General features: G+C 34.9%; 48 protein-coding genes and 1 riboswitch (2 of these 49 cut by a window edge). Of the genes, 19 read left to right on the top strand and 29 right to left on the bottom strand.

What is annotated here, in order from left to right:
- On the bottom strand, positions 1–1,028 hold the beginning of the coding sequence (locus LXH21_RS17310) for a T9SS type B sorting domain-containing protein (protein ID WP_239868825.1). The gene continues 2,047 nt to the left of window position 1, outside the view; 1,028 of the gene's 3,075 nt are visible here — the first part of the coding sequence; it begins with the start codon at positions 1,026–1,028; its stop codon lies beyond the left edge, outside the window.
- A 600-nt stretch (positions 1,029–1,628) separates the two neighbouring features.
- On the opposite strand from LXH21_RS17310, the gene LXH21_RS17110 reads away from it, so the two are divergent.
- Positions 1,629–2,216 (top strand): phage tail protein, encoded by a 588-nt coding sequence (locus tag LXH21_RS17110; RefSeq protein ID WP_239868823.1) that lies wholly within the window; start codon positions 1,629–1,631, stop codon positions 2,214–2,216.
- A gap of 5 nt (positions 2,217–2,221) precedes the next feature.
- Positions 2,222–2,920 (top strand): T9SS type A sorting domain-containing protein, encoded by a 699-nt coding sequence (locus LXH21_RS17105; RefSeq protein WP_239868821.1) that lies wholly within the window; start codon positions 2,222–2,224, stop codon positions 2,918–2,920.
- Positions 2,921–3,147: 227 nt separating this feature from the next.
- Here the strand turns inward: LXH21_RS17105 and metF are convergent, their stop codons facing one another.
- The 4 genes from metF to LXH21_RS17085 form a co-directional block, all read right to left on the bottom strand.
- The gene (metF, locus tag LXH21_RS17100; protein ID WP_239868819.1) at positions 3,148–4,101 is read right to left on the bottom strand and encodes a methylenetetrahydrofolate reductase [NAD(P)H]; all 954 of its coding nucleotides are present in this window, start codon (positions 4,099–4,101) and stop codon (positions 3,148–3,150) included.
- 79 nt (positions 4,102–4,180) lie between these two features.
- Complete coding sequence (gene metH / locus LXH21_RS17095; protein WP_239868817.1) at positions 4,181–6,862, bottom strand: methionine synthase; 2,682 nt, start codon at positions 6,860–6,862, stop codon at positions 4,181–4,183.
- 518 nt (positions 6,863–7,380) lie between these two features.
- On the bottom strand, positions 7,381–8,037 hold the full coding sequence (locus tag LXH21_RS17090) for a hypothetical protein (RefSeq protein ID WP_239868815.1): 657 nt from the start codon (positions 8,035–8,037) through the stop codon (positions 7,381–7,383).
- 10 nt (positions 8,038–8,047) lie between these two features.
- Positions 8,048–9,049, bottom strand: a complete 1,002-nt coding sequence (locus LXH21_RS17085) for a homocysteine S-methyltransferase family protein (RefSeq protein WP_239868814.1) — start codon at positions 9,047–9,049, stop codon at positions 8,048–8,050.
- A gap of 207 nt (positions 9,050–9,256) precedes the next feature.
- Between LXH21_RS17085 and LXH21_RS17080 the strand changes: the two genes are divergently transcribed.
- On the top strand, positions 9,257–9,406 hold the full coding sequence (locus LXH21_RS17080) for a hypothetical protein (RefSeq protein ID WP_239868812.1): 150 nt from the start codon (positions 9,257–9,259) through the stop codon (positions 9,404–9,406).
- Positions 9,407–9,431: 25 nt separating this feature from the next.
- Here the strand turns inward: LXH21_RS17080 and LXH21_RS17075 are convergent, their stop codons facing one another.
- From LXH21_RS17075 to LXH21_RS17050, 6 genes are all read right to left on the bottom strand, one after another.
- The gene (locus tag LXH21_RS17075) at positions 9,432–10,484 is read right to left on the bottom strand and encodes an NAD(P)/FAD-dependent oxidoreductase (RefSeq protein ID WP_239868809.1); all 1,053 of its coding nucleotides are present in this window, start codon (positions 10,482–10,484) and stop codon (positions 9,432–9,434) included.
- A gap of 253 nt (positions 10,485–10,737) precedes the next feature.
- Entirely contained in the window at positions 10,738–11,352 is a 615-nt protein-coding gene (locus tag LXH21_RS17070) for a precorrin-2 dehydrogenase/sirohydrochlorin ferrochelatase family protein (RefSeq protein ID WP_239868806.1), read from the bottom strand.
- 21 nt (positions 11,353–11,373) lie between these two features.
- Complete coding sequence (locus LXH21_RS17065; RefSeq protein WP_239868803.1) at positions 11,374–13,464, bottom strand: nitrite reductase; 2,091 nt, start codon at positions 13,462–13,464, stop codon at positions 11,374–11,376.
- A gap of 124 nt (positions 13,465–13,588) precedes the next feature.
- Complete coding sequence (locus LXH21_RS17060) at positions 13,589–14,833, bottom strand: sulfate adenylyltransferase subunit 1 (protein WP_239868800.1); 1,245 nt, start codon at positions 14,831–14,833, stop codon at positions 13,589–13,591.
- A gap of 104 nt (positions 14,834–14,937) precedes the next feature.
- Complete coding sequence (cysD, locus tag LXH21_RS17055; protein ID WP_239868797.1) at positions 14,938–15,837, bottom strand: sulfate adenylyltransferase subunit CysD; 900 nt, start codon at positions 15,835–15,837, stop codon at positions 14,938–14,940.
- Positions 15,838–15,942: 105 nt separating this feature from the next.
- Positions 15,943–16,644 carry a phosphoadenylyl-sulfate reductase gene (locus tag LXH21_RS17050; protein ID WP_239868794.1) on the bottom strand — a complete coding sequence of 234 codons (702 nt, stop codon included), beginning with the start codon at positions 16,642–16,644 and terminating at the stop codon, positions 15,943–15,945.
- Positions 16,645–17,129: 485 nt separating this feature from the next.
- Between LXH21_RS17050 and LXH21_RS17045 the strand changes: the two genes are divergently transcribed.
- Positions 17,130–17,912, top strand: coding sequence for a sulfite exporter TauE/SafE family protein (locus LXH21_RS17045; protein WP_239868792.1), 783 nt, complete (start codon positions 17,130–17,132; stop codon positions 17,910–17,912).
- Between the two features lie 92 nt (positions 17,913–18,004).
- Here the strand turns inward: LXH21_RS17045 and LXH21_RS17040 are convergent, their stop codons facing one another.
- The 6 genes from LXH21_RS17040 to LXH21_RS17015 all read right to left on the bottom strand — a co-directional run bounded on the left by LXH21_RS17040 (position 18,005) and on the right by LXH21_RS17015 (position 26,519).
- Positions 18,005–18,415 (bottom strand): RrF2 family transcriptional regulator, encoded by a 411-nt coding sequence (locus tag LXH21_RS17040; RefSeq protein WP_239868789.1) that lies wholly within the window; start codon positions 18,413–18,415, stop codon positions 18,005–18,007.
- A 163-nt stretch (positions 18,416–18,578) separates the two neighbouring features.
- Positions 18,579–19,751 carry a trans-sulfuration enzyme family protein gene (locus LXH21_RS17035; protein ID WP_239868786.1) on the bottom strand — a complete coding sequence of 391 codons (1,173 nt, stop codon included), beginning with the start codon at positions 19,749–19,751 and terminating at the stop codon, positions 18,579–18,581.
- A gap of 147 nt (positions 19,752–19,898) precedes the next feature.
- On the bottom strand, positions 19,899–20,333 hold the full coding sequence (locus LXH21_RS17030; RefSeq protein ID WP_239868784.1) for an OsmC family protein: 435 nt from the start codon (positions 20,331–20,333) through the stop codon (positions 19,899–19,901).
- Positions 20,334–20,452: 119 nt separating this feature from the next.
- On the bottom strand, positions 20,453–23,839 hold the full coding sequence (thrA, locus tag LXH21_RS17025; RefSeq protein ID WP_239868880.1) for a bifunctional aspartate kinase/homoserine dehydrogenase I: 3,387 nt from the start codon (positions 23,837–23,839) through the stop codon (positions 20,453–20,455).
- 78 nt (positions 23,840–23,917) lie between these two features.
- Positions 23,918–24,025, bottom strand: a riboswitch (SAM riboswitch).
- A gap of 174 nt (positions 24,026–24,199) precedes the next feature.
- Entirely contained in the window at positions 24,200–24,400 is a 201-nt protein-coding gene (locus LXH21_RS17020; protein WP_239868782.1) for a hypothetical protein, read from the bottom strand.
- 844 nt (positions 24,401–25,244) lie between these two features.
- Positions 25,245–26,519, bottom strand: coding sequence for an O-acetylhomoserine aminocarboxypropyltransferase/cysteine synthase family protein (locus LXH21_RS17015; RefSeq protein ID WP_239868780.1), 1,275 nt, complete (start codon positions 26,517–26,519; stop codon positions 25,245–25,247).
- Between the two features lie 466 nt (positions 26,520–26,985).
- Here LXH21_RS17015 and LXH21_RS17010 point away from each other — a divergent pair, with 466 nt between their 5' ends.
- Complete coding sequence (locus LXH21_RS17010; protein WP_239868778.1) at positions 26,986–28,071, top strand: endonuclease/exonuclease/phosphatase family protein; 1,086 nt, start codon at positions 26,986–26,988, stop codon at positions 28,069–28,071.
- Positions 28,072–28,087: 16 nt separating this feature from the next.
- Here the strand turns inward: LXH21_RS17010 and LXH21_RS17005 are convergent, their stop codons facing one another.
- Complete coding sequence (locus LXH21_RS17005) at positions 28,088–29,185, bottom strand: alkene reductase (RefSeq protein WP_239868776.1); 1,098 nt, start codon at positions 29,183–29,185, stop codon at positions 28,088–28,090.
- Between the two features lie 73 nt (positions 29,186–29,258).
- Positions 29,259–29,885 (bottom strand): Crp/Fnr family transcriptional regulator, encoded by a 627-nt coding sequence (locus LXH21_RS17000; RefSeq protein WP_239868774.1) that lies wholly within the window; start codon positions 29,883–29,885, stop codon positions 29,259–29,261.
- Positions 29,886–30,308: 423 nt separating this feature from the next.
- Here LXH21_RS17000 and LXH21_RS16995 point away from each other — a divergent pair, with 423 nt between their 5' ends.
- From LXH21_RS16995 to LXH21_RS16980, 4 genes are all read left to right on the top strand, one after another.
- The gene (locus tag LXH21_RS16995; RefSeq protein WP_239868772.1) at positions 30,309–31,472 is read left to right on the top strand and encodes a pyridoxal phosphate-dependent aminotransferase; all 1,164 of its coding nucleotides are present in this window, start codon (positions 30,309–30,311) and stop codon (positions 31,470–31,472) included.
- Positions 31,469–33,424: a DsbA family protein gene (locus tag LXH21_RS16990; protein ID WP_239868770.1), complete on the top strand. Its 1,956-nt coding sequence runs from the start codon at positions 31,469–31,471 to the stop codon at positions 33,422–33,424. Before LXH21_RS16995 ends, LXH21_RS16990 begins: the two co-directional genes overlap by 4 nt.
- Before the next feature lie 492 nt (positions 33,425–33,916).
- On the top strand, positions 33,917–35,167 hold the full coding sequence (gene metK, locus LXH21_RS16985; protein ID WP_239868767.1) for a methionine adenosyltransferase: 1,251 nt from the start codon (positions 33,917–33,919) through the stop codon (positions 35,165–35,167).
- A gap of 94 nt (positions 35,168–35,261) precedes the next feature.
- The gene (locus tag LXH21_RS16980) at positions 35,262–37,013 is read left to right on the top strand and encodes a DUF4153 domain-containing protein (protein WP_239868765.1); all 1,752 of its coding nucleotides are present in this window, start codon (positions 35,262–35,264) and stop codon (positions 37,011–37,013) included.
- An 82-nt stretch (positions 37,014–37,095) separates the two neighbouring features.
- Here the strand turns inward: LXH21_RS16980 and LXH21_RS16975 are convergent, their stop codons facing one another.
- From LXH21_RS16975 to LXH21_RS16960, 4 genes are all read right to left on the bottom strand, one after another.
- Positions 37,096–37,590 carry an outer membrane beta-barrel protein gene (locus LXH21_RS16975; protein WP_239868763.1) on the bottom strand — a complete coding sequence of 165 codons (495 nt, stop codon included), beginning with the start codon at positions 37,588–37,590 and terminating at the stop codon, positions 37,096–37,098.
- A gap of 319 nt (positions 37,591–37,909) precedes the next feature.
- Positions 37,910–38,416 (bottom strand): outer membrane beta-barrel protein, encoded by a 507-nt coding sequence (locus LXH21_RS16970; RefSeq protein ID WP_239868761.1) that lies wholly within the window; start codon positions 38,414–38,416, stop codon positions 37,910–37,912.
- A gap of 123 nt (positions 38,417–38,539) precedes the next feature.
- Positions 38,540–41,227, bottom strand: a complete 2,688-nt coding sequence (locus LXH21_RS16965; RefSeq protein WP_239868759.1) for a TonB-dependent receptor — start codon at positions 41,225–41,227, stop codon at positions 38,540–38,542.
- 34 nt (positions 41,228–41,261) lie between these two features.
- On the bottom strand, positions 41,262–42,152 hold the full coding sequence (locus LXH21_RS16960) for a GLPGLI family protein (RefSeq protein ID WP_239868757.1): 891 nt from the start codon (positions 42,150–42,152) through the stop codon (positions 41,262–41,264).
- A gap of 229 nt (positions 42,153–42,381) precedes the next feature.
- Here LXH21_RS16960 and LXH21_RS16955 point away from each other — a divergent pair, with 229 nt between their 5' ends.
- The gene (locus tag LXH21_RS16955) at positions 42,382–43,170 is read left to right on the top strand and encodes a hypothetical protein (RefSeq protein ID WP_239868755.1); all 789 of its coding nucleotides are present in this window, start codon (positions 42,382–42,384) and stop codon (positions 43,168–43,170) included.
- Positions 43,170–43,784, top strand: coding sequence for a deoxynucleoside kinase (locus tag LXH21_RS16950; RefSeq protein ID WP_239868753.1), 615 nt, complete (start codon positions 43,170–43,172; stop codon positions 43,782–43,784). Before LXH21_RS16955 ends, LXH21_RS16950 begins: the two co-directional genes overlap by 1 nt.
- A 229-nt stretch (positions 43,785–44,013) precedes the next feature.
- On the opposite strand, the gene LXH21_RS16945 is transcribed toward LXH21_RS16950, so the two are convergent.
- Together LXH21_RS16945 and LXH21_RS16940 are read right to left on the bottom strand one after the other, a co-directional pair.
- Entirely contained in the window at positions 44,014–45,111 is a 1,098-nt protein-coding gene (locus tag LXH21_RS16945; protein ID WP_239868751.1) for an HmuY family protein, read from the bottom strand.
- Between the two features lie 15 nt (positions 45,112–45,126).
- Entirely contained in the window at positions 45,127–47,238 is a 2,112-nt protein-coding gene (locus LXH21_RS16940) for a TonB-dependent receptor plug domain-containing protein (protein WP_239868748.1), read from the bottom strand.
- Positions 47,239–47,344: 106 nt separating this feature from the next.
- Between LXH21_RS16940 and LXH21_RS16935 the strand changes: the two genes are divergently transcribed.
- Entirely contained in the window at positions 47,345–48,253 is a 909-nt protein-coding gene (locus tag LXH21_RS16935) for a DUF6607 family protein (RefSeq protein ID WP_239868746.1), read from the top strand.
- Between the two features lie 76 nt (positions 48,254–48,329).
- Here LXH21_RS16935 and LXH21_RS16930 read toward each other — a convergent pair whose 3' ends face one another.
- From LXH21_RS16930 to LXH21_RS16920, 3 genes are all read right to left on the bottom strand, one after another.
- Positions 48,330–48,863, bottom strand: a complete 534-nt coding sequence (locus tag LXH21_RS16930) for an inorganic diphosphatase (protein ID WP_239868744.1) — start codon at positions 48,861–48,863, stop codon at positions 48,330–48,332.
- Between the two features lie 147 nt (positions 48,864–49,010).
- Positions 49,011–51,497, bottom strand: a complete 2,487-nt coding sequence (locus LXH21_RS16925; RefSeq protein ID WP_239868741.1) for a DUF5686 family protein — start codon at positions 51,495–51,497, stop codon at positions 49,011–49,013.
- A gap of 71 nt (positions 51,498–51,568) precedes the next feature.
- Positions 51,569–52,546: a pyruvate dehydrogenase complex E1 component subunit beta gene (locus LXH21_RS16920; RefSeq protein ID WP_239868738.1), complete on the bottom strand. Its 978-nt coding sequence runs from the start codon at positions 52,544–52,546 to the stop codon at positions 51,569–51,571.
- A 339-nt stretch (positions 52,547–52,885) separates the two neighbouring features.
- Here LXH21_RS16920 and LXH21_RS16915 point away from each other — a divergent pair, with 339 nt between their 5' ends.
- The 5 genes from LXH21_RS16915 (at position 52,886) to LXH21_RS16895 (ending at position 56,647) form a co-directional block, all read left to right on the top strand.
- Entirely contained in the window at positions 52,886–53,632 is a 747-nt protein-coding gene (locus tag LXH21_RS16915; protein WP_239868735.1) for an electron transfer flavoprotein subunit beta/FixA family protein, read from the top strand.
- Positions 53,633–53,700: 68 nt separating this feature from the next.
- Positions 53,701–54,663, top strand: coding sequence for an electron transfer flavoprotein subunit alpha/FixB family protein (locus LXH21_RS16910; RefSeq protein WP_239868732.1), 963 nt, complete (start codon positions 53,701–53,703; stop codon positions 54,661–54,663).
- Between the two features lie 211 nt (positions 54,664–54,874).
- Positions 54,875–55,507: a bifunctional nuclease family protein gene (locus LXH21_RS16905; protein WP_239868729.1), complete on the top strand. Its 633-nt coding sequence runs from the start codon at positions 54,875–54,877 to the stop codon at positions 55,505–55,507.
- A 48-nt stretch (positions 55,508–55,555) separates the two neighbouring features.
- Positions 55,556–56,380, top strand: a complete 825-nt coding sequence (locus LXH21_RS16900) for a thymidylate synthase (protein WP_239868727.1) — start codon at positions 55,556–55,558, stop codon at positions 56,378–56,380.
- Positions 56,381–56,395: 15 nt separating this feature from the next.
- Positions 56,396–56,647 carry a hypothetical protein gene (locus LXH21_RS16895; protein WP_239868724.1) on the top strand — a complete coding sequence of 84 codons (252 nt, stop codon included), beginning with the start codon at positions 56,396–56,398 and terminating at the stop codon, positions 56,645–56,647.
- A 51-nt stretch (positions 56,648–56,698) separates the two neighbouring features.
- Here LXH21_RS16895 and LXH21_RS16890 read toward each other — a convergent pair whose 3' ends face one another.
- Positions 56,699–56,995 carry an isoamylase early set domain-containing protein gene (locus LXH21_RS16890; protein WP_239868723.1) on the bottom strand — a complete coding sequence of 99 codons (297 nt, stop codon included), beginning with the start codon at positions 56,993–56,995 and terminating at the stop codon, positions 56,699–56,701.
- Positions 56,996–57,231: 236 nt separating this feature from the next.
- Between LXH21_RS16890 and LXH21_RS16885 the strand changes: the two genes are divergently transcribed.
- Together LXH21_RS16885 and LXH21_RS16880 are read left to right on the top strand one after the other, a co-directional pair.
- Entirely contained in the window at positions 57,232–57,564 is a 333-nt protein-coding gene (locus tag LXH21_RS16885; RefSeq protein ID WP_239868719.1) for a 2TM domain-containing protein, read from the top strand.
- Between the two features lie 12 nt (positions 57,565–57,576).
- On the top strand, positions 57,577–57,671 hold the start of the coding sequence (locus LXH21_RS16880) for a dihydrofolate reductase (protein ID WP_239868717.1). 388 nt of this gene lie beyond the right edge of the window; 95 of the gene's 483 nt are visible here — the first part of the coding sequence; the start codon lies at positions 57,577–57,579; the stop codon falls past the right edge of the window.

Raw genomic sequence — 57,671 nt, 5'->3', positions numbered from 1 at the left:
ATACTCGTAATTAAAATCGATCCTGAAGGGGCGTCGCAGGTGGGCTGTGTAACCTGAACCACTGGAGCCAAGGGACTGGACTTTACTGTAATGGTAATTTCGTTAGAATAAACACGACAATTTGACGACATGATATTCGAGGCTTCGGCCATTGCCAAGCGGTATTTATATATTCCAGAACCTGCCGTGGAAAAAGAATAGCTTTGATTTGTTGCAGCAGCAATATCCAACCAAGAAACCCCATTATCTACACTATTCTGCCACTGATAACCTGCAGTTGTATAAGAAGACGATGAAGCGACACCTGACAAAGTAATTAACTTCGATTCGTTTTCACAGATTTCTAAACTTGTAGCAGATTTATCTTTAATAGTTGAAGTAATTGTCGCCCCACAAGCTCTAAATATAATATCATCTAAAGCCAAATCATTACCGGGTATTGCGCCAAGAGCATTATTAAGAACTGTAATAACCACCTCAGACTCCGATCCCATTGTAAAATAAAAGCCAAACTGCTTCCAAGTTGCAGAAGAGGTTACTGGTAGTTCTCCTGTATTATAGGTACCTAACACCGTTCCACCCGTAGTACTAACTCTGAAAGTTACGTTCGGATTTACAGAAGTAAAAGTCATAAGATTCATTAACCAAGCTGAAAATTCATAAGTAGTGCCTGGGCAAAGATCACTTACGGTTTTTGTATAAAAGATTCCTTCTGTTGCGAGTAATGATGCATTTACAATCATCATATAGCCATTTGTATTTCCAGTATGATCTGCAGTCGTGTGCCACGCATTATCTCGTAAACCTGTTGTGGCATTATAGATAGTATACTGTCCCTCATCCAACCTGCCCGATGTGACATTGGTATAAGCCGTAATTGCTGAACCTAATGCCGCCCCACGCCCTACACCTGAACCAAAATCGATATTAACAACAGGGTCCCCAAGACTACCCGTACACAACTGAGCCTCACAGGGAACGAAGAAAAACAGATTTACTAGAAAAAATAGAGAGAATTGAAACTTCACAATAATAGCCTTAAATTATACCTACTAAAACTAGTTTATAAAAAATTATTTTTCGAAAAATTCAAGCCAATGGGTCATAATAATCTGTGAACGGATTTTTTAATACAGGTTCAAAATTTGATTATACTGTATATATCTACTAATTAAACTGCAAATGAAGGCGAATAAATGATTTCGACAATGAAAAGTACTGCATTATATACTAAAAATTAGAAAGAAGTCTTGTAGTCGACTACGGACGTTGTGAAAAAAAAGAAAATATTTGGTGTTTAATATAAAAAAAGAAAAACTCTCCTCTATGTAGACAAATTAAAAGTTAATATGAACTCAAAATTAGAATCGAAATTTTAGGAAATGAAAGTAATAATCATTATTTCCTCCCTTTAATATTGAATTTTGAGCTTTAAGTCAATAAAAATCCCACAATGAATACAGCAATTTATTTTTTCTAATTTATTTAAAATGTAGTAATTATGCAGCACTGTAATCATGTAATTAGAACATAATTCGGCTCACTATAACTTGGACCTAGCTAGCATCATTTTGGATTTTTAAAAAAAAAGATCGAAATTAGGGATTCCAAATTTAAAAAATTATAACATGAAAAAAATTACTTTTTTGTTTTTAATCGCCTTTATTAGTCTTTCGTCTGTAAAAACATATTCTCAAGAAGCTTTCCTTGGCGAAATTAGAATGTTTGCCGGTACTTTTGCGCCTCGAAATTGGGCATTATGTGACGGACAATTATTACCTATCTCACAAAACACAGCATTATTTTCCTTATTAGGTACTAACTACGGGGGCGATGGATTAACCACTTTTGCACTCCCTGATTTAAGGGGGAGAGTACCAATGCACCCCGGAAATGGGCCTGGCTTAACCAACAGAATACAAGGTAAGCAAGGTGGCACTGAGACCAATGTGCTTACCACCGCACAAATGCCTGCACATACCCATACTGTAAATGCAATAAAAGACGACGGAAACACAAACGTCCCAACAAACGCATTACCTGCAAATACAAAATTGTTAGACAAAGAGTATTCCTCAAGTACAACTAATACTGTTATTATGAATAGTGATATGATTAATAGTACAGGTGGAGGCCAATCCGTTAATAATATGCAACCATACGGAACGGTGCAATTTATCATTTCCTTAACGGGAATATTTCCATCAAGAAACTAAATATTATGAGAGAACTAAAAAAAATAATATTTAGTATAGTAATGTTGTCATTTGCAATGATGCAAAGTCAAACCATTACATTTAACGGTTGCCACAACTTATTTGATGATCAAAACTTCATATTTAATTATGCGGGGACAGATGAAACCGGTAGAAATTTCTACAAGACTACCCCAGTAGATGGACTCCAAGATTGTGGAGGACTAGGAACGTGTGAATTTATGCTTAAATACAATGTAGTTACAGCGAGTTGGGAATTTATCGCCGATTCAGGAAATGGTGATTTTACGGATACATTTTTAATTTATTCGAACTCATCGGCTTCACTACCTAAGCCTCCCGACGTAAATCTTGGTAATTGGGTAGAAAACGCTTCATTGACTGGAGCGAAATGTGGCGGTAATTTAACTTCAGTAAATGCTATATTAAGCGGTGATGTGCAAAGCACCACGCTAGGGACCAATTCAATAGTAACAAATAATAAATTTGTTGTATACCCTAATCCTGTAAATGATGTGTTGCATTTTGCTAGCACTACTAGCTTAATCGAAAATGTCGCAGTCATGAACGTGCAAGGTCAAAGAGTTATAAATACAACTTCAAGTAACTCTGAAGTAAATGTGTCTAAATTAGAAAAAGGTGTTTATTTTCTAAATTTAAAGTCTAAAGAAGGTATTTCAGTTTACAAATTTGTAAAAGAATAAATTGTTTTTTCTTTCGATGACACTTTAATAACAATTCATATTTTGTAATTACCAGACAAATACTTAAAACAAAAAAGCATCGTTTCTCGAGAAACGATGCTTTTTTTATGAGGTAATAAACCAAACATTCTTGTGAATTTAGATGCCCTAGCCCAGATAGAAGCGGCATCCTTTTTCTGGTTTTTTTTTAACCAGAAAAAGATATAGCGGATAGCTGGAATAAGCTCCTAAAAAACTTGACTAGCGATATTATAGATATTATCTGATTTTCCCATAGAATAATAGTGAACGCACGGCGCTCCATATTCGATTAACTCTTTGGATTGTTGCACGGCAAACTCAACTCCTATCTGACGAACGGCTACATTGTCTTTGGCGTTTTCGATATCGTTAATCAAACTCTCTGGCATGTCTAACCAAAAAACTTGTGGCAATAACTGCAAATGACGTTTGACAGCTACAGGTTTTATCCCTGGAATAATTGGCACAGTAATTCCGATTGCTCTGGCAGCTTCTACGAATCTGAAATAACGTTGGTTGTCAAAAAACATTTGGGTCACGATGTAATCTGCTCCTGCATCTACTTTTTCTTTCAAACGTTTCAAATCGGCTTCCAAGCTAGGTGCTTCGATATGTTTTTCTGGGTAACCCGCGACCCCCACACAAAAGTCAGGTGCATTTTCCATTGGTAAACTATCATGCAAAAACTGTCCTGCATTCATGGCTTTGATTTGTTTTACCAAATCAATTGCGTAACTATTTCCTCCTTTGCAAGGTTCAAAGTATTTCTCCCCCTTCATTGGGTCACCACGCAGGGCTACCAAGTTGTCGATATTCAAATAATGACAATCTACCAATAAATACTCTGTTTCTTCTTTGGTAAAACCACCACACAATACGTGCGGAATGGCATCTACTCCATATTTATGTTGAATAGAAGCACAAATTCCAACCGTACCTGGACGCATACGAGTAATACGACGGTCAAAAAGTCCGTCTTTTTCGATATAAACAAACTCTTCTCTCGAAGTTGTTACGTCAATAAACGGTGGTTTAAACTCCATCAAAGGGTCTATGTTGCTATACAAATCCTTAATGTTACTCCCTTTTTGAGGGGGAACAATTTCGAAGGAGAACAACGGTTTTCCTTTGGCATTTTCTAAATGTTGTGTTACTTTCATTCTGACTTATATGTTATAAATTATGAGTTATGCGTTGAAATCTGAAATCTAATTTCGTTAATCAACAATCATAAATCATTTAGTCTGCTATATTAGGACTCAACCATTTTGTGGCTTTGTCTGTTGAGATGCTTCTACGTTTGGCGTAATCGATGACTTGGTCTTCTTTTATTTTACCCAGTCCAAAATACCTTGCCTTTGGATTTCCAAAATAATAACCCGACACCGATGAAGCCGGCCACATGGCCATACTTTCCGTTAACGTTACTCCGATTTCTTTTTCCACATTCAGTAATTTCCAAATTGTTGGTTTCTCCAAGTGATCCGGACAAGCTGGGTATCCAGGTGCAGGACGAATTCCGGCATAGGTTTCTTTAATCAATTCGGCATTTGTCAAGGTTTCATCAGCTGCATATCCCCAAATTTCTTTACGTACTTTTTCGTGTAGGTATTCTGCAAAAGCTTCTGCAAAACGGTCTGCTAAGGCTTTCACCATAATCGAGTTGTAATCGTCAAAATCTTTTTCAAATTCTGCCGCCCATTCGTCTACTCCAAAACCTGTGGTTACACAAAATGCTCCCATATAATCTACCACACCATTGTCTTTTGGTGCAATAAAATCGGCTAGAGCGATATTTGGTGCTCCTTTGGTTTTTTGAGATTGCTGACGCAATGTCAAGAACGTTTGCAATGGTTTTCCGTTTTCGTCTGTCAATTCAATATCATCATCATTGACTTGGTTGGCAGGAAAAACTCCGTAAATTCCTTTGGCTTGCAATTTCTTTTCGGCCAAAATCACTTTTAACATTTCTTGCGCATCTGCAAAAACTGCAGTTGCTTGCTCTCCAACTACTTCATCCGTTAAGATTGCAGGGTACTTACCAAACAATTCCCACGTTTGAAAAAACGGAGTCCAGTCAATATAGGGTACCAAAACATCCAAATCTACTTCGATTATCTGCTCTCCTATTACTTTTGGTTTCACGGGTGTAAACTCATTCCAGTCCAATTGCATTTTATTTTTACGAGCATCCTCAATTGACAAAAAGTTTTTGTCTCTTGAACGGTTTAGGAACGACTCTCTAAAAGCGTCGTAATCCTCACGGATCCCCGCCGTATACGCTTCACTATTTTGGTCTAATAAATTTCCCGCCACCGTAACCGCTCTCGAAGCATCGTTAACATGGACTACAGTTGACTTGTATTGTGGTGCAATTTTCACGGCTGTATGTGCGCGAGAAGTTGTTGCTCCACCAATCATAATCGGAATTTTACTTCCTTTTTTATCCAATTCTTTGGCCAAAAACACCATTTCGTCTAGCGAAGGCGTGATCAAACCACTTAACCCAATAATATCTACATTGTGCTCTATGGCTGCTGCGATAATTTTCTCTGGCGCTACCATCACTCCCAAATCAATGATTTCGTAGTTGTTACACGCCAATACTACCGAAACAATATTTTTTCCAATATCGTGTACATCTCCCTTAACGGTTGCCATCAATATTTTTCCGTTCCCTTCTTTATCTCCTGCCTGTTTGGATTCTTCAATATAAGGCAATAAATACGCCACGGCTCTTTTCATTACACGTGCCGATTTTACCACTTGTGGCAAAAACATTTTTCCGCTTCCAAACAAATCACCAACTACATTCATTCCCGCCATCAAGTTGATCTCGATTACTTCAATTGGTTTTGTAGCTGCTAATCTTGCTTCTTCAACATCTTCGACTATAAATTCGTCAACACCTTTTACCAAGGCATGCGTAATACGCTCTTGAAAAGTTCCCGAACGCCATTCCTGTATTGCTTTTTCATTCGACTTCACGTCTCCTTTTACATTTTCTGCAAGATCTAGTAATCGTTCTGTAGCATCATCACGACGGTTCAAAATCACATCTTCAACGTGCTCCAATAAATCTTTCGGAATGTCATCATAAATTGTCAACATCTCTGGGTTTACAATACCCATAGTCATTCCGGCTTTGATCGCATGGTACAAGAAAACCGAGTGCATCGCTTCTCTCACTGTATCGTTTCCTCTAAAAGAAAAAGACACGTTACTAACCCCTCCACTTATGTGTGCATGTGGTAAATTTTCTCTCACCCAAGCTGTTCCTTTAAAGAAATCCAACGCATTCAAACGGTGCTCTTCCATCCCTGTAGCTACTGGGAAGATATTTAGATCGAAAATGATATCCTGCGGTGCGAAGTCTACTTTATTTACCAAAATATCATATGAACGCTGGCAAATTTCAACTCGGCGTTCAAAATTATCGGCTTGTCCTACTTCGTCAAAAGCCATAACAATCGCTGCGGCTCCGTAACGTTTGATCAGTTTGGCATGGTGTATAAATTGCTCCTCGCCTTCTTTTAACGAAATCGAGTTTACCACACATTTTCCTTGCGCTACTTTAAGACCTTCTTCAATGATATGCCATTTCGAACTGTCAATCATAATTGGCACACGAGCAATATCGGGTTCGGCAGCAATTAAGTTCAGGAATTTCACCATCGCATATTCACCGTCTAGCATTCCCTCATCCATATTGATATCGATGATTTGTGCCCCACCTTCTACTTGCTCCTTAGCAATACTAAGCGCTTCATCGTATTTCTCCTCTTTAATCAATCGAAGAAATTTTCTTGAACCCGTTACATTTGTACGTTCTCCAATGTTTACAAAAACACTTTCAGGCGTTATAATCAAAGGCTCTAATCCTGATAAAACTAAATTTCTTCTTGGTTCTGCTACTGCCATTTTCTTTATTTTTTTTCATCAACGATTTAATTCCGAAACCTCGGGACCGTTGCTACAATATGAATCGCTCCTACGGAACTTTTATCTTATCCTGTTAGGTTTTCAAAACCTTGTAGGTGTAATTTTCAACTTCTATTTCTGGGCGTGTCCCTCCTAAAAAAGGTCGGGTCGGGCTATCCGTTCCCGCTTTTTTTCTTGAATTGCCTCGGGTTTAAACCCGAGGCAATTCAAGAAAAAAGAGCTCCACTGCTATCCCTCACGCGGTTTAGTGGTTTTATCATGATCATTTAGTCATTCAAAAATACCCTTTTTATGTTTTGCCATTGCCAAGTACGAAGCAATCTCGTCCTACCTTGCTTGTATTATTATTAATTCTACTCTTTTAATAGCAAAATTAATCACTTATTCCCATGCCTTTGTTTGTGGGCACGCGCGGGACGCTCGCGCTAGCAGGGGGCACGGATTGCAAATTCGCGCTATCTTGATAAAATCCAGTTTTCTTATTATCGTATATTCTCCTAATTTAAAATCAAATTTTGTCTGTCAAATGGCCTATCTACTTCCTCAATTTTCACAACATACTCTTCCGGTAAATTATAATTATAAACTAAAGGAACATCTGAATTTTTATTAAAAAAATAATATATACTATCAATATATTCATCGTCTGTTTTAATAATTGGAATTAACACTTCAATGATATAATGTAATCCTGAATTAACCAATATTTGCTTAAATGATTTACGATGCTTCTTTCCTAAATAAACAGCTAACGGCAAAAGGGATTCTGATCCAAATAATAAATAATGATAATGTTCAAATAAGTCGCTTTTTAAAATAAAAAAATTTATTTCATTCTTTGTAATAAACTTATTATCACAAACATCATCAGTAGCAAACCATTCCTTTATATCTTTTTCAATCTCTCTAGATTTTTCTACAGATTCATTTACAATAAATCTATGAATAGCTTTTCTCTCTAATAATTCTTTTGAAGCTATTTTAAGTCCCTCTTTTCGAATAGATTTCACCTCTTCACCACTTAAATTAGTGGCATGAAATGCAACTATATATTTGTATTTCTGCCGAAATGCAATTCTAAAATCTTCTACATTTTTAAAACCACAAACAAAACCCTCACACTCTTGATTTTCAATTTCGAATTTTACATCCATAACTATTTTTTTACATCACCGCAGTAGAAACTCTCGGCTTAAATTCGCTTGCTGCTTCCGCAATCAAACGAATATGGTCTGGAGTTGTACCGCAACATCCTCCGATGATGTTTACCAAATTGTCCTCTAAATAGCCCCTGATTTGTGCTTGCATTTCTGCCGGCGTTTCGTCATATTCTCCAAAAGCATTGGGTAATCCTGCGTTAGGATGTGCAGAAATGTTGAACGAAGTATTTTGAGACAAGGTCTGCAAATACGGTTTCAATAAATCGGCTCCTAAAGCACAATTGAATCCTACACTCAACAACGGAATATGGGAAACTGAAATCAAGAACGCCTCTACTGTTTGACCAGATAATGTTCTTCCGGATGCATCGGTAATCGTTCCTGATACCATGATTGGAATATCAATACCACGTGCATCTTTAACTTCTTCGATAGCAAAAAGTGCCGCTTTGGCGTTTAGCGTATCAAAAATAGTTTCTACCAATAATAAATCACTTCCTCCGTCAATTAACGCTTCTACTTGTTGTTTGTAGGCAATGCGCAAATCATCAAAAGTTACGGCTCTGTATCCTGGGTCATTTACATCTGGCGACATACTTGCTGTTCTGTTTGTTGGTCCTATCGAACCAGCTACAAATCGAGGTTTTGCTGGGTTTTTGGCTGTGAATTCATCGGCTACTTTGCGGGCAATTTTTGCCGACTCGTAGTTCAACTCATACACTAGATCTTCCATGTGGTAATCTGCCATTCCGATGGTGGTTCCAGAGAACGTATTGGTTTCTACTATATCTGCTCCTGCTTCATAGTACGCTGCATGTACCTCTGCGATAGCAACAGGTTGTGTCAATGACAATAAATCGTTGTTTCCTTTTAATGAATGTGGAAAATCCTTGAAGCGCTCCCCTCTGAAATCTTCTTCTGAAAAGTTGTAGCGTTGCAACATGGTTCCCATCGCCCCATCGAGTACAAGGATTCTTTCTTTGATTGCTTGTTGTATTGTTGACATAACTTTATATAATTTACCGCAAAGACGCTAGAGCGCTATGCTTTTTTTGTTTTAAAATATTTTTAAGACGTGATAAATCCCGTCTCTACGGGCATTCCTAAAAATGCACGATCTATCTCTTTAGCCCCGATAGAGCCGGCATCCTTTTTGTTTTTTTTTCTAAAAACAAAAAGATATAGGCGAAAGCGGGAACTCAATTTCCTGAAAATGCCAGATTTTGCGCTCCTTAATTTCTTAATTTTGCAACTGCAAAGTAAAGCAATAGCCTTACCACTTGCAAGTAGTAAGGCTATTGTTTTTTTGTTTGTGGCTCTTGGCTTTTGGCTTTTGGCTCTTGGCTTTTCTGCTAAAAGCTAAAAGCCATTGGCTAATTGCAAAAAACTTAATTTATCGCTTTTACCACTGCTTTTGGTGCTTCTTTACGAGTACCATCAAATCCGTCAACTCCTGATACGGTTGTGTATTTTAATACATAACGTTTTCCTGGATTGATAATTTGGTAGGCCGCTTGACACATCAAAGTTGCCTCGTGGAAACCACAAAGAATCAACTTCAATTTTCCTGGATAGGTATTGATATCTCCGATAGCAAATATCCCTGGAATGTTGGTTTGGTAATCTAAAGCATTGTTTACTTTGATTGCATTTTTCTCAATTTCTAGTCCCCAATCTCCAATTGGACCTAATTTTGGCGTCAATCCGAAAAGTGGAATGAAGAAATCTGTATCGATGGTGCGGTGTGCTCCGTTTTCTTCGATTACGATTGATTCGATATGTTCTGCTCCGTTTAATCCAATTACCTCAGCAGGTGTAATCATACGGATTTTTCCAGCATCTTTTAATTCTTGAACTTTTTCTACAGAATCTAAAGCACCACGGAACTCGTTACGACGGTGAATCAAAGTTACCTCTGAAGCTACATCGCTCAAGAAAATACTCCAGTCTAATGCAGAATCTCCTCCACCTGCGATTACTACTCGCTTGTTTCTGAATTCTTCTGGATCTTTGATAAAGTATTTTATTCCTTTGTTTTCGTAGAAATTGATTCCGTCGATTAAAGGTTTTCTTGGTTCAAAACTTCCTAATCCACCAGCAATCGCGATTACTTTGGCATGGAATTTTGTTCCTTCGTTTGATGTTACTATAAACGTACCGTCTTCTTGCTTATCAATTGTTTCAGCACGTTCCCCTAGGGTAAAACCTGGTTCGAACTGCTTGATTTGTTCCATCAAATTGTCTACTAAATCTCCAGCCAATACTTCTGGAAAACCTGGGATATCGTAGATTGGTTTCTTTGGATATAATTCTGATAATTGTCCACCTGGCTGCGGTAAAGCATCTAGAATGTGACATTTTAATTTTAATAAACCTGCTTCAAAAACGGCAAATAAACCAGTTGGACCGGCTCCTATGATAAGGATATCTGTTTCAATCATTTTTACTTCCTTTGGGCTCTTGGCTATTAGCTGTTCGCTTTTGGCTTAGAGTCTGTTATATATTACTTTATTTTAATCTTATTTTCTTTGACAAATGAACCATTGTTAATTGGATTCGGCAATGCTATTTATCAACATCAAGTTTGAATGTAATGCTTATGCATTATTCTTTCTTCTTCAATGTCTCGGTAATCTCGTTCATTTTTTATCCATCGGGTTAAAACCCGACGCTATTGACTTGCAAGGGACTGAGTTAATCCTTTTTCTTTAAGGTCTCCGTAATTTCGTTCATCTTTTGCACTTTCTCTTCAAAATCGCCTTTTAATGTTTTGCGGTATTCGTTAAGATTTTCTACCATTTGATTGATGTCTTCTGGTATTACTTCTTCAAAAAACTCTCTCAAACGCTTTGCTGTTGTTGGCGATTTTCCGTTTGTTGATATTGCGATTTTGACATTTCCTTTGGTAACAATACCACCTAAGTAGTAATCACACAAATCGGGTGTATCGGCAATATTGCAAATCAAATATCGTTCACGGCACAGGTCATATACGCGCTTGTTGACTTTTAAATCATCGGTACAAGCAATAACCATGTTTCGTTTTTTCAACATTTTTTTCTTAAACCTTTTTTGAGTCAATTTTACAGAAGGGTGCTTTGCCGCTAATGTTACTAATGCCTCTAAAAATTCGGGTGCAACGACTTCCACTACTGCCCTTGGACTTGATTTAAGTAAAAAAGACAACTTTTCTAAACCTACATTCCCCCCACCTACAATAAGCACGCTTAGGTTTTGTAGTTTCAAAAATATCGGATACAACTCATTTTGGCTATTGGCTGTTGGCTGTTGGCTATCGTATGTGTCCATATTTATCTTTTTTTATCTAAATTATGCTTTCGCTAAATCAGCTGCTCTGTAGGCTTCTAATTTTTCGAAAAACGAAATCGCATCTTGAATGTATTGTTTAGCAAACGCTTCGGTTGGCTCATTTTTGTTGATTTGGTACACTAGCTCTCTAAAAGTAGTATTCAATTCAATTTTATTTGTTGCAACAAAAACAGTGTCAAAAGATTCAATGATTCCTGCATGTGTGTTTGTTTTTTGCTTATCTGCTAGTAACAATGCTTTGGCTCCATTTGCGTAACCTGCATACGCTAAGTAAATAGCATCTGACCATTTTTGCTCTGCAAAAAGTTCTTGTGCAGCAGTGATTTTATCTTTAGCTTCCAACAACAATGTCGCTACTAAGTCAATTACAACACCTGCACATTCTCCTACTCCAACTGCTTTTACATAGTTGTCTGCGTTACCCCAATCCACGAAATCTTCATCGGTTAGGTTGGTCACATCTGCCAATGGTTTCAAAAATTCGTAAAAATATTTTTCTCCTTTTGAATCGTAATAGTCTAAGAATCTAGCTCCGTTTGCATTTGCTTCGAAATCATCTAAGATAAAACGCAATGCATCTGGTCCTCTACGACTTGGGATTTTGATTACTTTGTCAGAAAAACGACCTGATCCATTTCCTAAAATTCCACCACCTAACAATACTTGTAATGCTGGCGCAACCAATTTCCCTGAATTTATTGACATTCCTTGAAAACCAATCTCCGACATATTATGTTGTCCACAAGCATTCATACAACCACTAATTTTAATCGTGATTTCTTTATTGCTTGCAAACTGTGGGTATTCTGCTTTCAAAACTCGCTCCAATTCATCAGCTATACCTGTACTACTCGCTATACCTAAGTTACAAGTGTCTGTACCTGGACAAGCGGTAATATCACCAATAGTGTCATATCCTAAAGCAACCATGTCTAACTTGGCTAACTCTTGGTAGAAGAAAGGTAAATTTTCTTCTTTGATATTACGAATCACAATGTTTTGACGTAATGAAAAACGTAATTCATTTGCACCGTAGTTTTTAATCAAATCGGCTAATAATCTTGCTTTGTCTGTATAAAAATCTCCTAAAAGTACTTTTACCCCAATTGCAGCATAGCCTGCTTGTTTTTGAGCAATTACATTGGATGCTTTCCAAGCTTCATAAGCTGCTGCATCATCAATTGTAACAGATGGCACCTTCAGCAAAGGTTCAGTAATAGCACCTTCAAATGCAGTTGTGTCTACTTCATAACTTTGAAAAGGCAATGCTTTTTTCTCTTCGTCTACTAGACGCAAAAATTCATCACGACCAATATCTTTTATTAGAAATTTCAAACGAGCTTTAAGACGTTTGGCTCTTTCACCGTAACGGTCAAAAACTCTAATTACTCCTTCGGCAGTCGGAATAATTTGGTTCACTGGAACAAATTCAGAAAGTAATTCCGCATGAGCCGGTTGAGAACCTAATCCTCCACCCAACATTATTTTGAATCCTTTTTGACCGTCTACAATTTTAGGAATGAATCCTAAATCGTGTAAATAACTCAAAGCGGTATCTTTATCTGAAGAGGAGAATGAAATTTTGAATTTACGTCCCATTTCTTGACAAATAGGGTTACGCAAGAGGTATTGAAACAAAGCGTGCGCGTAAGGACTCACATCAAATGGCTCCTCTGCATCTACTCCTGATAATTCACTGGCAGTGATGTTACGCACTGTGTTTCCACATGCTTCTCGCAACGTAATATCATCTTTGGCCAAATCTGCCCAAAGTTCTGGCGTTCTATCCAAGCTTACGTAGTGAATTTGAATATCCTGACGTGTTGTAATGTGCAAACGTCCTGTAGAATATTTATCTGAAACCTCAGTAATTCTTCTCAATTGTTCACTGCTCACTTTACCATATGGTAATTTGATACGGATCATTTGAACTCCATCCTGACGTTGTCCATAAATTCCACGAGCCAATCGAAGAGAACGAAAACGCTCATCATCAATTAATCCACCTTGAAAGGCATGAATCTTTTTTTCTAAATCGATAATCTCTTTTTGGACAATCGGGTTTTCTATTTCTGTTCTAAAACTTTCCATATGTATGAGCTTTGAGCCTTGGGCTTAGAGCTTGAGGCTTTTGTGTTTTTATTAGTCATAACTATCTCGTTATAACACTGTAAGTTTGCATTTTATACTCTAGGCATAGGCCTAAGTCGTTTACTTATCGAATAAATCCAACTCCTGCAGTTGTGTTCGTTGAAGCATCAATTAAAATAAAAGCTCCATTTGATTTATTATCGTTATAAGCATCAAAATATAATGGTTTACTCAACTTGATAGTTACTTCACCAATTTCGTTTATTGCCAATTGAGACGCTTCTCTTGTTCCAGTATAATCCGTTGCGATTACATTGTTCACACTATCAATTTTGGCTAAAACTCTGTTTGAGTTGTGCTGGATCAAGTATTTTGTTCCAGCTACCAATTTTTTGCTGTCCATCCAACAAACTGTTGTAGTGATGTCTTTTTCTACTTTCGGTAATTCATTAGATTTTACAATCATATCACCTCTAGTTACATTGATATCATTTTCTAATTCGATAGTAACCGATGAACCTGCTTGAGCTTCATCAAATTGTTGGTCGAAAAAGTGAATTTTTGTAACTTTAGATTCTGTCAAAGAAGGAAGCACTGTTACTGCATCTCCAACTTTAATATTGTTTCCGTATAACTTTCCTGCATACCCTCTGAAATCGTGGTACTGTTCCGTTTTAGGACGAATCACTGTTTGAACAGGGAAACGAGCTTTTCCGTTATCATATACATCTTTCGATTCTAATCCTTCAAGGTGCTCCAGAATTGTTTGTCCTTCATACCAAGGCATTTTACCTAATGACTCCACCACATTATCTCCTGTTAAAGCACTCAACGGAATATAACTTACGTTTTGCTCTTTGTAAGCACTTTTTTCATTCAACGCTTGAAAGTCTGCTTTGATTTTATTGTACACTTCTTCTGAATAGTCAACTAAGTCCATTTTGTTTACAGCAACAATTACATCTTTTACTCTCAATAAATTATTGATAAAAAAGTGACGGTACGTTTGCTCAATTACTCCTTTACGAGCATCAATCAAAATGATCGAAACTTGAGAAGTAGATGCTCCTGTAACCATGTTACGCGTATACTCTACGTGACCTGGAGTATCGGCAATAATGTAACTTTTCTTAGCAGTAGAAAAATAAATGTGTGCTACATCAATCGTGATTCCTTGCTCTCTTTCAGCTACCAATCCGTCAGTTGCTAATGAAAAATCTAGATAATCATATCCTTTTGCTTTACTACTTTTTTCAATTGCTTCCAATTTATCAGTAGTTAAGGATTGTGTATCATACAATAATCTCCCGATTAAAGTACTCTTTCCGTCATCTACACTTCCTGCTGTTGCTATTTTTAAAACTTCCATTTTTATATTTTGTTTCAGATTTAAAGTTTCAGGTTCTCTCTAGAAACTTATAAATCTGTATGTATTTTTGAATCTTCTAACTCTTACTTTTAATTTCTAACCGACTAAAAGTATCCTTGTTGTTTTCTTTTTTCCATGGCTGCTTCCGAACGTTTATCGTCAATTCTAGCCCCTCTTTCTGAGATAGTTGAAGCTCTAATTTCGCCAACAACTTCTGAGATTGTTGCTGCATACGAATCAACAGCTGCTGTACAACTCATATCTCCAACAGTTCTAAAACGAACAATTCTTTCTTCAACAACCTCATCTGAATCTTGGAAAACATAAGGAGAGTGTGACCAAATCATACCGTCTCTTAAAAACACTTTACGTTTGTGTGAGAAGTAGATTGATGGAATTTCGATTTGTTCTTGTTCGATATAACTCCATACATCCAATTCGGTCCAGTTTGAAATTGGGAACACACGTACGTTTTGACCGTTCTCAATTTTACCGTTTAATAAATCAAAAAGCTCAGGACGTTGGTTTTTCTCATCCCATTGACCAAAGTCATCACGAACAGAGAAAATACGTTCTTTCGCTCTTGCTTTTTCTTCGTCACGACGAGCACCACCAATACAAGCATCAAATTTAAATTCTTCGATAGCATCCAAAAGAGTGGTAGTTTGCAAACTGTTTCTACTAGAGTATTTTCCAGTTTCTTCAACTACTTTACCTTCGTCAATAGCATCTTGTACGTTACGCACAATTAACTCAAGACCCAATTCTTTCACCAATCTATCTCTAAATTCGATAGTTTCTGGAAAGTTATGCCCTGTATCTACGTGTAGTAATGGGAAAGGAATTTTTGCAGGAAAAAAAGCTTTTTGAGCTAATCTTACTAAAGTAATCGAATCTTTTCCACCAGAGAAAAGCAATACAGGTTTGTCAAATTGAGAAATAACTTCTCTGAATATGTAAATCGCTTCGCTTTCTAAGGCATTTGTTTTTAAAACTGAACTCATTATTTTTTGTTTCAAAGTTTAAGGTTTAAAGTGTAAAGTTTTTGGAACTTTCACTAAAATCTGTCCACTATTAATATATTTTTTATTCTCTCTGTTCTATTTATTTTATTTCGAATGTAAACCACATTCTTTATGGCTTTGTTCCCAGTACCATCTTCCGGCTCTGATATCCTCACCTTCTGCAATTGCTCTCGTACAAGGCGCACAACCTATACTCACGAAACCTTTTTTATGCAAACTATTTTGAGGAACATTATTTAAATCGATATACTGCTGAACTTCCTCTAATGACCATTTCAATAATGGATTGAATTTTATGATTTTGAAATTATCATCATATTCAAATAAATGCAAATCACTTCTGTTGTCTGATTGCTCAGCACGCAATCCTGTAATCCAAACGTCATTCCCTGCTAAAGCTTTTCTCAAAGGCACTACTTTTCGAATAAAACAGCACTCTTTTCTATTCTCTACCGACTCAAAAAAGCTGTTTGGTCCTTTTTTTTCTAGCAATTCTTCCACTGCTTTCGCTTCGGGGAAATACACTTTAATAGGTGTACTGTACTTCTTCTGAGTTCTATGAAAAACATCATAGGTCTCCTGAAACAATCGTCCCGTGTCTAAAGTAAAAATAGTAACAGCCGCTCCACTTTTTTCAATCAAGTCAGTGATTACTTGATCTTCTTGACCGAAAGAAGTAGAAAACACTACTTTATCTTTATATTCAGTAGACAAAAATACAAAGGTTTCCTCAATACTGAAGTCTTTTGTCTTATCTAATAATGATTGAATTATCACTGCACTCATTTGATTTGTTTTTAATTTCAAAACCTATTACCCTATCGGATTAGTAGATTACTCTGCAAAAGTACTACTTATTTTGAAAATACAAAACAAAACAACATCTTTTTGCAGAAGTTTAGCATCGTGAAATTATCAATACATAACCAAAGTGAGTTACTTACACTTCTATAAGACAGCATTTTAGAATAAAATCATGTAATTAGTAGCTCTAATTTGGTGAAAGATCTAAGACAGTGCATTTGCAACGAAGTTTTCTAATTAATAAATAATAGTAATGAATCTAGAGCTACGTATCAACATAAAAAAATAGCAATATATGGATTCTTGATGCTTTTGAGTTATTTGTATTTTCGACTACCGCTAAAAAAGTAAAAAATAAACAACTAACAATCAGTTCTTTAAACGGATAACAAAAATAAATATCATAAACTCTACTAAACCGATAGGATTAATAACAAATAATTTTAACTTTGCAAAAAATTATTATCATGGATTTTCAAGTAGGATTTATTATAGCTGGTTTGGTAGTCGGCTTTGTAGTCGGATTAACAGGAGTTGGTGGTGGCTCACTGATGACTCCGATTTTATTATGGTTTGGAATTCCGCCAACTACAGCAGTAGGTACCGATTTATTATATGCCGCCTTTACAAAAATGGGAGGTGTATTTGTACACCACAGGAAAAGTAATATTAACTGGAAAATTACAGGTTACCTGTCTCTAGGTAGTGTTCCAGCAGCACTTATAACCTTATGGATTCTTGATAGCATCAAGACTGATATCTCAAATATAAACTCGATAATAAAATATAGTTTGGGATGGGCCTTGCTTTTCACATCTGTTGCCGTGGTGTTTAAAAATAAGATTATGAAATACTCTCAAAAACATTCTGGAGATAAATTTCATACTGAAAGTACAACCCAGAATATGTTGACTATTGCCATTGGAGTTTTACTAGGTGCTACTGTAACATTGACATCAATTGGAGCAGGTGCATTGGGTACTGTAACTTTATTTTTCTTGTATCCTTTACTACCTACACCAAAATTAGTAGGAACCGAAATTGCACATGCAGTACCATTAACTCTTGTTGCTGGTTTGGGTCACGCTTCAATGGGAAATTTGGACATTGGTTTGCTTGGTCAATTACTAATAGGTTCTCTTCCTGGAATTTTCTTAGGAAGTATGTTGAGCGGTAAGGTACCTGACTTAATTCTTAGAAATGCAATTGCCATAATGTTATTCTTTGTAGGCTATAAATTAATTTTCTAGAAGCCTGCAAAAATGCTTTGCATCACTTTATAAAAATAAAAATACCCTTTCTATTCAAATAGAAAGGGTATTTTATTTTTATCATCTTTTCTCTAAAAAGCAATATCTGCAAGCGAATTATTTTCTAGAATTTTAAGCGTATTATCTCTCACTTCAGTCATTAGCTTACGTACCGCACAAGTAGCTTCATCGGTACAATCTTCACATTTTTCATAAAAGTTGTGACTAGCGCATGGCAATAAAGCGATAGGTCCTTCGAGAATACGATATACTTTCGCCATATTTATTTCTGATGGTTCTTTGATCAAATAATAGCCTCCACCTTTTCCTTTTTTTGCACCTAGGAAACCTGAGTGACGCAATAATAACAAAATACTTTCCAAAAACTTAGTTGAAATATTTTCAGACTTTGCAATATCAGCAATAGCTACCGGAGTTTGGTTTTCTTGGCGAGCCAAAAAAGTCAACGCTTTGATTCCGTATTTTGTTTTTTTTGAAAGCATTATTTGAGGATTTAAGAATTGATATTTAGGATTTTATAAAAATGGGCAACCCTAATCACAATAAAAACAAAAATATGTCTTTTGAACTAATAAACATAAAGAAAACGATTTTTGATTTACAGAAATCTGCAATCAAAAATCGTTAATCTACAATCTTAAATATTTATAACAATGCTTGCTCCAAATCCGCAATCACATCTGCTACGGTTTCTAAACCTACAGAAACACGTACCAAACCGTCTGTAATACTAACTTTTAAACGTTCGTCTACTGATAATTTGCTATGTGTTGTAGAGGCTGGATGTGTAACTATCGTTCTTGTATCTCCTAAATTTGGTGAAAGCGAACACAATTTTATTTTATTCAAAAATGTTCTTCCTGCTTCTAGTCCTCCTTTAATTTCGAATGCCACAATGTTACCACCTGCTTTCATTTGCTTTTGCGCAATGTCATATTGAGGATGCGATTTCAAGAACGGATATTTCACCTTATTCACATTTGGTTGTGTTTCTAAAAATTCCGCAACTTTCAAAGCATTCTCACAATGTCTGTCCAAACGAATCGCCAATGTTTCTAAACTTTTGGACAAAACCCACGCATTAAATGGCGATAATGATGGCCCCGTAAGACGTGAAAATAAATAGATTTTCTGAATCAATTCTGCGCTTCCTACCGTTACTCCACCTAAAACTCTCCCTTGACCGTCCATCAATTTAGTAGCCGAATGCACGACTAAATGTGCCCCCCATTTGATAGGTTGCTGCAAATAAGGTGTTGCAAAACAGTTGTCGATAATCAAGATCAAATTGTGCTTTTTTGCAATCTCTCCTAGCAATTCCAAATCAATAATATCTACCGCTGGATTGGTTGGTGACTCTGCAAAAAGAATTTTAGTATTTGGCGTAATACAACTTTCAATAGTCTCTGGCTTATCGATATCAAAATAGGTAGTTTCAATTCCCCATTTCGGAAAGTAATTAACAAATAAGGAGTGTGTCGCTCCAAAAACACTACCTGCTGATACAATGTGATCGCCAGACTTTAACAAGGCAGCCAAAGTAGAATACACAGCGGCCATACCAGATGCAAAGGCAAAACCAGTTTCTGCTCCTTCCATTTTGCATACTTTCTCTACAAACTCATTATTGTTTGGGTTGCTGTAACGACTGTATATATTTCTATCCTTCTCATCTGCAAAGGAGGCGCGCATGTCTTCGGCATCTTCAAATACAAAACTTGACGTTAAGTATAACGGCACTGAATGCTCTAAATATTGTGTTCTTTCTAATTGGGTACGTATGGCTTCGGTTTCAAAACCAAATTCTTGTTCGTTCATTTTTTTCTTTTTAACACGAATTGCACACACGAGCGACAGCGAACTGACGAAGTAAATTTGCACGAATTCAGATTATTGTAAATTTCACAAATTGAAAAATTCAAAAGAATTAATTAATCTGTTGTTGTTCTTTTTTAATAAAAAAACTTAGATCTTAGCTAATTCTACTCCATTCAACACAACTTTATAATGTATCGTTGCTGTAGGCTCTAATGTCTTAGAAACGGAACAATATTTATCGAAAGAAAGTTGAGCAGCTTTGGCAGCTTTGTCTTCTTTAATATTTCCTTCTAAAGTGAAAACCAAATAAATATCTTTGAATGGTTTAGCATCACCTACTTGTTGGCGCTCTCCCTCAACCTCAGCTTTAAAAGAGGTTATTTCTTGACGTTGTTTTTTAAGGATCGAAATCATATCGATAGCGCTACATCCTGCAACACCCATTAATACTAACTCCATTGGGCTTGGTCCCATATCATTTCCTCCAAAATCCGGACGCGCATCTACATTTACTATATGTCCACGATCGTTTTTTAATTCGAAGTGGAAATTCTCATTTACTCTGTTTAATGTAATTTTCATTATCTAATGATTTTTTTATTAACCGCTAAGACGCTATGGCGCCAAGTTTATAATTATTTTATGTTTCAATCTTTGCAATATTATTATTTGCTCTAACAAGTTAAATGCTGACCTGAAAACTATCCCTTATCCGAAACTCTCAAAACATCTCCAAAAACCCCTCTTGCAGTTACTGCAGAACCGGCGCCGGCTCCTTGGATTACGATCGGACGATCACCATATGATTCTGTGTATATTTCAAAGAAAGAATCAGATCCTTTCAACCCACCCAAAGCAGTGTCCATTGGAACTGATACTAATTTAACCTCTAGGTTTCCTTTATCGTTTTGCAAGTCTCCAGACAATTCACCTATGTAACGCAGTACGTGATTTGGTTTTTGTTCTGATTTAATTTTGTCGTAAATGGGATCAAATTCTTGCAACTTCGTTAAGAAATCTGCCGCTGATCCTTCACGAAGGTGGTCCGGAATAAGATTCTGAATTTGTACTTCGCTGAACTCATTTTGCAAGTCCAATTCTCTAGCCAAAATCAATAACTTTCTACCTACGTCGTTTCCGCATAAGTCTTCTCTTGGGTCTGGTTCTGTAAAACCACTATCTATAGCTTGACGTAGTATTTCGCTAAATGGAATATCTAAGGCTGAAAAATGATTGAACAAATAACTTAATGTTCCAGAAAAGACTCCTTTGATCTTTGTGATGTTTTCACCAGAAAGATGTAATAATTTGATAGTATCAATCAATGGCAAACCTGCTCCTACGTTGGTTTCGTACAGATAACTTTTTTGATTGGTCTCTAATGTATCTCTCAATTCTTTGTAAAAATCATAACTTAAGGTGTTCGCCACTTTGTTAGACGAAATCAAGTCAAAACCGTTTTGTGCCAGTTTGATATAGTTCTCTACAAAAGCCGCACTTGCTGTATTGTCTACCGCAATTAAGTTGGCCAAGTGATTTTCTTTAGCGTAAGCAATAATATCTTCAATAGTATAAGCAACACCACTATTCTGGAGCTCATTTTTCCAATCTAGAGAAACTCCATGATTATTTAACAAAGCACTCTTAGAATTAGCGATAGCAAAAATGTTTAATTTCACCCCTTTTCTTTTCTCGATGGCATCGGCAGATTCTAGGATTTGATTAATCAAAGTCCCTCCAACTAGTCCATGCCCAAAAATAACAAGGTTGATTTTCTTGGCTACTCCAAAGATTTCACCATGAATAACATTTAGTGCTTTTTTAAGTTCTGTTTTTTGAACTACCAAACTCACATTTTTACCCGTAACCGTGTTATTAAATAAAATAGGAACAATATTATTACGAATCAAAGCCGTGTACGGTTTGTGAAAAGTACTTAAATCTTGACCAATAATCGAAATTACAGATACATTGTCCGTAACCGAAATTTTATTTACATCTTTAGAATAAAAATCATTTTCGAATTCTTTTTCCAATTCAATCATGGCTTTAGTAGCTTGGTCAGCATCTACCACCAAACCAATACCTCTTTCTGAAGATCCTTGCGAAATAATACTCACACTGATGTTGTTGTCTCCCATTACTCTAAAGATACGGGCATCAACTCCCGTTTTCCCGAGTAATCCACGACCTTCAAGATTCACCAATGCAACATTTTCTAATACTGAAAGGGTTTTAATTCCTTCTTTGTTCGAATTACTAGTAATTAATGTTCCTTGATTTTCATTGTTAAATGTATTTAGAATACGCAATGGAATATTTTTCTCTAATAACGGAATGATTGTTTTGGCATGCAAAATATTCGCTCCAAAATTAGCCATCTCATTAGCTTCATTATACGATAAATGCTCAATTTTTTTAGCATCCAAAACCATTTCTGGGTTGGCTGTGTAAATTCCGTCAACGTGTGTATAATTTTGTAATTCTTCCGCATTGATGTAGTTAGCAATCAAAGAAGCAGTATAGTTGCTTCCGTTTCTACCTAATGTGGTTGTTTCGTTCTTAACATTTGAAGCTATAAAACCTGTGATTACTAAAACAACATCTTTATTATCTTTGAAAATCTGAATCACATTTTTCTTCGAAACAGCGTCCAAGGGTTGTGCGTCACCAAAATTAGAATCGGTAACAATCAACTCTCTAGTATCAGCTAACTTAGCCGCAATGCCACGTTTGTTTAGCAGAAAAACTAACAATTTTGCAGATACTAATTCTCCTTGTGCTAAAATTTGGTCTTGGATCTTGGCGCTGAAATCGCCTATCAAACTTACACCTTCAAATAATTTATCAAGCTTCTCGAATTCTTGTGAAAAATCGACCGCTTCAAAGCCATCTTTTTGATACGTTTTGAAACTTTCTAGTAAAGGCTTGTAATTCCCATTTTTGGCAGCGATGGTTAAAATATCATCAAGTTCATCAGTCGCATTTCCTCTAGCAGAAACAACAATCGCAATTTTTTCATTTTGCTTAATTTTACCAACTACAATATCCAATACTTTGTTTATACCTTCACCGTTGGCTAAAGATTTACCGCCAAATTTTACTATTTTCATCTGTTTTTTATTTTTAAAAACAACTTCTAACAAATTGTCTAATTGCTCGTACTCCATTAAGAAAGCATCGTGCCCATGTTGGGAATCAATCTCACTGTAGAATACATTATTTTTGAATTTCTTAATCTCGTTGTAAGTATCTTTATTCTCTTTTGCTGTAAAAAACAAGTCTGAATTAATACCTACGATATATATATTGGCATCTACCTTTGAAATCACCGACTCTAGTGACTCACGGTTGCGTGTGATGTCAATCGTTTTAAGCAGTTGGTTCATCATTTTGTATGCAGATAGCTGAAAACGCTTTCCTAATTTTTCACCATGATAATTCAACCAACTTTCAACTTGAAAGGTCTCTAGCTGCTCGGTAGTATGCCTATTAAATTTTTCTTTGAAGGATTCGGGCGTACGGTAGCATAGCATAGCATGTATGCGGGCATCCTCAATCGGTTTTTTAGAATTGTTAAGGATTTGCTCTTGCAAAAAGCAATTAGCAATTAACCAGTCAGTCGATTTCCAGTCGGTTGCAATCGGAATAAAGTTTTGCGCTAATTTTGGTTCTAATGCCAAAATTTCCCAAGCAATTCCGCCGCCAACAGAGCCACCAATGAGAGCAAATAAATTATCGATTTTTAGAAAGCGAAGACCTTCAATAAAAATTTTAGCAATATCTCTAGCTATAAAATCATGATAATTCTCTATGATCACCGAGTTGAACCCATTGCCAGGAACATCAAATGATACAATTGTATACTTCCTAACTTCAATAGTTTTATCTATCCCTACCAAGTCATTCCACCACCCTGTTTCGCCAATCACTTGTGAATTTCCTGTTAAGGCATGATTGATCAAAATAATTGGAGCAGTATGTAATGGCGCACCAAAAATTTGATACGAGAGGTCCAGAGTTGGATATTTTGCACCGTTTTCGGTAACAAAATTAGATATAGTAAGATTCAATGGTTTATTTTCCAACTTCAAATCGAGTTATTAATGATTTTATGGAAATATTATAAGGGAAAGAAAGAGTTGCATAAACTAGCAGAGTTTGCGTTGTTATCATTCCACAGAGTTTGTGGTAGAATGCAGCACCTTCTTCGATGAATCGAAGGGTTGCTAAGGCTTCATCGGGTCTAATCCCTCGTCCTTTCTTTATAACATTTCAATACGTTTATGAACATTTAATATGCAAAGAAACTATTATTTTTTTAAACAAACAAATTTTGCTCTACGAGATTTCAAACCTAAGAGCCGTATAAACAGAAACGCAAGTACCAACTGAACAAAATCACTCAGAGAACACTTGCGTTACATTCTAATTTTTCAAAAGACTTATTATATAAATAGTGTTTCATTTTCCTTAGAGTACATTAATAATAATGTGTCTACCACATTTTTTTGGTTTTTGAATTTGGCTCCTGCTGTGATTCCAAATCTAGTATTCGTTAACTCTTCAGTTGTTCCAGCTTCTACACGGCTACCTCTCCTGCCCCTTAATAAATTGATTGCTCCTGTGATGATTCTTCTTGTTCTCATAATGATTGTTTTTACTTGTGTTACTTTATTTAATGATTGTTTCTATTGTTGTTTGTTATTCTTTCCATTTTTTATACAAAAAAACCCTTTTGGGTTTGATGCCAAAAGGGTTTACTATAATTATAAACGTTTCTTTTGGGTATCAACAGGCAGGTTTCTGTGTACAAAACACAGCAACCGATTCCATCTTAAATTTTTTAATTGTAATTATAACCATGGTATTTTAATTGAATTATAATAATTGCTTTTTAAACAAAAAAGCCTCCTGATTTCTCAGGAGGCTTTTGCTATATTTTAATCTTACTTGACTATATAATTATGCAATCGCACTCCTGCGGTTTGTCTTAAATTGGACCATCGATTTCTTACAAGTAATGAATTTCATTTTTGTTTTATTTTTGTTCCACAAAGATATAAAATAATCTCAGTTGTCAACTATTTTTTTAAAGAAATTTAACCTCAATCACACTAATTAACAGTTAATTGTATAAAAACTATCAAATTTTATTATCATCATTAAAAAACAAATCATATAAGAGCTTTTTCTTCAAATTCCTTTTAAAATTTCTCTATTCCACTCCGATTGATTTGACAGCTCAAAGATACATTCAAAATCAAATTTATATGTTAAGCCAGTTTTAATTTAAGGTGAATATTAGATCTTTAATTTGCCTTTTGGACGAGTCAGATTCATTGAAGTTATAACGCACTTAAAGAGAAAAAAGGTATTGAACACTTTTGTATAAAAAACGTTTCAACACCTTTTTGATAGATTCCATTTTTGGTAAATAGTTAATTCTCAAATTTATCCAATTGCAAACTTATTTTTTATTCAACCTCTATGTTATAAAGTTTCGAAAACTGCTTTTAAATCAGCTTTTAAGTCTTCTACATTTTCAAGTCCAACAGAAAGTCTGATTAAATCTTTTGAGACACCCGATGTTAATTGATTCTCTTCTGATAATTGTTGGTGCGTTGTACTTGATGGGTGAATGATCAGTGATTTTGTATCTCCGATATTTGCTAGCAAGGAGAATAATTTAGTTTCATCTGCTACTTTTTTAGCAGCTTCAAATCCTCCTTTTAAACCGAAGGTTAATAAACCATTTTGCCCATTTGGCAGGTATTCTTGAGCCAAGTCATAATATTTACTTGATTTTAAGCCAGGATAATTTACCCAAGCAACTTGTTCTTGTTCTTCCAACCATTGCGCTATTGCAAGACCATTTTCACTATGTCGTTGTACACGCACAGATAATGTTTCTAAACCTTGAATTATCTGAAATGCATTCAACGGACTTAAAGCTGCTCCGAAATCACGTAATCCTTCTATTCGAACTTTAGCAATAAAAGCCGCTGCACCCAGAGCATCGTGATAAACTAAACCATGATAACCTGCATTTGGCTCTGTAAATTCTGGAAAACGACCACTACTCCAGTCAAAAGTACCAGCATCAATAACAGCACCACCTAATGAGGTTCCGTTTCCGCAAATGTATTTTGTTAGCGAATGGATTACAATATTTGCTCCATGTGCAATAGGATTTAATAACGCAGGCGAAGGCACTGTATTATCAACCATAAAAGGTACTTTCAATTTTTTGGCTACAACTGCAATAGCTTTTAAGTCTAAAACATCCAATTTTGGATTTCCAAGACTTTCGACAAAAATCACTTTGGTATTCTCATTCGCTGCATTTTCAAAATTTGCTGCATCAGAAGGATCTACAAAAGTGGTTGTAATTCCTAATCTAGGTAAAGTAGAACTTAATAAATTAAAGGTTCCACCATATAAACTACTAGATGCTACAATATGATCACCTGTTTTTAGAATTGTCAACAAAGACGTTGCAATCGCCGCTGTACCAGATGCAGTTACTACAGCTGCAATTCCGCCTTCTAATGCCGCTAAGCGCTGCTCCAGAATATCATTGGTTGGATTATTTAAACGTGTGTAAATAAAACCTGCCTCTGCCAAACCGAACAAATTTGCTGCATGTTCTGAATTATTAAAAACATACGAGGATGTTTGATAAATAGGCACCGCTCGTGTTCCTGCATGTTTTGTTACATCGTGTCCGGCGTGAAGTGCATTGGTTTCAAATTTCAAAGTGCTCATTGTGTATTTATTTATGATTAGTAAAAGTTCAAAAAAAAAGCCTTCCAATTTCTCGGGAGGCTTTGCTATATCAATGTAACTCAGTTTAAGCAATAGTAAGACTCCAGAAAAATTTCCGTTTGGTCATGCACATTGTAAATTGAGTAGAATTCATTTTTTATCATTTGAAAACCAAATTTCCTAAACTAATTCCAATTTTCCTAATCATTTTTTGATTTATTAACATTTAGAAAGATAATTTCAAATTACTCCTATTACTATAAAGTATCAAACCTTTTTTCTGCGACAGTTCTGCTTTATATATATCAATAAGATTTTGAAAGCTTCATCTAAAAAAGCAATAGTAATATATTGTATCTTGCATCTAAAAGAATTAAATCCAATCGCAAATAGCAATCGCAATTTTTCCTTTCAAGATTTCTATTTTAAAAAAGAGAGCGGAACTTACAAGAATATTAAGCCAATTATGTCAATTACACTATTAATTTGTACAATCCTCACGGTACTTGTTACACTTTTGCCCTTATCAAAAAACAAGCACTGGATCATAAGAAGTATGGATTTCCCACGTCTACAAATTATGATTTTCGCATTGGCTTTGTTAGCGTGTCTTTTTATTTTCTCTGATGTAGAAAAAGCGGAAACTTTAATTATGATCTCCGTTACTGGCTTTTGCCTCTTATATCAATTATGGTGGATCTTACCTTATACAATTCTGTGGTCAAAAGAAGTCAAGTCCTGTAAGGAACCTGATAAAAATAACCAAATTAGCTTTATCACCTCAAATGTACTTACTCCTAATAAAAATGCTGAAGCCCTAATTTCTTTGGTACAAGAGTACCGACCCGATATACTCATAACTTCTGAAACCGATTTGTGGTGGGAAAATCAACTTGAGGTTCTAGAAAAACAAATGCCCCACACTATAAAATGTCCTCTCGACAATCTTTACGGCATGCACTTATATTCAAGATTACCTTTACATGACGGAACTATATCATTTTTAATCGAAAATGATGTGCCCTCCATACATGTAACAATCGAATTGCGATCAGGAGAAAAAATTCGTGCACATTTTCTTCATCCTGCTCCGCCGAGTCCGACTGAAAATGAAGAATCTACTGAACGTGATGCAGAATTGATTTTGGTAGCTAAGACAGTTTCCAAAACCGACGAACCAGTGGTAGTGACAGGAGATTTGAATGATGTAGCTTGGTCTTCCACGACAAGACTCTTCCGTAAAATTAGTGGCCTATTAGATCCTAGAATAGGACGCGGAATGTTTAATACTTTCCATGTACAATTTCCTTTATCAAGATGGCCGATGGATCATGTATTTCATAGTAAGCACTTTACTTTACACGCTATCAAGCGATTACCATCTATTGGTTCAGATCACTTTCCTCTATATACATCATTAGCGTTTTCCCCGCAGGAAAACGCTAATGATGCAGGCCTAGATGCAGACTCTGAGGATCAGGAAAGAGCAAATGAGAGTATTAACGAAACAGTTAATGGTACAACCAATAAAACTGAAACTAATAAAATCTAATTTACTCTATATTTAATTATTTAGAAATGGCTGGGTAATCAGTATAACCTTCTTTCCCTGCAGTATAGAATGTGTTTTCATCCCAAGTAGCAATTTCTAAATCTTGCTCGAAACGGCCAACTAAATCTGGGTTAGAAATATATGGTTTTCCAAAAGCTACCAAATCGGCTAGACCATCGGCGATAACTTTATCTCCTTTTTCTTTATCGAATGCAGTATTAATCATAAGCGTTCCATTATACAATGGACGGAAATGTTTGGCAATTTCGGTCACTGCAAAAGGAACTTCAGATACGTCTGTAAAAGGTTCTGATAAGTGAACGTAAGCCAGATTGTAATCGTTTAATTTTTTGATGATATATTCGAAAGTGGGAATTGTTTGCTCATCAACTTCCATCCCAAATAAACCATGACAAGATGGATTAAAACGTGCCCCAATTTTTTCTTGTGGAATAACTTCTTTCATAGCATCCAAAACCTCAAAGAAGAATCGCGCTCTGTTTTCTATACTTCCTCCGTACTCATCTGTTCTCGTATTTGAGCAACCATTGAAGAATTGTTGAAACAAATAACCATTTGAAGAGTGAATTTCAACTCCGTCAAAACCTGCTTCAATTGCATTTTGACCTGCTTTTTGAAAATCTTTTACCGTTCTTTTGATATCTTCAATTGTCAATTCTTTTGGAGTTACCGTGTCTTTGAAACCTTCATAGGTAAATGACTTCGCATTTGGATTAATCGCAGAAGCCGAAACTGGTAAAGCACCATTATGAAAGTCAGGGTGAGAAACACGACCAACATGCCATAACTGAATAAAAATCTTACCTCCCTTATCGTGCACACGCTTGGTTACTTTTTTCCAACCTTCAACTTGTTCATCTGTATAAATCCCTGGAGTATTGATGTATCCTACTGCCTCCGCTGAAACTTGCGAACCTTCTGTAATTAATAATCCACCAGATGCTCTTTGCTCATAATATAATCCTTGAAATTCATCTGTTGCTACGTTTCCTTCATTTGCCGCTCTACTACGGGTCATCGGTGCCATAACAACTCTGTTTTTTAAATTAAGGTTATCGCTGTTATATGGTGTCAATAAATTTTCTTTGCTCATGTTCTTATTTTTATAAATTGCTATACTTACAAAATTAAAAAATCTAAAAAGGAAATTAATTGATATGGATCAATTAGGAGATCTTTAACTTTTGCCTAACCCTACTTAAATTTTCTGGAGATACCCCGAGGTAATTGGCAATATCGTAGTTAGCAACTCTGTTTTCTATATTCGAATAGGAAGTACAGAACTCGACATAACGTTCTTGCGTATTTTTTTCTTGCGCAGACAGAATGCGCTTGCGCTGTGATATAAAAGCTTCGGTTACTAAAATTCGAAAATAACGTTCAAAAATAGGCGCTTTTTCAAAAACCTTATTTAGCTTACTACTTTCTATCGAAAGTAATTGAGAATCTTCAACAGCTTCAATATAAATGCTCGACGTACCCTCATTGTAGAAAGCATCAAAATCTCCTACCCACCAATTTTCAACAGCAAATTGTATGATGTGCTTATTGCCTCGATTATCCATGTAATAAGCTTTCAAACATCCTTTGACTACAAAAAATTCCTCTGTGACATGATGGCCGGGCTGAAGCAAATAGGCACCTTTTGCAATAGTAACTTCATTAAGCACATTATTGAATAGTACCAAATCATTCTCTGTTGCACTGATGTGCTTTTTGACGTGATTGTTTATCGAATGCTGCATTGTACAAATATCATAAAATGATTCTCTTTTTACAATACCTAATAACATGATTTTTCTATAAATTCTATGTCCTAAATTTGAAAAATTAAGATATTACGGAATTAATAGTATAGAAGAAAATGCTATTATTTTCCCAAGGCTGCGTGAGTGGTAGCAGTAAAAAGCCCGCAGACCTGTGAAACGTGAGTGGAACAGGTTGAGGACTTGTAGCGTATAACACGACAACTGTGTTTAAATGAGCTCATCTACTCAAACTTTATGGCTCATTTGAACACAGTTGGCACGCCCAAAAACATTTAAAGAAAGCGTAACACTAAATAATTGAGATAAAATACATTAAAGACTAATTTTGCTTGCATTTACAGCAGAGAAATAGCTTCTAGACATACAATAATTGATAAAAAACCTTTATTTTTGAGAAGCGTAATTGATCTTTCAAAGCGTCTAAAAATCTCAAACCTACCTAAAACAATGTTTCAAAACAATTCAATCGATTTTGATTTACTTAAAAAACGAGCCTATAATTTAAGATGGGCCACTGTTCCCCAAGGCGTCATACCGTTAACTGCCGCAGATCCTGACTTTAAAAGTGCTCCTGAAATTGCCGAGGCGATCTCTAAATTTGCCAAGGACCGCTACTTTTGCTATACACCTCCAGAAGGACTTCCGGAGTTTAAGGAGAGTATTGCAACCTATTTTCAAGAACGTCGCAATGTTCCTGTTCAGCCAGAATTTGCATTTCCTGTCGATAGTGCCGCTTTTGGAATTTATTTGACTTGCAAAGCTTTCTTATCTATTGGTGATGAAGCTATAATATTTGATCCTGTTGATTTTTTATTTCGATATTCGATAGAAAATGTAGGCGGAAAAGCGATTCCGTTTGCTATACCAGCCGGAACACACGACCTTGATTTTACAGAATTGGAAAAATTAATTACCAAACGCACCAAAATGATTTGTTTGTGTAATCCGCTCAATCCAACTGGAAAAGTATTTACTAAAGGTGAACTCACAAAACTTGGAGAGATTGCCTGCAAATACAATCTAATTATCCTTTCTGACGAAATATGGAGTGATATCATTTTTAAACCTGCCGTATTTACGAGCATCGCTTCGATTAATGAACAAATTCGAAATCAAACTATAACTATTACTGGTTTTAGTAAATCTTACGGACTTGCAGGTTTGCGCATAGGAGCTGTCATAGCACACAATCAAAATCACTTTAATTTACTAATGGATGTTTCTTTGCATAATTCTACTGTGCATGGCGCAACCGTTTTATCACAAGTTGCTGCTACTGCAGCATTGAACGAATGTGGATATTACCTAGATAATTTTGTCACGCACCTCACAAAAATCCGCTCATTAATTGTGACCGAGTTAAATAGTATTCCTGGTTTTAATTGCGTGGCGCCAGAAGGTTGTTATGTAGCATTTACCAATATTACAAAGACAAACAAGACGAGTCAAGAAATTTATGAACTCTTGCTGAAAGAGGCAAAAGTGGCAGTAGTACCAGGACTCAAACAGTGGTTTGGAGAAGGTGCCGAAGGCCATATACGAATGAGTTTTGCCAGCTCGGAAGAAGTAATTATGGAGGCGATGAACAGAATTAAAACTGTTATAAAATGAAGGCGGTAATTATAGGAGGTGGAATAGCCGGTATGACTATGGCACTTTTACTTCGAAAAGAAAATTGGGAGGTTGTCATTAATGAGCGTTCTCCGGGTATGCTTAATCAAGGTCATGCTTTCTTAATGAGCGCCGATGGTTTATCGATCTTATCAGCATTTTCAAAAGAGCAGAATTGTTCACTCCACAAACAAAATGTCAATTTGTTTAGCTTGAAAAGACCAGACGGCGATGAAGATATTCGAATTAAATTGGACGGCTGGCACTGCATGAAACGTGTTGACCTTATCACTTATTTGTACTCTTTTTTCTCAAAAGATAAGTTAAAGATGGGACGTGTTTTTTCTCATTTTTTATACGAAAATAATAAAGCTACAGCTGCAGTCTTTGCCAATGGCGAAATAGAATATGGTGACATTTTTATTGGTGCTGATGGCAGCAATTCTACAGTAAGACAAGCTCTTTTTGGAAAAGTAGCTTTTACTCCTGTAGAGGTCAACGAAATTGTCGGAATTTCGAAAAAAAGAGCTATAAATGATCCTGAGAAAGTTATTTTTCAAAAATATCAAAGTAAGGTCAAAGGTTTGGCATTTGGATATATCCCTGCTTCTTGTGAAGAATCGGTTTGGTTTATGCAATATGATGTAAATCTTGCTAATGGAGATGAAGGCAAAAGTCCCGAAGCACTACGTGATTTTTGTTATGACCTGCTGAAAGAATTTCCAGATGAGGTGGGTGAAGTACTAGACGCCAATGATTTTAGCACCACCTACATTTGGAAAACAAGGGATTTTGATACCCTTCCCTCTTTTCACAAAGAAAATGTAGTTTTGATTGGTGATGCAGCACATCTCGCTGTACCGTTTACAAGTGCAGGAACCACCAATGCACTTCTTGATGCCCAGACACTCACAAAAGCACTAGTAACTTCTAAATCAATTACAACCGCTTTTGAAACTTTTTACCAAAAACGTTATGCCGATCTTACAAATCATTTGGAACAAGGACGTTTATTAAAACAGATATTCTTGAATCCCGAAGAGCATAGTGAAAGAGGGTACATTCTACCTCTAGTAAGCGACAAAGACAAAAAAGAATCTGAGGAGCATAAGCCACTTAAAATTACTTATTTCACAGATCCAATCTGCTCTACTTGTTGGGTTATTCAACCTGTATTAAGGAAACTAAAATTGGAATACGGCGCCTATCTTGACATACATTATCTCATGGGTGGCTTACTACCATCATGGGACAACTACGAGCGAGGAGTGATAAAAAATCCAGCCGATGCCGCCAAACACTGGGAAGAAGTGAGTAAGCATCACAATACTCCACTAGACGGTGATATATGGACCGACGATCCTTTGGATTCCTCCTACCCGCCGTCAATTGCTTTTAAAGCAGCACAAATTCAGAGTAATGATAAAGCTATTTCCTTTTTGAGACGTCTTCAAGAAAAAATATTTATAGAAAAAAAGAATATTAGTAAGTGGCCCGTAATTGAAAAAGCGGCATTAACCTGCGGGCTAGACTCAGCTCTGCTCTTAAAAGACATTCAAGGAAAAGGTTTAGGACTTTTTCATGAAGATCTTGATTATGCGGAAGAATTAAATGTAACTGCTTTTCCAACAATCTTATTTTCTATCGAAGGCGAAATCAAAGCAACTTTATCTGGTTTACAGTCTTATGAAAAATTTGAAGCTACTATAAGAGAGTTTTTACCTAATGTTACTAGCAAAAGTATCAATCTTAGTCCTGAGCAACTGTTTGAACGTTTTAACAACATGACCGAATCGGAATTTGCATTTATAACCAATCGAACAGCAGAAGACACCAACTTGATTATGACCGAATTATTTGAAGATGGTATCATCGAAAAATACGATAGTAAAAATGGATTGGTTTGGAGATATGCCGCGCTGGCTACAGATGGCAAAAGTGGGGTATGCTAATCGTGATAAATGAGTAAATTCTCAACACCCAATAAAAATAACATAAGTTTTAAAATCTTAAAGTCAGTTGGCGACAATATCGTTTCAACTGGCTTTTTGACTTATGAATAACTTAGTTTAGGGAACTAATTTTGCTCTGTTTATTTTGGCAACCTACTCTAGATTACCTGCACTCTAATACATATACTATTTAAAAATTACAACTCATTTTGAGGAAGGTGGCATCTTAATACTTCGAGGGAAAGTATAAAATGTAAAAGTTTTTAATTTAAAAAATAAGTTAAGAATAATTTGCAATCCAAAATCGTTTCATACCTTTGCACCTCAAAATACAGAGGAAAAATTTGAACTGATTGCAACCTCTTCATAATGAACCTTGTTCATTGTGAGTGCCAAATAAATTTTTGGTAGAAAAAATGCTAAAGCAGATACTCTCCTTTAGTCCGTTTTTGCAATTATTTTTCCTCGCTTAATTTTAAAAAATTATATATTATGGCTTATTTATTTACGTCAGAATCTGTGAGCGAAGGACATCCAGATAAGATTGCAGACCAAATTTCAGACGCATTAATTGATAACTTTTTAGCATTTGATGCTGACTCAAAAGTAGCTTGTGAGACTCTTGTTACTACTGGTCAGGTGATTCTTGCTGGTGAAGTAAAATCGAATACCTATCTTGATGTTCAACAAATTGCACGTGATGTAATTAAGAGAATTGGTTACACAAAGAGCGAATATATGTTTGAAGCAGATTCTTGTGGTATCCTATCGGCTATTCACGAGCAATCGGCAGACATTAACCAAGGTGTTGACCGTTCTAGCCCAGAAGAGCAAGGTGCAGGTGACCAAGGAATGATGTTTGGTTACGCTACAAACGAAACTGAAAACTATATGCCATTGGCATTAGACTTATCACATAGTTTACTAAAAGAATTGGCTATCCTAAGACGCGAAAACAAGGAGATTCCTTATTTACGTCCCGATGCTAAATCACAAGTGACTTTGGAATACAGCGATGATAATGTTCCTGTACGTATTGAAGCAATTGTAATCTCTACGCAGCATGATGATTTTGATGAAGAACAAGCAATGCTTGCAAAAATCAAAAAAGATATTGTTGAAATATTGATTCCTAGAATCATTGCAAAAAACCCTAAAATTGCACATTTGTTTAATGATAAAATTCAATACCACATTAACCCAACGGGTAAATTTGTGATTGGAGGTCCTCACGGAGACACTGGTTTAACTGGTAGAAAAATTATCGTTGATACTTATGGTGGTAAAGGTGCTCACGGTGGTGGTGCTTTCTCTGGTAAAGATCCAAGTAAAGTAGATAGAAGTGCTGCTTATGCAACACGTCATATTGCAAAAAACTTAGTAGCTGCTGGTGTTGCCGATGAAATATTGGTACAAGTATCCTATGCTATTGGAGTAGCAAAACCTATGGGAATCTTTATTGAAACTTATGGTAAATCAAAAGTTAACTTAACTGATGGAGAAATTGCGAAGAAAGTTGAAGCTATCTTTGATATGCGTCCGTACTTTATTGAGCAACGTTTGAAATTAAGAAATCCAATTTACAGCGAAACTGCTGCATACGGACACATGGGACGTACGCCAGAAACAGTTTCTAAAACATTCTCAGCTCCAGGTGGTTTGACAAAAACTGTGGAAGTAGAATTGTTTACTTGGGAAAAACTAGACTTTGTTGATCAAGTAAAAGCAGCTTTTGGATTGTAATTCTAAGTTGTAATAATTACAAAAGGGTTGTCTCTAGAGACAACCCTTTTTTTATACAAGTTATTTTTTTGTTACTTAGTACAAAAATTAAACTATGGCTACATTTCCTTCTTTCCAGAAGATCGTCAATGAAACTCAAAAAACAATTTTAAGGTTTCCGCTGGAAATTCTTGCTGCAATCGTTGGTACATTCTTTGCAATTTATGCAATCGAAGAAAACGATCGAGATACGCAACGTATCTTCGTGAAAATTATAATGAGCTGTTCTTTATGCCTAGTTTTATTTTTATCAATTAGTCTTTATTTTTTAAGAGATACAAAAAATAATATCTTACGGTTTACCAGCAGTTTGGTATCGAGTGGCTTGACGTTTGCTTTTATTTTTCAGTTTGCAGATTCCATTAAAACTTTTGAAGCTTTTCAGTTTGTAGCACTTAGCTTGACTTTACATTTATTAGTGTCTTTTGCGCCATTCATCAATAAAAAGTACAATGAAGCTGCTTTCTGGGAATTTAATAAACAGCTTTTTCTTCGAATATTAACTTCTTCACTTTACAGTATTTTTATATATGCTGGACTTTCATTTGCCTTGTTGGCGACGCAAAATTTATTTGGAATTGAATACTATAACTCCATTTACCTTCATCTATTTTACTTCGTATTCGGAATATTTAATACGATATTTTTTCTTGCTGGAGTTCCAGAAACTAATAATGAAGAGCTATCATTAAAATACCCATTAGCTTTAAAGAAATTCACACAATTTGTACTAATACCTTTGATTAATATTTACCTAGTCATATTACTGTCTTACGAAATTAAGATTATTGCATTATTCTCTTTACCTGTTGGCTGGGTATCCAACCTCATCTTGGTATTTGCAATTTTTGGTATACTATCTTTATTACTAATTCATCCCATTGCAAATAATCAAGATAATCTTTGGATGCAAAAATTTTATAAGTGGTTTTACTATTTGCTAGCACCACTTTTAGGACTGTTATTTTGGGCAATTTTATACCGTATCAATCTTTATGGAGTAACTCACGAGCGTTACTATGTTTTAGCATTATCATTATGGCTCACGATAGTAACGGCTTACTTTATCATTAGTAAAAGTGCGCAGATAAAATTTATCCCCATCTCTATGAGTATAATTGCATTTCTAACTATAATTGGACCACAAAGTGCCAATTCAATATCCAAGTGGAGCCAATTGAATCGATTTAAAAACTACGTAAGTAACACAAAAGCCGAGTTAACAATTGAGCAGGAAAGAGATTTAAGCAGTATTGTACATTTTATTAGAGACAATTACGGAGTAGAAGCTTTACTACCTTATTCTGCTAAATTAGTCCAATTATATAAAAAAGACAAAGATCCTTACGACTCTACAATTGTAGAAACTTTAGGATTTACCTATCATGGAACATATACAGTAGATGAAGAGGACAATAAATATTTTACCTATAACTATTACTCACACAATGGAATCGAAGTCGAAAAAATCCAAGGATATGATTTCTCTTTCGAAATAAATGATAATTATCAGTCAAAATGTGAGAACTGTATATCATTGAATGATATACCATACTCCATCAATTACAACAAAACAGAATATGGAATGGAATTGATAATTAATGACGAAATCATACCGATACGCATTAATGATTTTGTTACTAAAAATAAAAAGTTACTAAACAATAATAATCAAATCATAAAACAGCAGATCACAACAGGTCGTTATGATATTTTGTTAAAATATGAATCCCTAAACGGCGAATTTGTTGGTGATAAAATAAAACTAAACTGGTATACAGCAAATATTCTTTTAAAAGTAAAATAACTGCAGTTTAGATTTAAATGCAAAAAAAAGGAGTCGTTTCAAGTTTGAAACGACTCCTTTTATATATAAAAAATTGCTTAATTTACAATTTCAATGTAATCCCTAGTTTACCACCGCTCAAAGCACTACTTCCACCTAGCTGAAGATTGATTGCCAGTTTATCTGTAAAGAAATAACGACCACCCACTTGCAGTCCAATTCCAATATCATCTGCTCCACTATAATCTACACTTTCTCCATCAAACTTTGATGACCAATTGTAATAACTTAAACTAGCTCCTCCATAAAGATCCCATTCACTTGGAATGTTCAATATTTCGTTGAAGTGGTAGTTACCATTGGCTTGAATACCTAAAATACTGTTCTTGTATCCAGATGTGTTATAAGATTGATAAGACAACTCTCCTCCAAGAGTGAAATTCCTAGCAATACCATAATCAAGACCAGCATAAACGGGAGTTCCCCATCCAGAAGTACCTACACCAAGATTAAGTTGTAAACCACCTTCTTCCAAAGGAGCTTGTGCATTGGATAATGCAAAAGTAAATAATGCGAATACTAAAGCAATTTTTTTCATAATTATAAAATTTAAATAAGATTTATTCTGCAAAAATAAGATTTATCTGCTGTAAAGAACGCAATTTAACTATTAAAAATTCACAATTTCAGATACTTCATGATATGGTATTCAAAACGTGAAATTGTTATCAAATATTGCATTCATCTTATTTTATTACAATTAAATCTCACTATATTTTCATCTCCGAAAATACAAATAAGCCATTTAACTTTCGTAAAGATACCTTGATTACATTTTTAGGAGATTAACATACTACTAAGCAAAAGAGTGGTTTCTAATTAGAAGCGACTCTTTTATTGCAAAAACTAATCTATAATTATAAAATATAGGTAATTCCGATTTTCCCGCCGCTTGTAACGTTTCCACCACCAAGCTGCAAATTAACTCCAAACCTGTCTGAAAAAAAGTAACGACCACCTATTTGCAATCCTAATCCAAAGTTATCAGCTCCATTATAATCATATTTAGCATCATTTAATTTTGATGACCAACTATAGTAATTCAAATTTGCACCAGCATAAAAATCCCATTCGCTAGAAATATTTAGAACTTCATTAAAATGATAATTCCCATTCGCTTGGATTCCGATGACATTATTTTTAACTTCTAATCCCACATATCTCTCCGTAAATGATTGATAAGACAACTCACCACCAATAGTAAAATTGGGAGCAATACCGTAATCCAAACCAACATAAATAGGTGTTCCCCAACCTGACGAACCCAATCCGGCATTTAATTGTAGACCACCTTCCTCAAGCGGTGCTTGTGCGTTTGCAAAACTAAAAGCCAGTATGGCTAATAAAAGAGCGACTTTTTTCATAATTTTAAAATAGTTAAAATGTGGGTAAAATAATTTTGTGCGCCAAAAGTAGTATTTTCATTTTTGAGATTATGTTTTAATCACAAAAATCTGAATAAATACTAAAACTTAAAGCAGCAGAACTTATAAATTATATTTCATCGAAAAAATCACATATCTAGGTTGTACAGTATACTGAGAGTTTGATGTAGCAAATTGAGAAAAGCTATTGTCATTCAAAGACTTTGTATTCAAAATATTAGTAGCTGCAATCTTGTACTCCATTTTTGAATTTTTCTTTTGGTAAATCATACTGGCACTTAAAAAGTCATATTGGTTCTCGATAGTTCGTGTATCATTTCGATAATTATAAAATTCATATTCCGACACAAAAGAAAATGCATTTAAAAAATAGTAATCTAATTTTAAAAACGGTTTATCTGTATAAAAAGTGGTACCACTATATTCGTTAATCACATAATTATAACCTGCTTCCAAATTTGGAAGATTCTTGTAATTGGTTGAAGCTTTGATTGTGTAACTCTGTGTCAAACTTTCGGTAGTTGCTTGAACACTATTTTGTATGTTATTAAACTTAGACCAATTGATGCTCGTATTGAAGCTTGCTTTATAATTCTTTAAAAAAGAACGACCATAGCTACCAGAACCAGACAATGTCTCGTCTGCCAAATTTGAATTATATGGTGAAGTAGTTTGATTCACACCTGTATAAACGGAACTCGTTTTTACTGCATCTATTTTCTTAGTGTAAGAAGCATTGGCAAATATGTTTTCAAAATTGTACATATTATATTTAAAATATCGCAGTGAATGCACTTGAGACGTAGCATTTTCTAGCATTCTATTTCCACTAGAAAGGCTACTGTAATTTGAAAAGACATAGCCTTCAGCCAGTTTATTAATATCTGTAAAACTATTCGTCAATGAATAATTATAACTCAATGTTTGCGATTTTTTAATTTGAAAGAGCGCAAAGAAATCAGGTAATACTCGAAAGAAATTTTGTTGGTAATCACTACCCAATTGTGCATTGGTCATATCATAACGATGAAGACTTACTCCAGGGTTAAAAGTAAATTTACCTGTCAGTATTTTATAATGCAAGCCTAAATAGGTATCATTAAAATTATATTTAACTTGATTATTGTTCTCGATGTCATTCAGATCATTTATGGAAGCATCATCTAGAATCTGAAAAATATGAGAGTTAAAGTTCTGACTCGAATATGTCTCTCCCAAGGTCACATTAATATTACTCGTCTTACTTAACATATAATAGTAGTCTAGTTTAGCATCTAGTTTATTTGTCTTAACATAACGATCTTGATTTATATCATTTCTATTTTGACCTGAAACATAATCTGTTAGACTAAAAGGTTGTGTTTGCAAATTGGCATTGTAAAAAGGATTTTCGTCTTGGTACAAATGCTGCGCTTCAAACGCAAAAATATTTTTGTCATTTTTTGTATAATACAAATTCAAGTTCTGATTAACAGACACCGGATCTTGCTTTTTTGTCGTATAAATGTCCTCGGTCACACTTATAGAATTTACAATCGATTCTCTATTTAGAGTAGATAGTTCATCTTGTTTTGAAACCTTGGTAAGCACATCATAGTCAAATTGTAATTTATCATTAGGCTTATAACTTGAACTTAATTTAAATAATCCAAAATTTGTCTTTAGAGCTGCCGACTCTTGATTATTCTGTTGGTCACCAGAACCCAAAATAGTAGTCTGTGTACTTGTTTCCAAATCAGTATTTGAGGAGGTCAAAATTCCAAAACCGCTAATAACCCATGCTTTATTTACCGTATAAGAAAAATTAGTAGCTCCAAAATTTGTTTCAATATCTTTGGCTCTGTTATTTCGCAGTAATGAAATTCCCAAATCATTTGAAGAAACATCAAAACTACTACCTCCTTTTTTCGATACACCCCTAAAACCTCCCGTGAACTTAAAGTAATCCTGAATGGTTAGGGGTAACTCTCCAATATTATTAAAATTGGTAATAAGATTAATACTGTATTTTGGGCTGTAATAAAATAATTTTGGGTTTATAAGATAGCGACTTTCTTCGTGAGCTACTCCAGCACCTGCAGTAACATCTCCAAACCAAAAGTTTTTTTTACCCGACTTAAGCTTGATGTTCATAGCAACACTTTCCTCATTATTTTCAACACCTTTTAACGCACCTACCTCGTTAAAATTACGCAGTACCTGTATTTTATCAATAGCATCAGCTGGAATATTCTGAATTCCTAATTTGGTATCGCCATCAAAAAAGTCTTTTCCTTCTACCATCAATTTACTTACTTTCTTACCCTCTACCTCAACTTCCCCATCAGAATTCACTTCAACACCTGGTAGCTTTTTTAAGATGTCCTCTAACTTACGTTCTGTACCCGACTTGAAAGAATCGGCATTATAAACAATTGTATCGCCTTTTATCGATACGGGCATTTCACGAACGATCTCAACTCCATCAAGTTCGATTCCACCTTCCTCGAGTGAAATAGAACGACTTATATTTTCTTGCGCCGTAACGATCTCAATTATCTTACTTCTCATTCCGAGATAGCTTATACTGATGCTGTAAGAAGTACTCGCCTTAAGGAACAATGAATACTTTCCCTTATCATTAGTAATTGCATACGAATCCATTGCATTGGTGTTGAGGTTGATTGCCATCACGTTGGCCATTTCCAACGAATGACCATTGGAGTCTGTAATAACACCTTCCATTTTAAGCGACTGTGAAGAGGCAATTATCGAAATCAAAAAGAAAGCTAGCGCTAAAGAGTTTTTCATAAATTAGATTTTAAAAGATAATACTGTTACTTGATTAACGTCCACCTCTGTCACCACCTGGTCCTCCGCCTGATCTGGGGTTACTTTCACGATACTCTTTCATCTTTTTTTCTACGGTTTCATCATAATCTTTTTGGCCTATAACTTTACCAGAATTAGCTGCTTTAATAACTACCTTTTCTTTTGGATTCAAAACTATTTTAGAACATAAAATAACAGTTTTACCATCATTAATTTCCAATATAAGACCGGGTAGTCCCCAATATTTATCAGGACCTTGGTTTACAGGAATTTCAGGAGTATACCAAGCAGTTACTACGTGTTCTGTAGGCACCTTAACGCTCGCAAGCAAATTAGTTTTCTTGTATTCACCCTCTTCTTTTAATTTCTCACCTTCAGGTCGAGGTCCAAAATTCCCTATACTTGTTTCATTCATCGCTACGACGGCAGTCGCTTTAAAACAGTTATATCCACCGATCACCCTAGTTTCGCCTTCCATTTTCCAAGCCAGACTCGCCAAAGAATCTTTGACCAAAAAAGCTTTTCCCATGAATTCTTTGTCTACCGTATAGGTTTTCTCCTTTACATTTTTGTAAAAAGTACCGCCAGATCCCATCATTGAACTCATCATCTTCATACGACCATCACTTCCTTGACCTGGCGTTTCTAGCTTCTCTTCTTCTTTATAAATGGAAGCCGATTTGTCGAAGCTAAGTATGAATGTTTTTTCAAACATCGATTTCATTCGATCTTCCATTTGCTTTTGTCTATCAGGTGTCATGTTTTTATCGTTTTTAAAACGTTCTTTCATTTCAGCCGAACTCGTTTTTGATTGGTAAACCGCCATTCCTTGAAACTCTTGAGCTTGAACAGACAGACTCATGGCAAACCCCAACACCACTAAAACACTTTTTCTATTAATCATTCTATATGTTTTTATATTATTTTTTAAATATTCAAAATTATAATCCTCCCTTATATTTGCTTCTGGCTACTTTCGAAAGTTCGAAATAGATAAACCTATATATTTTATTGACTGCACAGAAATCAAAATATCGCACTGGAGTGTAAATATTTATAAGTTGTGAAACCAGCTAGGCAAACAAAATTCATTTCGTCAAGACAAAACAGATTTTTTTGTAATTTGCAGCACTATGAAAAATGCTTTTCTCTATTTACTATTTATCTTTTCTACGATTCAAGCTCAAAATTCAAAAATTGCAGCTACCAAAATCAATTTTATACCCAACCAATCTAAAAATTATATCGAGCAAGATTCATATGGCTATAATTACTTTATTGACAAAGAAGTACTCTACAAAATTAAAGACAGAGAAAAGTGGGAATATAAAAATGTTTCTCTAGGCAATTTAACTACCATCGATCTCAAAAACCCTCTTAAAATTGTTCTTTTTTACCAAGACTTCAATGCTATAATTCTTCTCGACAATCAACTTAGTGAAACACAACGCATTCTTTTCTTTCAATCTGAAACGCCCATCAATGTTAAAGCAACTGGTATCGCAGCTCAAAATCAATTATGGATATACAATAACCTAAACCAACAAATAGGACTTTACAACTACCTCAACAATACATACAGAACGATTTCGACACCGTTTCCAGATACAATGCAGTATTACCAAACTGATTTTAATCACTTCTATTGGATAGACGACAATAACGAGGCTTTCATGTGCAATCTTTTTGGAAAAATCACAACTTTATTTAAAATACCCGAAAATGATTGGATAACATTTATTGATGAGAGAGAAATAATTTATTCTAAAGACCATCTAATTTGTATTCTAGACAATAATCGAAATAAAAAATATGAAATAGAAATTGTGGAAAAGTCGTTTGAAAAATGCAGTTACAAAGACCAAATTTTATCTATTTTTACCAAAGAAGGAATTACAAATTATAAAATCATAATACCGTAATGCACATAGCAGTAGCAGGAAATATAGGTTCAGGAAAAACCACATTAACACAATTACTATCCAAACACTTCAAATGGGAACCCCATTATGAAGACGTTGTGGACAATCCTTACTTAGATGATTTTTACCATCAAATGGAGCGTTGGTCTTTCAACTTACAGATCTATTTCTTAAACAGTCGTTTCCGCCAAATAATTCAAATTCGCGAAAGCGGGAAAAAAGTAATTCAGGATAGAACCATTTATGAGGATGCGCATATTTTTGCACCCAACCTTTTTTCTATGGGTTTAATGACGCATCGTGATTTTGATAATTATTCCTCGCTCTTTGAGTTAATGGAGTCAACAGTAAAAGCACCCGATTTATTAATATACCTCCGTAGTTCGATTCCAAACCTCGTGGGACAAATTCACAAAAGAGGTCGTGAATATGAATCAACTATATCAATCGATTATTTAAGCCGACTTAATGAGCGTTACGAGGCTTGGGTACACACTTACGATCGCGGAAAATTGCTGATCATTGACGTAGACAACATGAACTTTGTAGACAATCCTGAAGATTTAGGAAATATTATAAACCGCATTGACGCTGAGTTAAACGGATTGTTTTAGATTCAAAAAAAAATAATCAAAGGCCGCTGTAGAAAATTCTACGGTGGCCTTTTTTATGCGTGTACTATTGTATTCTCACACACACTCCCATAGAGATTATCATCAAAACACCACCAGTGCCCGTGAGGTTTTAAAAAAAGTAGCTCGACGTCGTACTAACAATCAAAAAAGGCCATCTAAAAAATCAGACAGCCTCCATTCAAAAAAAAATAAAAAACCAAAACTATCTTTATTTCAAAAGAGCATATTCAAAAGTTACATTCCCTCTAACTCCCGTATCGTCGGTCATTGCTAGAAAATTTAGTTTATAGAAATTTCCTAAAGCATCTTTCACCACATAAAAACGATCCGTTTTAATACTTGGTAAAGAGCTAGGTCCTCCACCGTTTCTCCAATTGGCACCAATCATTCGTTGATCTAATGTTGATGCACTAAAATTTGCATCCACAACATTTGCCTTTGTAAATGCGCTATACGTTCCCCCATCAGCGACAAGAACTTGATACAATTGTGTTCCGCCCATTCTATTGGACACAATAAAATCAGAGTATCCATAAGTTACTTCGGTGCCAAAATTTAAATAATTTGTAAAAGGTGTGAAATTTAGATCCCAATTAGTCTTCTCAGGTTGTACTAAAACTGCTTTGGCAGCTGATAAACTGAAAAACGTAAAATTAAAGTCCATGTCCTTTGCTATAGCTTTCTCTGTAAAAGTTGTAGAAGCTAGATCAGCATATTGAATTTTATAGCCCGAACCACTTCTTAAAATTCTAACTTTTTTCCACCCTCTACTTGCTCCATCAATACTCACAGACCCCACACTTGGCACTTCTGTAGAAATGGCATATCCTAGATTAACCAAATATACTTTGTTGTCTGCATCTGTTGCTGAAATTTCAGCAATCGCCGTTCCTAATCCCGCTCCATCTCCAGTCAATATCCCCGTAGGATTGTCAACATAACCATTACTAGCCAGGGTCGTTCCTGCTCCTACTGCCACATTTGTGTCAATAGTTTGTACCAACGTCATATCCGAAGTTTCCAGTTTCTTAACCGCCATTTTAAGGGCTCCGTTTAGTATCACTCTATAATCTGTTCCACTTGAAAAACCGAAATCCCAAGACGCTCTATTAACCGTTTCAAATTTGCCAGTGCTCAAGTCAACATACACTTGATTGGGTTGATTAGGACCCCCGATGGCTGGTTGTAAAACAGCACCTTCTGAGGGAACTACAACAGCGATTGTATCAGTAGAAGTAGTATCATCAGAAGAACAAGAATTCAGGAATAAAAGCGCAAAAGATAAAAATAATAAAGATTTTTTCATTGTATTTATATTAAATTAAAAATTAAGATTGTACGTGAGTTTTACAAAATAAGAACGTCCGTAGGCCAACATAATTTGAGTTGGCGAAGCATGCCCACCGCTTTCATTTGCTGTGGTTTGATTGCTATTAGTAATATCAAAAAGGTTTCTAACACCAATGGTAGCATTGATTTTACTAACAAAAAATTCTTTTCGAATAGTGGCATCCAACCAATTGCTTGCATCCAACTCTGAGAGAACATATTGAGAACTACCCGCTACAAACCGTTGTGTACGTCCATTGTACTTATAATAAGCAGCTAGGAATGTTTTCCATTTAGGTATACCATACGAAATATTGGCATTTAAATTAAATGAGTATAAAAAGGAATCATCAGACACAAAAACCTGGTTATCTATCTGCTGAGACACTCCTATTAATGAAGCACCCATATTAAACGCCCAATTTTCTTTTCTAAATTGATTCATCGAGGATATATTCCACATTTGATACTTGTTAATATTGATGTATTCGTATTCTGGATTACCGGTTTCAAGATTGAATCGAACCAAAGCCATATCTATCCGATCTTTTACATCTAGAAAACTTGTCGTAACAGTAGTACTGATTTCTGAACCCGAAGGAGTAACTGTGGTTTTCTTGAAACTCATTTCATAAGAACTACTAGTTTCTGGAATCAAATTTTCATTACCCGTAAAATGGTGTCCGTCAAAAATCTGTTTGGAATACAACTCTTCAAAAGCAGGTGTGCGGAAAGAGTTCCCTACTGAGCCACGAACTTCAATCCCTCTATCAAACAAATACCGCAACCCCAATGATGTCGCGTACTGATTATCAAACTGTGACTGCATCGAGTACCTAAAACCTGGACGAAATGAAAATCTTTCCGTTGCTTTAATCTCTGAAACAGCAAAGGCATCATAGTTTTTAAGTCGTTTGCTTATCGGAACTTCTATATTGTTTTCCTCTTGTACCAGAGAAAAACCCAGATTATTTGAAAACTCATACCCTAATTGAAGATTAGCAATACTGTTTGGAAAAAAATTACTTATTGTTCCTGTAGAATACAAAACTTCCATAGCTTGATCTTTTTCAATTGCATTATTCGTTTCATTTTGTGTAGCCAAATAATACCTAAAATCTTCAATATTTCGTTGTTGTTTTTGATGAGAAATAGAAACGTTGTAGTTTAAGCCAGAAGCTATTTTGCCCGTAACATTTAGATTATGAAAATACCTATTGGTCAAGTACCTTTTGTCCAAAGCATAACGATACGATCCCAAGATCGAATTATAACCTGACTGAATGGTACTGTTATAGAAATCCACATTCTCATCTAGAAATTCGAATTTATAAAACATTCTAAAATCGTTTTTATGAAACGAAACCAGTGCAGTTGTATTCAATTGTACTTTTGGCAACCACTGATATCCTCTAAAAGAATCATTCTCGGCATAATTTTTTCCTTTTCTCAAATCTAAATAACCTTGAAAATCATTCCGATTCGCTCCCAATGAAACAAACCAATTTTTATCTATAGAATGAGACACACGCAAAGATTGAATATGACGGCCTTTATCAAAAAGTGCAAATTCACTTCCTACGGATTCTTCCTGAATTGTAGAGACGATGCTCCACTTGGTCTTAGAAGATTTTTTAGTAATAATATTTAAAACACCGCTTACTGCATTAGCGCCATGAGTGACTCCCATAGAACCTTCAATAATTTCGATCTGCGCTACATCATCCAAATTAATTTGTGACAAATCAGTGTTGTTTCCTAATCCCGTTTCGCTTACAAGGGGTACATTATCAACCAAAATCTTGAAATACTGAGCATCCAAGCCAAATAAAGAAACAGTAGAACGTCCGTCATTACCACTAGGTCTAACACTTATATTTAAATACTGATTCAAAACATCTGCTAGATTATTTGCAGCTAAGTTTTGAATGTCGCTACTGGTAATCAATCGAACATTAAAAACGGACTTGCTTATAGATTGTGGCTCAAGCTGTCCTGTAACAACAACCTCTGCTAGTTCCGTTAATTTTTTGTCAGCAGTAGCTTGAGCCAAACCATTTAGGAAAAAAGTAGTAGTGATAAAAAGGAATATTGTGAGTTTCATTATTATAATTTAGTCTTAATAATCTTTGCAAATGTATACTTATTTTTATTTATTCTAAATAAATTTAATACATTTGTCAAAAATTAGTTAACGTTTAAAAAATATTATGATTACAAAAAAAACCTATCTATCTGCCTTAATGATAATTACAAGTATCTCAGGATTCTGTCAAGCAAATAAAAAAGAAGACATCAAAGCGATTAAATCAATGTGTGGTTGCTATGAAGTCAAATTCAACTTTGCCGAAACATTTCAATACGCAAAAGATACTGCGGTATACATCCCTTCAAAAACAAAACACGAAAGCGCTTTAGAATGGGTTGAATTAGTTGAAGACAGCCCAAACAAGATTATGTTGCAACATTTATTGATTGTAAGTGATGCTATAATTATCAAACATTGGAGGCAAGATTGGCTATATGAAAACACCGATTTGTATACCTATAATCAAGATAATAATTGGAAATACATCAAACTGGCAAAAAAGGATGTTAAAGGACAATGGACACAAAAGGTCTTTCAGGTAGATGATAGCCCACGATATGAAGGAACAGCAACTTGGACGCATGTTGACGGTAAAAAATACTGGATGAATGTTGCAGATGCACCCTTACCTAGAAGAGAGATTACAAAGAGAAATGATTATAATGTATTAAAGAGAAGAAATATTCATGAAATAACGACAACCGGATGGAATCACGAACAAGACAACGACAAACTTATACGTACTGAAAACGGAAAAGATATTATTCTTGCTCAGGAAAAAGGTTTCGACAGTTACACTAAGGTAGCAGATTCAAAATGTATAGCAGCTCAAAAATGGTGGGGAGAAAACAAGACTATTTGGAAAAACGTAAGAGATAAATGGGACACTGTATTTGCACAAAATAAAGACCTAACTCTTGAGGATAAAGTAAATAGAAAACGTTTATATTCGTTATTATTCGATTTAAAACCAGGTGCTAAAAAAGAGGAAACAGATGCTATCATTGATAGTTTTGTAGTTCACAAATAAACCATATCTCCCCAAAACAAAAAAAGCAATATTCAATTAAGAATATTGCTTTTTTTTTATGTCTGTAGAAATGATATTACAATTTTATTGTGAACAATCCTTCTGGTTTATTAGGAATCGCATCGAAACGATCTTTACATTCTTGTATGATTCTTAATGCGTCATCAAGGTCTCCCCATCCACCTACATCAACTTTTTTATTTTCTAAATCTTTATACACTTGAAAGAAATGCTCAATTTCTTTTACCAAGTGAGGATTCATATCAGATAAATTTTCTAGTGAGTTCCAAATAGGATCTGAAACCGGTACACAGATAATTTTTTCATCTGGACCTTTGTCGTCTGCCATAAGGAAAACTCCAATTGGCTTAACTTCCATTACACATCCTGGGAATGTAGCTTCGTTTACCAAAACTAATACATCTAGTGGATCTCCATCAAGTGCTAAAGTTTCTGGAATAAATCCGTAATCAGCTGGATACATCATCGAAGAGAATAACATTCTATCAAAACGCATTCTTCTAATTTCGAAATCATATTCGTATTTATTTCTACTTCCTCTCGGAATTTCGATCAAGACATCGAAAGTAATATTTTTTTCTGCACTCATATTTTTATTATCTTTTATTTCAATTTATCGGTTGCAAAAGTAGTCAAAAACATTATTATTCCAAGAAATATCTATCCTAAAACATTAGATTCTGAAACCTTTACCTACATACATAACAACTTACAGTAGCGATTGCTGGTTTTATCTTTAGAAATAAAAACCAAATGATCCCTTTACTGTAAACTTTTGAGCATCTGGAGCATTGATGTAATTACCTCTCCAAGCAAAATCAAGACGGAATACTTTAAAGATATTTCCAATCCCTGCACTGTACTCCCAATACCCCTTCTCTGGTGCATCGTATTGTAAACCAGAAGCGTTAATAGCTCTATTTTCATCAGAAATGGATCCGTAAACAGATTTTATTCCAATAATTTCTCTCCAATTAAGTTTACGCATAAATGGAATTCTGCTAAAAAGTCTTCCTCCAAAATTATGATTCCACTGAATTGTCGCATATTGATCGGTTACAAATTCGTAAAAGTTTAGGTTACTAAAGGTATTTTCTATAGTGAAATAGGTTTGATTACCAGGAATAACATTCATTAAACCTAATGGAATTTGTCCGAAAGTTTTACCTAGCTCAACAATAATGTTTGACCTACCTAGCGGTCCTATAATTATTGGCTGCTTATAGTAAAACTGTACTTTTTCATATTCAAAATCGCTACCCAGCAAACCTTTAAAGCCGTGACTGTAGTTTACAAATAGATGACTATAAGGACTATCAACATCACTTCGTTCTACGCCATAACCAATAGTTTTACGATTGGGCGTAAATTGAACTTGAAAATTTACTTCGGATTGTTTCACAGCACTTTCGGTTGTTGTTTGCGTCGCATCAGTATAATAATCTAAGCTAAACGTATCCGAGGCAGATTCTAAAGTACGATAAGAAAATCCGGTTTGGAAAGTCAAATTTTTGATTGGCTCTATCTCAACTGCAACATTAGTCAAATTAATATTGGTCAACTTACCATTACTACCTGTAGAGAAAAGTGACGATGAAGCAAAACTACGTCCCAGAACATCATTTGTCGTTGTCAGACTTGCACCAATCTGCTCAACGTCACGACGGTTACCTCCAGATAAAATGATTCTTTTTTTCTTATCTACCATCCATTTTCCAGAAAGGCCATATTTAAACTTATCATCTCCAAAACCATAGGCCGTATATCCTTGTAATCTCCAGTAATCATTCGGTCCAAAATAGGTTCTACCTCCTACTCTTAATCGAATTCCCTCCACTGTATTGTATCCAAATGTAGAAAAAATTGGTCCAAAATCGATGTTTCCCGATTGTATATAACCACTCCCTAAAATGGAAACTACATTATATAACTGCTTGAACTTATTCACCGTTTGAAGAGTATCTAGCATTTTATACACCCCTTTTTCGTCCTTGTTTAGATTTTCAAAGCGATTATCATCCCAATATTCTTCCGATCGATTGTAGACTTCATTATCAATATAATTCACTTCATCTTTATAGAGCTTCAGTGGTTTTTCAATATTAAACTGATGATTTTGGTATAATGTTGTGCGCTTACCATACATTCCCTTTGACTCTTCTTTTTTGTTCAAAGCAAAATCAGACATCATGTAATCACGTGTAAGCAAGAAGATGGAGTCGTTCTGAACTTCAAACTCTTGTTCAATATAAATATCCTTTACCCAGTTAATATTAGCACTTTTGGTAACTGCCATATTAATTTTCTTAATTGCAAAAGTAGTATCACTTACCCAGAAATCTCCTTTGAATGTTAACTCATTTTTCCTTCTTGGGTAAAAAAGTATGTTATAACACCATTTACCTTTTATATATGCACTATCTCTAAGTACATAATTATAAGTATCTATCCCTGTTTTTGACAAGGGACTTGTAAAACTTTTATCAAAGAATGTCAAGTGATTGTTGTAAATATCGTAGTCAGAATACAAATCTTTTACAAAGGACAATATTTGCTGATTATCGCTAAAACCAGAATTTTTATTCGCTTTTATTTTTTCTTTTACCTTGTTGGCGATGTTGTTTCCATATACATCATAAAGTGATTCGTTTATGAATATTGGCAAATAGGTTTTACCAGTAACTTTGGAAGTGTCCATTTGATCAAAAATAAACTCCATACCTTTGAATAATTTACTTTTCATGAAAGCACTATCAATGGTATTCATATCAAACTCCACTTTCTCATATTTCTCCATTTGATAATAATCAAATTGAGAAAGACCATTTTTGCGTTTGTGCTCCCATATTTTTCTAAGAATATCTAAAGCAGGATTATTTTTTTTTGAAGTTTTACCCGTAAAGATCATCACTTCCTTCAAGCTTTCAGCAGATGAAACCACTACTCTGAAGTTATAATTTATAGCTTTTGGCAAAATAGCCACTTTGTCAGAATATCCGATTGAAGTAATTATTATGGCCTCATAGGGCTTCTCAGACTCAATGTAAAAACGTCCGTCTTCATTTGACATAGTTCCTTCATTCGAATCCTTGAAAACTACATTTGCAAACGGAACAGGTTGATTATTGTCATCCAATATCATTCCGCTGACCTTTGTCTGTGCCATAGCATTTGTAAATGTTCCGCAAATTAAAATAAGTAGAACTAAGCAATATTTATTCATAAATTATCTTTTAAAAAAAAACTTCATCATACAAACGCATGATGAAGCTTTAATAGTATTATAATTGAATTTTATTTATTCAAAACCTTTTTTACAGCTTTTACAACGTCACCTGCATTTGGCAACCATTCCTCCAATAAAACAGGAGAATAAGGTGCTGGTGTATCTGCGGTAGTAATTCTTTGTATTGGAGCATCTAAGAAGTCAAAAGCACGCTCTTGAACTAAGTAAGTGATCTCAGAAGAAACACTTGCAAAAGGCCAAGCTTCTTCTAGAATAACCAATCTGTTTGTTTTTTTAACAGAAGCTAAGATAGCATCAATATCTAATGGACGAACAGTTCTTAAATCGATAACTTCACAAGAGATTCCTTCTTTTGCTAATTCATCTGCAGCTTTAAAAGCTTCTTTGATAATCTTACCAAATGAAACAATAGTTACATCTGTACCTTCACGTTTGATGTCAGCAACTCCAATAGGAATTATGTATTCTCCTTCTGGAACTTCCCCTTTATCACCGTACATTTGCTCAGATTCCATGAAAATAACTGGGTCATTATCACGAATAGCTGCTTTTAATAATCCCTTTGCATCATAAGGAGTAGATGGAACTACAACTTTAAGTCCTGGTGTATTTGCAAACCAGTTTTCTAATGCTTGTGAGTGTGTTGCTCCCAATTGCCCTGCAGAAGCAGTTGGCCCACGAAAAACAATCGGCACATTAAATTGTCCTCCTGTCATTTGACGCATTTTGGCAGCATTATTTATAATTTGATCTATACCAACTAAACAAAAGTTGAAAGTCATATATTCTACAATCGGACGACAACCGTTCATCGCTGAACCTACTGCAATACCTGTAAAACCTAACTCTGCAATTGGAGTATCTATAATTCTCTTTTCTCCAAATTCTGCAAGCATACCTTTTGAAGCTTTGTAAGCGCCGTTGTATTCAGCAACTTCCTCACCCATTAAGTAAACAGATTCATCATGACGCATTTCTTCACTCATTGCTTCACAAATCGCCTCTCTAAATTGTATCGTTCTCATATTATATATTGTATAAGTATATTTTTCGAAAAGCAAAAATAAATATTTAATATCACTTAAACCATCATTTGTAATAAAATAATGCTGCGTAATTTTTAGTTATTTGTTATATCTTCACATTTTGCAGTTTTACAACTTTCAAATTACATTTAAAATCCCTTTTTAACTGAAATTTATTATGCATGCATAGTAAATTATTTCAATTTTTATTCTAAATTTGTAATTCAATCAAGTCATTAAATCGTAATTTCTATGGCATTCTCTTGATCGTTATTCTATAAGAATTGGAGTAATAATCAATTAATTTTATAGTAATTATACCAAATAAACAGGAGCCTTATGAAAATACTAGTTTGCATCAGTCATGTACCTGATACTACCTCAAAAATCAATTTTACCAATAATGAATCAGAATTTGACACCAATGGTGTTCAGTTTGTGATCAATCCAAATGACGAGTACGGTTTGACACGTGCTATTTGGTTTCAAGAGCAACAAGGCGCTACAGTAACTGTAGTTAATGTTGGTGGACCAGAAACAGAGCCAACACTTAGAAAAGCATTAGCGATTGGAGCAAATGATGCTATACGCGTAAACGCATCTCCTACAGATGGTTTCTTTGTCGCTAAGCAATTGGCTGAAGTGATCAAATCTGGTGGTTATGACATTGTTCTTGCAGGTAAAGAATCATTAGATTATAATGGTGGAATGGTACCTGGAATGATTGCAGCATTAACCGATTTTAATTTTGTAAATTCTTGTACTGAATTAACCATAGAAGGAACTGCAGTAAAAGCTGTTCGTGAAATTGATGGCGGAAAAGAGAACATATCTACTGCACTACCATTAATCATTGGTGGACAGAAAGGATTAGTAGAAGAAAAAGATTTAAAAATTCCGAACATGAGAGGAATTATGACTGCTAGATCAAAACCTCTAACTGTTGTTGAACCTGTTGCGGCAAACAATAATACTAAAGCAGTGAAATTTGAAAAGCCAGCTGCAAAATCAGCTGTTAAATTAGTTGCCGCAGACAACTTAGATGAGTTAATCAACTTACTTCACAACGAAGCAAAAGTAATCTAGTACCAAGTATTGAGTAGCAGGATTTCGATTTATAATTTGAAATCCTTAATCTAAAACATAAAATCATCATGTCAATATTAATATACGCAGAATCAGCAGAAGGAAAATTTAAAAAGGTAGCTTTTGAATTGGCTTCCTATGCTAAAAAGGTAGCAGAATCATTGGGATCTACTGTTACGGCAATTACCTTCAACATAACTGATGCATCTGAATTATCAAAATACGGAGTCGACAAGGTATTAAAGGTAAACGATAGCAAACTAGCTAATTTCTCGGCAAAAGCTTACGCAGATGCGATCCAACAAGCAGCAAAGAAAGAAGATGCAAAATTGGTTTTACTTTCATCAACTACCGATAGTGCCTACCTTTCGTCACTTGTAGCTGTTTCACTTGATGCAGGATTTGCTTCAAATGTTGTAGGCTTACCTGTGAGCACTTCTCCATTTCAAGTAAAAAGAAATGCTTTTTCAAACAAAGCATTCAACATAACTGAAATTTCAACAGATGTAAAAGTCCTTGGATTAGCCAAAAACTCATTTGGGATAGTTGCTTCTAGCAGTAATCTTACTGAAGAAGATTATGCTCCATCAATCAATGATGCAGATTTTGCAATTAAAATAGAATCAACTGAAAAAGTAAGTGGCAAAATAGCAATCGCAGATGCAGATATAGTTGTATCTGGAGGTCGCGGGCTAAAAGGTCCTGAAAACTGGGGATTAATAGAAGACTTAGCTGCCGCTCTTGGAGCTGCAACGGCATGTTCAAAACCTGTATCCGATTTAGGATGGAGACCTCACGGAGAGCACGTTGGACAAACGGGTAAACCAGTAGCATCAAATTTATATATTGCTGTTGGAATTTCTGGCGCAATTCAACACATTGCCGGAATTAACTCATCAAAAGTAAAAGTTGTAATAAACTCTGATCCCGAAGCTCCTTTCTTTAAAGTAGCCGATTACGGAGTGGTAGGTGATGCATTTGAAATCGTTCCGCAACTTATAGAAAAAATAAAAGCTTTTAAAGCGCAATAATATTTCAAATAGACTTCATAAAAGAGCTATCCTAATTACGATTAGATAGCTCTTTTTTATATTCGATTTAATTTCAACTTTCTTTTTAGCTACGAAAAGATTTTGTTTCTTTGTAGGCAAATCAACTCATTATTTTACACGAAAATTATAATGATTCAGCTTAATACAATTCCCCGATTTTAATTTTTAAAATCTATAATCAGAAATTAACATGAGTTTAGTTAAACTATCTATAAAAGGCATCTCCTATAGTCAAACTCAGAATGGGGCTTACGCTCTAATTTTGAACGAAGTTGATGGCGAAAGAAAACTGCCGATTGTAATCGGTGCCTTTGAGGCTCAATCTATAGCAATTGCTTTAGAAAAAGAAATCAAGCCACCACGCCCTTTGACACACGATTTATTCAAGAATTTTGCCGAGCGATTTGACATTATCGTCAAACAAGTAATCATCCATAAACTAGTTGATGGTGTTTTTTATTCGAGCATCATATGCGAAAGAGATAAAATTGAAGAAATCATAGACGCTAGAACCTCTGATGCCATCGCACTGGCACTTCGCTTCAATGCTCCTATTTTTACCTACAAGAACATTCTCGACAAAGCAGGAATATTTTTAAAAACCAATCCTCAAGATTCTGATAAAGATTCTCAAGAAATTGATGATATATTATCTAATCCCGAAACTTTTGGAAATGACAACGAAGATAAAAATCTTATTGAGCGTCCCTACTTAAAACATAGTCTTCAAGAGTTAACAGAACTACTTGAAGTAGCTGTAAGCCATGAGGATTATGAAAAAGCAGCCAAAATAAGAGATGAAATTTCGAAGAGAGAGTCATAGATTTTTTAATTTTTTTCGAAATCAAACTATTAATTTTTACAATTCCTGATGAAACAATATTTAGATTTAGTACAACACGTAATGGAAAATGGTTGCCAAAAAGGAGACCGTACTGGAACTGGAACCAAAAGTGTATTTGGACATCAGATGCGTTTTGATCTTAATGAAGGATTCCCAATGGTTACTACCAAGAAGCTTCATTTAAAATCAATCATTTATGAATTGTTGTGGTTTTTAAAAGGAGACACCAATATTGAATACCTTCAGAAGAATGGAGTGAAAATATGGGACGCTTGGGCAGATGATAATGGAGATTTAGGTCCTGTTTATGGTCATCAATGGCGCAACTGGAATAGTGAAGAAATTGATCAGATAAAAGATTTAATCACCGAACTAAAAACAAATCCAAACAGCCGAAGAATGATTGTATCGGCATGGAATCCGTCTGTACTTCCTGATACTAGTAAGTCATTTGCTGAGAACGTAGCCAACAATAAAGCGGCGTTACCTCCTTGTCATGCCTTTTTTCAGTTTTACGTTGCAGATGGTAAATTATCTTGTCAACTATACCAACGTAGTGCTGACATATTTTTAGGTGTACCGTTTAACATTGCTTCCTATGCACTTCTTACCATGATGATTGCACAAGTTTGCAATTTAGGTTTGGGTGAGTTTATCCACACATTTGGAGACGCACACATTTACAATAACCACTTTGAGCAATTAGAATTACAACTATCCCGCGAACCTACAGCATTACCGAAAATGAAATTAAATCCAGATATAATGGATATATTTGATTTTGATTTTGATGATTTCACTCTTGAAGGATACGAACCACATGCTGGAATAAAAGGGAGTGTTGCTATCTAATTTAAAGTAATGAAAATGTTTATCGAAATAGAAGTTAGAACCGCATTAATTGTCCACGGATATGATGTGAATGACGTCGCAATTGAAGAAAAGGTCAACGATATAAATTATATAAAAAAATTAGTTGCTATTGAACGTATTCAATCAATAAGCGAACAATATATCTTGGTCACATCCTCTCATAACCGAATAATGTATTGGGAATATAAAGAGACAATGCAGGAAATAAAGCAGCGATTGCAAAGTATTGGAGTAAAGATTGCTTAATTTTTTAACGCGTAAAATAAAAAAATCCGCTTTGCAGCGGATTTTTAAGTTTTATACTTCTAGTACACCATTTTCTGTACCAGCAAACTCATTCCATTTATAGGAATCAGCTTCTGATTCATTTACGTATACACCATCAATTACATATTTAAATTCGTAAGATGAATCTTTTGGCAGTTCAAAGACACCTTTAAATGTTCCATTTTTCAATTTACTTAATGCTCCATCTTCAACACTCCATTTGTTGAAATCACCTACAACAGATGCAGAAACTGCGTCTTTAGCTTCGATTGAAAAAGTAACTTTACAAACTGGTTTTGACTTTATAAATTGTTTCTTTATTGACATAACTATTTCATTTTTAATATTATGTAACAAAGAAAATAAATTATATTGAAGTTTACACAAATACCTACTAGTTTTGCCATAATTACCTCCTATTTGTTAAAATACCAAAAAATCAATAATTATTAAAGGATTAATTACAAATTGCTAAAAAAGATTAGATTCTACAAACGGCAAATTGACCGTCGCTATAGTAAATTTCTAAATTAAATTCTATCTTTAACTTTTAAAACTGACTTATGGAACGCGACCAACACGAATTATACGAATACGCACGCAGAAGGATCAAGGAGAAGAAGCGGCTTTACTACCATTTTGTATTACTAGTAACCAGTTGTTTATTTGCATTTGTGGCTACCAAAATAATCACATTTACATTTAATTTGAATTGGCTAATCTTAGGTTTTACCTTGTGGGCTTTTATATTCATCTTACATTTTATCAAAGTTTTTATTACCAATCGATTTATGAATAAAAATTGGGAAAGAGAACAAATAGACCGATTAGTAGCGATGCAAGTAAAGAAAATATCTGAGTTAAAAATTAAAGTCAATGACGATTCTTCTAATTAATACTCTCATAAAATGATTATAATGATTGCTGCAGTAGCAGAAAACAACGCCTTAGGAAAAAACAATGACCTTGTTTGGCATCTACCAAATGATTTTAAAAGATTCAA

This window comes from Flavobacterium algicola (genome assembly GCF_022399565.1).
In the GTDB taxonomy this organism is placed as follows: Bacteria; Bacteroidota; Bacteroidia; order Flavobacteriales; family Flavobacteriaceae; genus Flavobacterium; species Flavobacterium algicola.
This window is presented reverse-complemented; position numbering and strand designations above follow the sequence as displayed.

Coding starts and splice junctions, on each gene's coding strand:
- LXH21_RS17110 (WP_239868823.1), top strand. CDS start 1,629: ATGAAAAAAATTACTTTTTTGTTTTTAATCGCCTTTATTAGTCTTTCG.
- LXH21_RS17105 (WP_239868821.1), top strand. CDS start 2,222: ATGAGAGAACTAAAAAAAATAATATTTAGTATAGTAATGTTGTCATTT.
- metF (WP_239868819.1), bottom strand. CDS start 4,101: ATGAAAGTAACACAACATTTAGAAAATGCCAAAGGAAAACCGTTGTTC.
- metH (WP_239868817.1), bottom strand. CDS start 6,862: ATGGCAGTAGCAGAACCAAGAAGAAATTTAGTTTTATCAGGATTAGAG.
- LXH21_RS17090 (WP_239868815.1), bottom strand. CDS start 8,037: ATGGATGTAAAATTCGAAATTGAAAATCAAGAGTGTGAGGGTTTTGTT.
- LXH21_RS17085 (WP_239868814.1), bottom strand. CDS start 9,049: ATGTCAACAATACAACAAGCAATCAAAGAAAGAATCCTTGTACTCGAT.
- LXH21_RS17080 (WP_239868812.1), top strand. CDS start 9,257: ATGCCAGATTTTGCGCTCCTTAATTTCTTAATTTTGCAACTGCAAAGT.
- LXH21_RS17075 (WP_239868809.1), bottom strand. CDS start 10,484: ATGATTGAAACAGATATCCTTATCATAGGAGCCGGTCCAACTGGTTTA.
- LXH21_RS17070 (WP_239868806.1), bottom strand. CDS start 11,352: ATGGACACATACGATAGCCAACAGCCAACAGCCAATAGCCAAAATGAG.
- LXH21_RS17065 (WP_239868803.1), bottom strand. CDS start 13,464: ATGGAAAGTTTTAGAACAGAAATAGAAAACCCGATTGTCCAAAAAGAG.
- LXH21_RS17060 (WP_239868800.1), bottom strand. CDS start 14,833: ATGGAAGTTTTAAAAATAGCAACAGCAGGAAGTGTAGATGACGGAAAG.
- cysD (WP_239868797.1), bottom strand. CDS start 15,837: ATGAGTTCAGTTTTAAAAACAAATGCCTTAGAAAGCGAAGCGATTTAC.
- LXH21_RS17050 (WP_239868794.1), bottom strand. CDS start 16,644: ATGAGTGCAGTGATAATTCAATCATTATTAGATAAGACAAAAGACTTC.
- LXH21_RS17045 (WP_239868792.1), top strand. CDS start 17,130: ATGGATTTTCAAGTAGGATTTATTATAGCTGGTTTGGTAGTCGGCTTT.
- LXH21_RS17040 (WP_239868789.1), bottom strand. CDS start 18,415: ATGCTTTCAAAAAAAACAAAATACGGAATCAAAGCGTTGACTTTTTTG.
- LXH21_RS17035 (WP_239868786.1), bottom strand. CDS start 19,751: ATGAACGAACAAGAATTTGGTTTTGAAACCGAAGCCATACGTACCCAA.
- LXH21_RS17030 (WP_239868784.1), bottom strand. CDS start 20,333: ATGAAAATTACATTAAACAGAGTAAATGAGAATTTCCACTTCGAATTA.
- LXH21_RS17020 (WP_239868782.1), bottom strand. CDS start 24,400: ATGAGAACAAGAAGAATCATCACAGGAGCAATCAATTTATTAAGGGGC.
- LXH21_RS17015 (WP_239868780.1), bottom strand. CDS start 26,519: ATGAGCACTTTGAAATTTGAAACCAATGCACTTCACGCCGGACACGAT.
- LXH21_RS17010 (WP_239868778.1), top strand. CDS start 26,986: ATGTCAATTACACTATTAATTTGTACAATCCTCACGGTACTTGTTACA.
- LXH21_RS17005 (WP_239868776.1), bottom strand. CDS start 29,185: ATGAGCAAAGAAAATTTATTGACACCATATAACAGCGATAACCTTAAT.
- LXH21_RS17000 (WP_239868774.1), bottom strand. CDS start 29,885: ATGTTATTAGGTATTGTAAAAAGAGAATCATTTTATGATATTTGTACA.
- LXH21_RS16995 (WP_239868772.1), top strand. CDS start 30,309: ATGTTTCAAAACAATTCAATCGATTTTGATTTACTTAAAAAACGAGCC.
- LXH21_RS16990 (WP_239868770.1), top strand. CDS start 31,469: ATGAAGGCGGTAATTATAGGAGGTGGAATAGCCGGTATGACTATGGCA.
- metK (WP_239868767.1), top strand. CDS start 33,917: ATGGCTTATTTATTTACGTCAGAATCTGTGAGCGAAGGACATCCAGAT.
- LXH21_RS16980 (WP_239868765.1), top strand. CDS start 35,262: ATGGCTACATTTCCTTCTTTCCAGAAGATCGTCAATGAAACTCAAAAA.
- LXH21_RS16975 (WP_239868763.1), bottom strand. CDS start 37,590: ATGAAAAAAATTGCTTTAGTATTCGCATTATTTACTTTTGCATTATCC.
- LXH21_RS16970 (WP_239868761.1), bottom strand. CDS start 38,416: ATGAAAAAAGTCGCTCTTTTATTAGCCATACTGGCTTTTAGTTTTGCA.
- LXH21_RS16965 (WP_239868759.1), bottom strand. CDS start 41,227: ATGAAAAACTCTTTAGCGCTAGCTTTCTTTTTGATTTCGATAATTGCC.
- LXH21_RS16960 (WP_239868757.1), bottom strand. CDS start 42,152: ATGATTAATAGAAAAAGTGTTTTAGTGGTGTTGGGGTTTGCCATGAGT.
- LXH21_RS16955 (WP_239868755.1), top strand. CDS start 42,382: ATGAAAAATGCTTTTCTCTATTTACTATTTATCTTTTCTACGATTCAA.
- LXH21_RS16950 (WP_239868753.1), top strand. CDS start 43,170: ATGCACATAGCAGTAGCAGGAAATATAGGTTCAGGAAAAACCACATTA.
- LXH21_RS16945 (WP_239868751.1), bottom strand. CDS start 45,111: ATGAAAAAATCTTTATTATTTTTATCTTTTGCGCTTTTATTCCTGAAT.
- LXH21_RS16940 (WP_239868748.1), bottom strand. CDS start 47,238: ATGAAACTCACAATATTCCTTTTTATCACTACTACTTTTTTCCTAAAT.
- LXH21_RS16935 (WP_239868746.1), top strand. CDS start 47,345: ATGATTACAAAAAAAACCTATCTATCTGCCTTAATGATAATTACAAGT.
- LXH21_RS16930 (WP_239868744.1), bottom strand. CDS start 48,863: ATGAGTGCAGAAAAAAATATTACTTTCGATGTCTTGATCGAAATTCCG.
- LXH21_RS16925 (WP_239868741.1), bottom strand. CDS start 51,497: ATGAATAAATATTGCTTAGTTCTACTTATTTTAATTTGCGGAACATTT.
- LXH21_RS16920 (WP_239868738.1), bottom strand. CDS start 52,546: ATGAGAACGATACAATTTAGAGAGGCGATTTGTGAAGCAATGAGTGAA.
- LXH21_RS16915 (WP_239868735.1), top strand. CDS start 52,886: ATGAAAATACTAGTTTGCATCAGTCATGTACCTGATACTACCTCAAAA.
- LXH21_RS16910 (WP_239868732.1), top strand. CDS start 53,701: ATGTCAATATTAATATACGCAGAATCAGCAGAAGGAAAATTTAAAAAG.
- LXH21_RS16905 (WP_239868729.1), top strand. CDS start 54,875: ATGAGTTTAGTTAAACTATCTATAAAAGGCATCTCCTATAGTCAAACT.
- LXH21_RS16900 (WP_239868727.1), top strand. CDS start 55,556: ATGAAACAATATTTAGATTTAGTACAACACGTAATGGAAAATGGTTGC.
- LXH21_RS16895 (WP_239868724.1), top strand. CDS start 56,396: ATGTTTATCGAAATAGAAGTTAGAACCGCATTAATTGTCCACGGATAT.
- LXH21_RS16890 (WP_239868723.1), bottom strand. CDS start 56,995: ATGTCAATAAAGAAACAATTTATAAAGTCAAAACCAGTTTGTAAAGTT.
- LXH21_RS16885 (WP_239868719.1), top strand. CDS start 57,232: ATGGAACGCGACCAACACGAATTATACGAATACGCACGCAGAAGGATC.